Annotated in this window: 56 protein-coding genes and 1 tRNA gene; 27 read left to right on the plus strand and 30 right to left on the minus strand. The window is 67.2% G+C overall.

Annotated features, from left to right (window positions below):
* Positions 1–252 (plus strand): hypothetical protein (locus tag AB0O71_RS11130; protein WP_363745250.1); only part of this gene is annotated, 252 nt, incomplete at its 5' end.
* Positions 253–816: 564 nt separating this feature from the next.
* On the opposite strand, the gene AB0O71_RS11135 is transcribed toward AB0O71_RS11130, so the two are convergent.
* Positions 817–1,779 (minus strand): Fic family protein, encoded by a 963-nt coding sequence (locus tag AB0O71_RS11135; RefSeq protein ID WP_363745252.1) that lies wholly within the window; start codon positions 1,777–1,779, stop codon positions 817–819.
* Positions 1,780–2,241: 462 nt separating this feature from the next.
* Between AB0O71_RS11135 and AB0O71_RS11140 the strand changes: the two genes are divergently transcribed.
* The gene (locus tag AB0O71_RS11140; RefSeq protein ID WP_363745254.1) at positions 2,242–2,751 is read left to right on the plus strand and encodes a DUF6328 family protein; all 510 of its coding nucleotides are present in this window, start codon (positions 2,242–2,244) and stop codon (positions 2,749–2,751) included.
* Here AB0O71_RS11140 and AB0O71_RS11145 read toward each other — a convergent pair whose 3' ends face one another.
* Together AB0O71_RS11145 and AB0O71_RS11150 are read right to left on the minus strand one after the other, a co-directional pair.
* Positions 2,752–3,087: a hypothetical protein gene (locus AB0O71_RS11145; RefSeq protein ID WP_363745256.1), complete on the minus strand. Its 336-nt coding sequence runs from the start codon at positions 3,085–3,087 to the stop codon at positions 2,752–2,754.
* A 100-nt stretch (positions 3,088–3,187) separates the two neighbouring features.
* Positions 3,188–4,426: an MFS transporter gene (locus tag AB0O71_RS11150; protein ID WP_363745258.1), complete on the minus strand. Its 1,239-nt coding sequence runs from the start codon at positions 4,424–4,426 to the stop codon at positions 3,188–3,190.
* Between the two features lie 61 nt (positions 4,427–4,487).
* On the opposite strand from AB0O71_RS11150, the gene AB0O71_RS11155 reads away from it, so the two are divergent.
* A complete protein-coding gene (locus AB0O71_RS11155; protein ID WP_363745260.1) occupies positions 4,488–5,159 on the plus strand; it encodes a GntR family transcriptional regulator in 672 nt (223 codons plus the stop codon).
* Here AB0O71_RS11155 and AB0O71_RS11160 read toward each other — a convergent pair.
* From AB0O71_RS11160 to AB0O71_RS11195, 8 genes are all read right to left on the minus strand, one after another.
* On the minus strand, positions 5,124–5,456 hold the full coding sequence (locus AB0O71_RS11160) for a hypothetical protein (RefSeq protein ID WP_363745262.1): 333 nt from the start codon (positions 5,454–5,456) through the stop codon (positions 5,124–5,126). The genes AB0O71_RS11155 and AB0O71_RS11160 overlap by 36 nt on opposite strands.
* Positions 5,457–5,504: 48 nt before the next feature.
* A complete protein-coding gene (locus AB0O71_RS11165; RefSeq protein WP_363745264.1) occupies positions 5,505–6,698 on the minus strand; it encodes a glutamate--cysteine ligase in 1,194 nt (397 codons plus the stop codon).
* A 142-nt stretch (positions 6,699–6,840) separates the two neighbouring features.
* Positions 6,841–7,737, minus strand: a complete 897-nt coding sequence (locus AB0O71_RS11170; protein WP_363745266.1) for a prenyltransferase — start codon at positions 7,735–7,737, stop codon at positions 6,841–6,843.
* Positions 7,724–8,068: a lycopene cyclase domain-containing protein gene (locus tag AB0O71_RS11175; RefSeq protein WP_363745268.1), complete on the minus strand. Its 345-nt coding sequence runs from the start codon at positions 8,066–8,068 to the stop codon at positions 7,724–7,726. The genes AB0O71_RS11170 and AB0O71_RS11175 overlap by 14 nt, the downstream gene beginning before the upstream one ends.
* Entirely contained in the window at positions 8,065–8,430 is a 366-nt protein-coding gene (locus AB0O71_RS11180; RefSeq protein WP_363745270.1) for a lycopene cyclase domain-containing protein, read from the minus strand. Before AB0O71_RS11180 ends, AB0O71_RS11175 begins: the two co-directional genes overlap by 4 nt.
* 1 nt (position 8,431) lies before the next feature.
* Positions 8,432–10,069, minus strand: coding sequence for a phytoene desaturase family protein (gene crtI, locus AB0O71_RS11185; RefSeq protein WP_363745272.1), 1,638 nt, complete (start codon positions 10,067–10,069; stop codon positions 8,432–8,434).
* An 11-nt stretch (positions 10,070–10,080) separates the two neighbouring features.
* Positions 10,081–10,938 carry a squalene/phytoene synthase family protein gene (locus AB0O71_RS11190; RefSeq protein WP_363745417.1) on the minus strand — a complete coding sequence of 286 codons (858 nt, stop codon included), beginning with the start codon at positions 10,936–10,938 and terminating at the stop codon, positions 10,081–10,083.
* Positions 10,939–10,976: 38 nt separating this feature from the next.
* Positions 10,977–12,116, minus strand: coding sequence for a polyprenyl synthetase family protein (locus AB0O71_RS11195; RefSeq protein WP_363745274.1), 1,140 nt, complete (start codon positions 12,114–12,116; stop codon positions 10,977–10,979).
* 35 nt (positions 12,117–12,151) lie between these two features.
* On the opposite strand from AB0O71_RS11195, the gene AB0O71_RS11200 reads away from it, so the two are divergent.
* Complete coding sequence (locus AB0O71_RS11200; RefSeq protein WP_363745276.1) at positions 12,152–12,790, plus strand: MarR family transcriptional regulator; 639 nt, start codon at positions 12,152–12,154, stop codon at positions 12,788–12,790.
* An 84-nt stretch (positions 12,791–12,874) separates the two neighbouring features.
* Here the strand turns inward: AB0O71_RS11200 and aztD are convergent, their stop codons facing one another.
* From aztD to aztB, 4 genes are read right to left on the minus strand one after another with little or no spacing between them, the layout of a single operon-like run.
* Positions 12,875–14,101 carry a zinc metallochaperone AztD gene (gene aztD, locus AB0O71_RS11205; protein WP_363745419.1) on the minus strand — a complete coding sequence of 409 codons (1,227 nt, stop codon included), beginning with the start codon at positions 14,099–14,101 and terminating at the stop codon, positions 12,875–12,877.
* A 29-nt stretch (positions 14,102–14,130) separates the two neighbouring features.
* Positions 14,131–15,057, minus strand: a complete 927-nt coding sequence (aztC, locus tag AB0O71_RS11210) for a zinc ABC transporter substrate-binding protein AztC (protein WP_363745278.1) — start codon at positions 15,055–15,057, stop codon at positions 14,131–14,133.
* Positions 15,054–16,340: an ABC transporter gene (locus tag AB0O71_RS11215; protein ID WP_363745280.1), complete on the minus strand. Its 1,287-nt coding sequence runs from the start codon at positions 16,338–16,340 to the stop codon at positions 15,054–15,056. The genes aztC and AB0O71_RS11215 overlap by 4 nt, the downstream gene beginning before the upstream one ends.
* Before the next feature lie 8 nt (positions 16,341–16,348).
* Positions 16,349–17,290: a zinc ABC transporter permease AztB gene (aztB, locus tag AB0O71_RS11220; protein WP_363745282.1), complete on the minus strand. Its 942-nt coding sequence runs from the start codon at positions 17,288–17,290 to the stop codon at positions 16,349–16,351.
* 55 nt (positions 17,291–17,345) lie between these two features.
* Between aztB and aztA the strand changes: the two genes are divergently transcribed.
* The 3 genes from aztA to AB0O71_RS11235 all read left to right on the plus strand — a co-directional run bounded on the left by aztA (position 17,346) and on the right by AB0O71_RS11235 (position 20,389).
* Positions 17,346–18,032: a zinc ABC transporter ATP-binding protein AztA gene (gene aztA, locus AB0O71_RS11225; protein WP_363745284.1), complete on the plus strand. Its 687-nt coding sequence runs from the start codon at positions 17,346–17,348 to the stop codon at positions 18,030–18,032.
* Positions 18,033–18,154: 122 nt separating this feature from the next.
* Positions 18,155–19,273: an alanine racemase gene (gene alr / locus AB0O71_RS11230; RefSeq protein ID WP_363745286.1), complete on the plus strand. Its 1,119-nt coding sequence runs from the start codon at positions 18,155–18,157 to the stop codon at positions 19,271–19,273.
* A 276-nt stretch (positions 19,274–19,549) separates the two neighbouring features.
* Positions 19,550–20,389: an aldo/keto reductase gene (locus tag AB0O71_RS11235; RefSeq protein ID WP_363745288.1), complete on the plus strand. Its 840-nt coding sequence runs from the start codon at positions 19,550–19,552 to the stop codon at positions 20,387–20,389.
* Positions 20,390–20,444: 55 nt separating this feature from the next.
* Here the strand turns inward: AB0O71_RS11235 and AB0O71_RS11240 are convergent, their stop codons facing one another.
* On the minus strand, positions 20,445–20,798 hold the full coding sequence (locus AB0O71_RS11240) for a helix-turn-helix domain-containing protein (RefSeq protein WP_363745290.1): 354 nt from the start codon (positions 20,796–20,798) through the stop codon (positions 20,445–20,447).
* A 97-nt stretch (positions 20,799–20,895) separates the two neighbouring features.
* On the opposite strand from AB0O71_RS11240, the gene AB0O71_RS11245 reads away from it, so the two are divergent.
* On the plus strand, positions 20,896–21,765 hold the full coding sequence (locus tag AB0O71_RS11245; RefSeq protein WP_363745292.1) for an SDR family oxidoreductase: 870 nt from the start codon (positions 20,896–20,898) through the stop codon (positions 21,763–21,765).
* A 158-nt stretch (positions 21,766–21,923) separates the two neighbouring features.
* On the opposite strand, the gene AB0O71_RS11250 is transcribed toward AB0O71_RS11245, so the two are convergent.
* From AB0O71_RS11250 to AB0O71_RS11275, 6 genes are all read right to left on the minus strand, one after another.
* Positions 21,924–22,427 carry a CarD family transcriptional regulator gene (locus AB0O71_RS11250; RefSeq protein ID WP_363745294.1) on the minus strand — a complete coding sequence of 168 codons (504 nt, stop codon included), beginning with the start codon at positions 22,425–22,427 and terminating at the stop codon, positions 21,924–21,926.
* Positions 22,428–22,632: 205 nt separating this feature from the next.
* Positions 22,633–23,184: a TspO/MBR family protein gene (locus AB0O71_RS11255; RefSeq protein WP_363745296.1), complete on the minus strand. Its 552-nt coding sequence runs from the start codon at positions 23,182–23,184 to the stop codon at positions 22,633–22,635.
* 219 nt (positions 23,185–23,403) lie between these two features.
* Positions 23,404–23,964 carry a DUF3618 domain-containing protein gene (locus tag AB0O71_RS11260; protein ID WP_363745298.1) on the minus strand — a complete coding sequence of 187 codons (561 nt, stop codon included), beginning with the start codon at positions 23,962–23,964 and terminating at the stop codon, positions 23,404–23,406.
* The gene (locus tag AB0O71_RS11265) at positions 23,961–24,374 is read right to left on the minus strand and encodes a phage holin family protein (protein ID WP_363745300.1); all 414 of its coding nucleotides are present in this window, start codon (positions 24,372–24,374) and stop codon (positions 23,961–23,963) included. Before AB0O71_RS11265 ends, AB0O71_RS11260 begins: the two co-directional genes overlap by 4 nt.
* Complete coding sequence (locus tag AB0O71_RS11270) at positions 24,352–25,209, minus strand: hypothetical protein (RefSeq protein WP_363745302.1); 858 nt, start codon at positions 25,207–25,209, stop codon at positions 24,352–24,354. Before AB0O71_RS11270 ends, AB0O71_RS11265 begins: the two co-directional genes overlap by 23 nt.
* Positions 25,210–25,358: 149 nt before the next feature.
* Positions 25,359–25,865, minus strand: a complete 507-nt coding sequence (locus AB0O71_RS11275; RefSeq protein ID WP_363745304.1) for a metallophosphoesterase — start codon at positions 25,863–25,865, stop codon at positions 25,359–25,361.
* A gap of 69 nt (positions 25,866–25,934) precedes the next feature.
* On the opposite strand from AB0O71_RS11275, the gene AB0O71_RS11280 reads away from it, so the two are divergent.
* The 3 genes from AB0O71_RS11280 (at position 25,935) to AB0O71_RS11290 (ending at position 29,632) form a co-directional block, all read left to right on the plus strand.
* The gene (locus tag AB0O71_RS11280; RefSeq protein ID WP_363745306.1) at positions 25,935–27,779 is read left to right on the plus strand and encodes a glycoside hydrolase family 15 protein; all 1,845 of its coding nucleotides are present in this window, start codon (positions 25,935–25,937) and stop codon (positions 27,777–27,779) included.
* A 66-nt stretch (positions 27,780–27,845) separates the two neighbouring features.
* Positions 27,846–28,742 carry an SDR family oxidoreductase gene (locus AB0O71_RS11285; protein ID WP_363745308.1) on the plus strand — a complete coding sequence of 299 codons (897 nt, stop codon included), beginning with the start codon at positions 27,846–27,848 and terminating at the stop codon, positions 28,740–28,742.
* Positions 28,739–29,632, plus strand: coding sequence for an SMP-30/gluconolactonase/LRE family protein (locus tag AB0O71_RS11290; protein ID WP_363745310.1), 894 nt, complete (start codon positions 28,739–28,741; stop codon positions 29,630–29,632). The genes AB0O71_RS11285 and AB0O71_RS11290 overlap by 4 nt, the downstream gene beginning before the upstream one ends.
* A 65-nt stretch (positions 29,633–29,697) precedes the next feature.
* Here AB0O71_RS11290 and AB0O71_RS11295 read toward each other — a convergent pair whose 3' ends face one another.
* Entirely contained in the window at positions 29,698–30,057 is a 360-nt protein-coding gene (locus AB0O71_RS11295; protein ID WP_363745312.1) for a hypothetical protein, read from the minus strand.
* Positions 30,058–30,212: 155 nt separating this feature from the next.
* Here AB0O71_RS11295 and AB0O71_RS11300 point away from each other — a divergent pair, with 155 nt between their 5' ends.
* The 4 genes from AB0O71_RS11300 (at position 30,213) to AB0O71_RS11315 (ending at position 32,610) form a co-directional block, all read left to right on the plus strand.
* Positions 30,213–30,542, plus strand: a complete 330-nt coding sequence (locus tag AB0O71_RS11300) for a hypothetical protein (protein ID WP_363745314.1) — start codon at positions 30,213–30,215, stop codon at positions 30,540–30,542.
* A 115-nt stretch (positions 30,543–30,657) separates the two neighbouring features.
* Positions 30,658–30,993, plus strand: a complete 336-nt coding sequence (locus AB0O71_RS11305; RefSeq protein WP_363745316.1) for a hypothetical protein — start codon at positions 30,658–30,660, stop codon at positions 30,991–30,993.
* 46 nt (positions 30,994–31,039) lie between these two features.
* Positions 31,040–31,840 (plus strand): nitroreductase family protein, encoded by an 801-nt coding sequence (locus AB0O71_RS11310; RefSeq protein WP_363745318.1) that lies wholly within the window; start codon positions 31,040–31,042, stop codon positions 31,838–31,840.
* Positions 31,837–32,610 carry an alpha/beta hydrolase gene (locus AB0O71_RS11315; protein WP_363745320.1) on the plus strand — a complete coding sequence of 258 codons (774 nt, stop codon included), beginning with the start codon at positions 31,837–31,839 and terminating at the stop codon, positions 32,608–32,610. The genes AB0O71_RS11310 and AB0O71_RS11315 overlap by 4 nt, the downstream gene beginning before the upstream one ends.
* Here the strand turns inward: AB0O71_RS11315 and nhaA are convergent.
* Complete coding sequence (nhaA, locus tag AB0O71_RS11320; protein WP_363745322.1) at positions 32,607–34,016, minus strand: Na+/H+ antiporter NhaA; 1,410 nt, start codon at positions 34,014–34,016, stop codon at positions 32,607–32,609. The genes AB0O71_RS11315 and nhaA overlap by 4 nt on opposite strands.
* Before the next feature lie 194 nt (positions 34,017–34,210).
* Between nhaA and AB0O71_RS11325 the strand changes: the two genes are divergently transcribed.
* The 4 genes from AB0O71_RS11325 (at position 34,211) to AB0O71_RS11340 (ending at position 37,098) form a co-directional block, all read left to right on the plus strand.
* On the plus strand, positions 34,211–35,641 hold the full coding sequence (locus AB0O71_RS11325; RefSeq protein ID WP_363745324.1) for a potassium transporter TrkG: 1,431 nt from the start codon (positions 34,211–34,213) through the stop codon (positions 35,639–35,641).
* Between the two features lie 52 nt (positions 35,642–35,693).
* A complete protein-coding gene (locus AB0O71_RS11330) occupies positions 35,694–36,479 on the plus strand; it encodes an SDR family NAD(P)-dependent oxidoreductase (protein WP_363745326.1) in 786 nt (261 codons plus the stop codon).
* Between the two features lie 58 nt (positions 36,480–36,537).
* Positions 36,538–36,822, plus strand: a complete 285-nt coding sequence (locus tag AB0O71_RS11335; RefSeq protein WP_363745328.1) for a metalloregulator ArsR/SmtB family transcription factor — start codon at positions 36,538–36,540, stop codon at positions 36,820–36,822.
* A gap of 120 nt (positions 36,823–36,942) precedes the next feature.
* On the plus strand, positions 36,943–37,098 hold the full coding sequence (locus tag AB0O71_RS11340; RefSeq protein WP_363745330.1) for a zinc transporter permease: 156 nt from the start codon (positions 36,943–36,945) through the stop codon (positions 37,096–37,098).
* A 145-nt stretch (positions 37,099–37,243) separates the two neighbouring features.
* On the opposite strand, the gene AB0O71_RS11345 is transcribed toward AB0O71_RS11340, so the two are convergent.
* The 3 genes from AB0O71_RS11345 to AB0O71_RS11355 all read right to left on the minus strand — a co-directional run bounded on the left by AB0O71_RS11345 (position 37,244) and on the right by AB0O71_RS11355 (position 39,449).
* Complete coding sequence (locus tag AB0O71_RS11345; protein ID WP_363745332.1) at positions 37,244–37,438, minus strand: hypothetical protein; 195 nt, start codon at positions 37,436–37,438, stop codon at positions 37,244–37,246.
* A 176-nt stretch (positions 37,439–37,614) separates the two neighbouring features.
* Positions 37,615–38,229 (minus strand): response regulator transcription factor, encoded by a 615-nt coding sequence (locus AB0O71_RS11350; RefSeq protein WP_363745334.1) that lies wholly within the window; start codon positions 38,227–38,229, stop codon positions 37,615–37,617.
* Positions 38,226–39,449 (minus strand): histidine kinase, encoded by a 1,224-nt coding sequence (locus AB0O71_RS11355; protein WP_363745336.1) that lies wholly within the window; start codon positions 39,447–39,449, stop codon positions 38,226–38,228. Before AB0O71_RS11355 ends, AB0O71_RS11350 begins: the two co-directional genes overlap by 4 nt.
* Positions 39,450–39,662: 213 nt before the next feature.
* On the opposite strand from AB0O71_RS11355, the gene AB0O71_RS11360 reads away from it, so the two are divergent.
* Entirely contained in the window at positions 39,663–40,136 is a 474-nt protein-coding gene (locus tag AB0O71_RS11360; protein ID WP_363745338.1) for a hypothetical protein, read from the plus strand.
* Positions 40,137–40,139: 3 nt separating this feature from the next.
* On the opposite strand, the gene AB0O71_RS11365 is transcribed toward AB0O71_RS11360, so the two are convergent.
* On the minus strand, positions 40,140–40,697 hold the full coding sequence (locus AB0O71_RS11365) for a helix-turn-helix domain-containing protein (protein ID WP_363745340.1): 558 nt from the start codon (positions 40,695–40,697) through the stop codon (positions 40,140–40,142).
* A gap of 67 nt (positions 40,698–40,764) precedes the next feature.
* On the opposite strand from AB0O71_RS11365, the gene AB0O71_RS11370 reads away from it, so the two are divergent.
* On the plus strand, positions 40,765–41,967 hold the full coding sequence (locus AB0O71_RS11370; protein WP_363745342.1) for an MFS transporter: 1,203 nt from the start codon (positions 40,765–40,767) through the stop codon (positions 41,965–41,967).
* A 131-nt stretch (positions 41,968–42,098) separates the two neighbouring features.
* Positions 42,099–44,981: an LPXTG cell wall anchor domain-containing protein gene (locus AB0O71_RS11375; protein WP_363745421.1), complete on the plus strand. Its 2,883-nt coding sequence runs from the start codon at positions 42,099–42,101 to the stop codon at positions 44,979–44,981.
* Positions 44,982–45,506: 525 nt separating this feature from the next.
* Here AB0O71_RS11375 and AB0O71_RS11380 read toward each other — a convergent pair.
* A tRNA-Arg gene (locus AB0O71_RS11380) sits at positions 45,507–45,580 on the minus strand.
* 113 nt (positions 45,581–45,693) lie between these two features.
* Between AB0O71_RS11380 and AB0O71_RS11385 the strand changes: the two genes are divergently transcribed.
* The 4 genes from AB0O71_RS11385 (at position 45,694) to AB0O71_RS11400 (ending at position 52,408) form a co-directional block, all read left to right on the plus strand.
* Entirely contained in the window at positions 45,694–46,221 is a 528-nt protein-coding gene (locus tag AB0O71_RS11385; protein ID WP_363745344.1) for an adenine phosphoribosyltransferase, read from the plus strand.
* Between the two features lie 35 nt (positions 46,222–46,256).
* Positions 46,257–49,367 carry a hypothetical protein gene (locus tag AB0O71_RS11390; protein ID WP_363745346.1) on the plus strand — a complete coding sequence of 1,037 codons (3,111 nt, stop codon included), beginning with the start codon at positions 46,257–46,259 and terminating at the stop codon, positions 49,365–49,367.
* Entirely contained in the window at positions 49,364–51,097 is a 1,734-nt protein-coding gene (locus AB0O71_RS11395) for an AMP-binding protein (protein WP_363745348.1), read from the plus strand. The genes AB0O71_RS11390 and AB0O71_RS11395 overlap by 4 nt, the downstream gene beginning before the upstream one ends.
* A gap of 111 nt (positions 51,098–51,208) precedes the next feature.
* Complete coding sequence (locus tag AB0O71_RS11400; RefSeq protein WP_363745350.1) at positions 51,209–52,408, plus strand: cobalamin-independent methionine synthase II family protein; 1,200 nt, start codon at positions 51,209–51,211, stop codon at positions 52,406–52,408.
* 73 nt (positions 52,409–52,481) lie between these two features.
* On the opposite strand, the gene AB0O71_RS11405 is transcribed toward AB0O71_RS11400, so the two are convergent.
* On the minus strand, positions 52,482–53,501 hold the full coding sequence (locus AB0O71_RS11405; protein ID WP_363745352.1) for an o-succinylbenzoate synthase: 1,020 nt from the start codon (positions 53,499–53,501) through the stop codon (positions 52,482–52,484).
* A gap of 82 nt (positions 53,502–53,583) precedes the next feature.
* On the opposite strand from AB0O71_RS11405, the gene AB0O71_RS11410 reads away from it, so the two are divergent.
* Positions 53,584–54,498, plus strand: coding sequence for a 1,4-dihydroxy-2-naphthoyl-CoA synthase (locus AB0O71_RS11410; protein ID WP_363745354.1), 915 nt, complete (start codon positions 53,584–53,586; stop codon positions 54,496–54,498).
* Positions 54,499–54,878: the final 380 nt, after the last annotated feature.

Here is a 54,878-nt window from a genome sequence, read left to right on the forward strand (position 1 = left end):
AACTCACTCGGGTATGGCTTTGGCACAACAACATCCTTCCAGACCCACCCCTCGGGCAAGCCAGATCAGATGTCACCTATCCGTGCATCAGACCCTATTGGCATGGAGATCAGCGTTCCACAGCAGAGCAGCGCGACGGCGCCAACCCCAGAAGCAAGCCAAGTAAGGCGAGCTGTGGGCACCCGGATTGCGCTACGTATACGTACCAAGAACGAGATCGCGAGCGCGAAAAATGCCAAACTTGAAGGATGAATAATCTGTTCCATATGGAATTCCCCTTGTCTTAAAAAGATTCCACAGACATCTTAGAGGCCGGCAACCGTGAGTGTCGCTCGGCTCCATCCGAATTGCCGATACGTTGCCAGATAAAAACCGAACCGTCAGTGAACAAAGGTCAAGTGTCATAGTGCGCGGGATCGCACTATTGATGCATATGGGCGCCCATGACGGGAAGTGCGCGATTACCTGTCGACGGTGCGCTACTGGAAGTTTCAAGTGTTGCCGACTTCGGTCGAGGCGCCGGTGTGCTCTTCTCGTCCCCTCTCTCGGCGCAGGATCTGGCAACAGAATGGCAACAACCGTGCGACATTAGCCTGTCCCGAACATCGCTCGAGAAACTATAAAGTGCCCTAAAAACGAGGGTTAAGTGCTTGAACAAGGCTGGACGAGGACTGCTACTAGGTTTCAAATCCCCCCGTCTCCGCCAGTCGAACAACACTGAGAACCCCCGAGCATCGTTGAGAAGTCAACGGAGTTCGGGGGTTCTTGTTGTTGCCGCATGCACAAGTCGCGAGATGTTGCCGCAAACTCCGGTACTCAACCGCCGTCGCGTCGCCCCGCGCGACGAGCGAAGGCGTCGATCGCATCCAGCACGTCATTCTGCCGCCACAATGTTGGTCCGCGATGTTCGATCGCCATGGAAAGAAAGCCCTGATCCTGCATGGCCCGCAAATCGCGATACACGTTCGTGGCTCCTACCCCGATGGCTTCAGCCGCCATTTCCGCGGTGAATACAGGTCGATGCAGTGCGTAGTCGAGGAGACGGAGTTTCGCACTGCGCGCGCGCGGCCTTATTGCCGCATTCCACTGATCGGAGATCTCGTCGATCTCCGCAATGAGTCGTCGTCCATTCGGCACGGCTCGCAGCGCTGCGGTGGCGAAACTCTCGACGATCGGAGTTGGGTCTCCGGCCCGATACTCGGTAAGCGATTGGTGGTAGGCCTCGATGTCAATGAGCAGGCCCGCGGAGACCGGAACCGCAACATTGCGAGTAAGCCTCCTCCGGCGGAGCATCGCTTGTGCGAGCGCACGCCCCGTTCGTCCGTTGCCATCTGAGAACGGGTGGATGGTCTCGAACTGCGCATGGGCGATTGCTATCTGCACTAGCGGAGGCGTGTCGTAGCGTCGAGCAAAGGCAACGAGATCCGCGACGAGGCTCGGCACCCGCCGGTGATCGGGTGCTACGTAGATCGCACCTATCGGGCTCACCGCGCTCTTTCCAATCCACACGGGTTGGTCTCGAAACTCCCCTGGCGTGTGACGAGGCTGTCCGTTCATGAGTACGCGGTGCATATCTGTGATCGCCGCGGGCGAGAGGTCACCCGAAAGGCCGATCGCCGTTTCCATGCTTCGCGTGTTCGCGACAATGTCTCCGGCGTTGCGCTTCCCGGCTCCACCGAGCTCGGCGGTGAAGATCTGACGAGCGGACGCAGTGAGGTTCTCGATCTGCGATGAAGCTGCCGCTTCCGAACGGAGCAGAATCGGGGCAAACGCTCTCATTCTCGCCCCGTGCTCACCGTCGAAGTCTTGAAGTTCTTCTTCTGCTTCCCGTGCGAGATCTTCGACTTCAGCTGATGCATGAGGCGCAAGGCCAGCGATCATCGGCGGTACGGCTGAGCGATACCGTTCTCCGCGATGAGACGCGCGGGTGGCGGCGGGGCCGAACGATGCGATACCCCCACCGGCCCACGTCTGATTCTCGTGGCTGAGTGCCGGCCATGCCCCATCTTGGGGGCGTGTGCTTGCATCGCTCGACACCCGCACTCCTCTCGGTGATATTCGATATACGAGCAATTATCACTTATCGCGTAACTGATAACAATCCGTGCTGACTGTATCACTTTGCGGCTTCCGCCGCGGGAGTGGTGTGGAACGGGGAAACTTCCCTGCAGCGTGCGCAGGGGCGGATGCCGCCCCGTCAAGACCTAGCGTGTGAGCGGCGCGAACCCCTACAGTCGGCGTATGACCGACCTGAACGGCGATGGCCGCTCCGAATCGACGAACGAGCGAGCCGATCGCAACTGGAATGAGATCCTGCAGGAGCTGCGGGTCGCGCAGACCGGCACGCAGATCCTCGGCGGGTTCTTGCTCGCCGTGGCCTTCCAGCCGCGGTTCCAAGACCTCGATCGGTTCCAGCTGACGCTGTACCTCGTGCTCGTGGCGCTGGCGGGCGTCGCAGCGGTTCTCGGGCTCGCGCCGGTGACCCTGCATCGAACCTACTTCGGGAAGCGGCGCAAGCCCGAGATCGTGCGTCTGGGGAGCAGGTTGCTCTCTGCAGACCTCGTGGTGCTCGCCCTGCTCGCCGCGGGAGTGACGGGGCTCGTGTTCGACTTCGCGGTGGGCCGCGTCGCCGGCATCATCACCCTCTTCGTCGGCGTCATCGTGGTGGTCAGCCTCTGGAGCGTGCTGCCGCGCCTGGTGTTCCGGCGCGGCAGCGGCCCCGACCCTCGGGGCCCCGCCGACGACGCGTGATCAATCCGGAGTATCGACCGTGATGTGATCGAGATCGTCGCGCTCGCCGCCCTCATCGCGGCTGTTGCGATCGGCTTCCTGCTGCGTCTCGAAGGCGTCAGCGCCCTCATCGTCATCAAGTTCTTCGTCGGACCCCGCGCTCGAGGCATTTCCGTCGAGCTGCGCGTCGCTGTTCGGCTTGCCGTTCGTGCTGTCGAGCGGCCCGGGTTCGCCGGCGCGCGGTGGGTCGGCTGCGTCTGGCCCGGTTTGGCCGACGCGATCGGCGGCTGCGGGCACCGATTCCTCTACGGAGTCGGGCGATTCGGCTGTCGGGTGTGCTGCGTCTTTCGATGTCATGATGTACGACCTCCTTGGCCCTCGACGTTACGCGAGTCGCCCGCGTCGCGAAGCGGGGTTGTTGTCACTGGTGGTGACTGGTAGCGGGCGCAGGATCGCGTCAGCCGTGACGGTCTTCCCGTGGAATCAGCGGGATCGCGATCAGCGGGGCCAGGGCGACGAGACCGAACACCAGGGGATAGCCGAGCAAGGTGATCGCCGCGCCGATCCCAGGCCCCACCGCCGAGGCTGCGATGAACTGCCCGGTGTTCTGCACGCCCAGCGCCCGCCCTGCCCACCCACTGCCTGCGGCCTCGGCGACGGAGGTGAACGCGAGTCCGTTGTCTGCGACGCTCACCACAGTCGCGATGACGAGCACGATGCCGCCGATCGCGAAGCCGGCGGGTATTGCGTCATGGGTGAAACCGATGAGCGCGAGCAGCACCATGACCACCACGCCGGCGATCGCGACCCAACGCAGCACCCGCACCCGCTCACCGACGCGGTCGCTCACGCCGCCGATGACGATGCGGCCGAGTGCGCCGACGAACTGCGCTGCGCCCATGAGGAGTCCAGCGGCAGTCGCCTGCCAGCCGAGCCCTGCGATCAGCCACACCATGCCGAACGTGGCCAGCGCGAACTGCGGCACGACGAGCAGCACGGATACGGCATGGATTCTGACGAGGAATGCGCTCGCACGATAGGGGTTCGTCTGGGCGGCGGCTACTTGTCGATGAGCAGGTGCGCTGGCGGGGCGCGGAGGATTGCGGATCCCCACGGCGCAGGCGACGGTGATGACCGCGAGGAGCGCTCCGATGACTGCGAAGACGCCGGTGGTCTGAAGGGTTGCCGCGAGGGGTGGCACCGAGACTGCGGCAATCGCCACGCCGAGCGGCTGCGACATCTGCCGCACTCCCATTGCGAATCCGCGACGGTGGCGCGGGAACCAGCCCACGACGACTCGGCCGCTTGCGGCGTTTGTGCTCGCGGCCGCGGCGCCTCCGCAGAAGAGGGCGATGCCGAGCGGCAGCAGGCCATCGGTCAGTGCAGCGGTCAGTGCCGCCGCGGCCGCTGCTGCAGCGGTCAGGCCGAGCCCGCCCGCGATCACCCAGCGCTCGCCGAACCGGTCAGCAGCGGCGCCCCAGAGTACGAGGGTGAGCACCATGCCGAGCGTGGGGGCTGCGGTGAGTGTGCCGACGGCGGCGAGCGGCAGGCCCTGGTCGAGGTGCAGCAGTGGTATGAGATACACGGGTGCGCTGACGAGCACCGTGCCAGCCGCTTGGGCCAGGAGCCCGAGTGCGAGCACGACCCAGGCGCGCGCGGGCACGGGGGCGGCGCCGGTGTTGACTGACGTTCGCATTCGTTCTCCTCGCCTCGGTGCACCCAAATGGTATACCACTTCGGTATGGCATACTGGCGCAATGGAGTCGAACGCAGAGGGAGCGGTGTATGGAGCGCTCCGCAGGTCCATTCTCGAGTTCGACGCAATGCCGGGCGAACGTCTCTCAGAGCGCGGTCTCGAGCGGATGCTCGGCGCCTCGCGCACGCCCATTCGGGCCGCACTCATCAAGCTGGAAGCCGAGGGGTTGACCGGTCGTGAGGGCCGCGGATGGCGAGTCGCGCCGATCGACCTCACCGAGGTGCGGGCGGTCATGGAGTATCGCGAAACCCTTGAGATCGGGGTCACGCGTCTGGCAGTGGAGCGGGCCACCGAGGCGGAACTGCGCTCCTTAGCGGAGCCGCTCGACACTCAGTACGACGTCGACGACCAGGCGATCAGCCTGCGCGACGGGAGCGACTTCCACCGCTCCCTCGCCCAGCTGAGCGGCAACCCGTTTCTGCGCGATGCCGTTGCGTCGACGCTCACGCGACTCGCGCGCCCCCGGTGGCTCGCTGTGGGGTCGGCAGCGTCACGGGCGCGGGTGCGCCACGACCACCGGGAGATTCTCGATGCGCTTCTCGAGCGCGATGCTGACCGAGCGTGCGCGCTCGTCTCCGCCCATACTCGAGCGACGCAAGAACGCCTGGTGGGCTACCTTACCGAGGAACGCGCTCGGTTACGCGGCCGCGGTCTCGCCATCGTCGAGAGCTGAAGTGGCTGCCGTCGATGCTGCAGAGGGTGCGCTGCGATCGGCGGCCCATCGCAGGTAGGCGAGATAGGGGTCGTCGTTCGGCAATGTCACGGCGCCACCCGTCGACCGGCGCCGACCGAGGCCGAAGAGCGCGACAAGACTCGCGAGTCGAAGCGGATGCTGTTGGGGTGCGCCCGCCTCGACGAGTGCGGGAAGAACGGGTTGAGAGCGCGCGGCCGGCGACAGTGCGACCGCGTGTACGGCGGCGACGGGGCCTGCTGAGGGCGACACCGGGCGTGGACGGTGCTTGTGGGGCACGAAGGGCTCCTTGAGAGAGGATGGCGCAGAGAGAAGTTGCAGAACGGTCTAGATCGGGAGCGGATCGAGCACCGACGAGGTCGGACCGATCGAACGGTGCGTCTGCTCGATGGCCTCCTCCACGAGCGCTCGCGCACTGCGACGGGTATTCATCGCTCGGCGCTGCCGCTCCGCGCCGGTTCCGTTCGCGAAGACGTCGGCGATCATCTGCGATACGCGTTCCAAGTCGCCCGACGCCGAGAGGGCGGGGGCGATGTGCGCGAGCAGGGCGTCGATCGCGACCTCGGGCTCACTCGGCTGACCGAGAATCGGATTCAACAGCGGCCCGGTGATGCCGTGTCGGCTCGCCGACCACATCGCGAGGCGCAATACGGGCGTCGGCAGCGGATCTGGTGAGAACCCTGCTCGCCACTCGTGCGCCGCGGTCGTGACGAGAGCGCGGATGATGCCGGCGATCGCGACGGAATGGGCGGCCTCGAGGCAGACGTCTGCAACGCGCACCTCGACGGTCGGAAAGCGCACGCTCAGCCGTGCATCGAAGTAGATCATGCCATCGTCGACGAGCACGTCGGTGGCGAGCAGCTCTTCGACCGCCCGGTGGTAGTTCGCCGGGGATCCGAAGGTGTCGTAGGGCCCTGCGGTCGGCCACCGGCTCCACACCTGATAGCGCTGACTGGCGTACCCGCTGTCTCGCCCGTCCCACATCGGAGAGTTCGCGCTCAGTGCGAGCACGAGCGGCAACCAGGGGCGGATCCGGTCGAGCACGGCGACGCCCTCGGCATCGTCGCACACGCCGACGTGCACGTGGAGCCCGCACGTCAGCTGCTCGCGCATCATGCCCTGAAACCGCGCCTCGATTTCGGAGTACCGACTTGAAAGGGTGAGCTGCGTGGGCCCCGACGTCGCACTGGTGGCCATCGCAGCGGCGCGCAGGCCGATCTGCTGGGCGGCGGTATCGGCGAGCGTGCGCCCGGCCGTCACACTTCGCTCGAGATCCGCCAGCGACGTGTGCGGAACCGAGATGACCTCGATCTGCTCTCGCTTGCCTTCGCGCTCGAGGTGAGTGACGCACGCCGCTTCGGGCACGAGAGTGGCGACATCCGCAGATGCGGCGGCTGCGAGCACGAGCTCGATCGCAGGTGCGGGGCGTCCGGTGCGGGGATCGACGAGCAGCAACTCCTCCTCGACGCCGACGGTGCGGAGGCCTTCGCTTTCGCGGCTGTGATCCGATGGGATGCGCATGCCAATTCTCCTTCTGAAACGCCGCGGCAGGTATGGCCCGCAACGCGGCTCCTGCATGATTCAGCGTACGAGTGCGCAGCGAAGCCCGATAAGCCCTTGACGAATCAGCGATCGTAGGGCACGCGAGAGGTGAGCACCCGCGTCACGCGGTGCGCAGCCACCAGGTGATCAGAATCATGGTGACGAGTGCTCCCGAGGCGTAGTTCAGCCAGATGAAGCGGCGCCACGCGCGGTTCGTGCGGCCCGAGTCTGCGTCGCTGACGCGAGCGTACGGTGCGCAGTTCGCGAGGTAGGGAATGGCGACGATCGCTGCGAGCGAGCCGGGGAACGTCGTGAAGAGCATGAGCACGCCAGCGATGGCCCAGAGCACGAGTGCGAGGCGCACGGTCGACGCGGCGCCGAGCACTGTGGCGATCGACCCGATTTCGGCGTCTCGATCCGGCACGACGTCTTGCACCGCACCGAATGCGTGCGCTGCCATGCCCCAGCAGAAGAAGGCGAGCAGGATCAGCCAGAGCTCCGGGGTGAACTGCGCTCCTGCCGCCGTGAGACCGACGACGGCCGGGCTGACGAAGTGGGTGCTCGACGTCGCCGAATCGAGGAAGGGGCGCTCCTTGAACCGCAGCACCGGTGCAGAATACGCGACGACTGCGAAGGTGCTCACCGCGAGCGCGAGCCACGATCCCGGCCCGCCTGCCACGGCGAGCACGACGAGAAACGGCACGCTGGTCAGCACCGCGAGCCAGAGCATCGGGCGGTGGTACTTGGGGGCGAGCAGGGCGCCCTCGATCCCGCCCTTTCGGGGGTTATTGATATCGGAGGCGTAGTCGAAGACGTCGTTGATGCCGTACATGGCGAGGTTGTACGGAATCAGGTAGTAGATCGCTCCCACGATGAGCACCCAGTCGACCTCGCGGGTGGTGAGCAGCATGGCGGCCGCGAAGGGGTACGCCGTGTTGATCCAGCTGACCGGCCGCGATGCGACGAAGGCCTGTCGCAGCAGCTGTGCGTTCCAGCCGGAGTGCTCACGCGCGTGCATCGGTCGGGTCCTTTCGTGCGGTGCGTCTCCGCAAGGTCAGTCGGGTCCAGAGCGCCGGCGCCAGGAGTGCCGCAGCGATCGGATAACTGAAGTCTTCCACGGGAACGAGGCCGACCGTGGGGCCGAGCGTATGCCCGTGGCCGTACGAGAAGAGATCGGCGGCGATCATGAGTGAGTCGAAGACGGTGGTGAGGATCGCGAGCACGACGATCGCGATACCGGTCGCCGCCCATTGACGCCCGGCGACGCGACGTTCGCGCCACGGCGTGAGCGCCAGCGCGCCGATCAGTGCGCCCGCCAAGAAGGGGATGCTGATGAGCAGATAGGTCACCGGTCTGCTCCGTCGATCTCGTGCTGGCCCGCCTGGTCCGCCCGGTCCGAACGTCGCTCGATGATGCGCACCGCTCCGGTGAAGATGACCATGGTGCACAGCACGAGGAACGCGAGGAAGACGGGCTCCTCGATTGGCAGCTCGTGCGCGATGAGAATGCCGGTCATGCCGGGGCTCGCGCCCATCTCGAACACGCCGGTGACGATACCGACGACATCCCAGGCGAGCAGGAAGAGCACGCCGACGATCACGACGATGGCCGCGGCTCGCCAGTCGCGCCAGAAGAAGAGCCGGAAGCGGGCGTCGAGCAGCAGCATGCACGCGCTCACCCCGAGCAGGGAGGCGAGGTAGATGATCCCCATGTCAGGAGCGCTCCGGGGCCGGGAGCGGGCCGGCGGAGTGATCGCCGCGGATGCGCTTGAGCACGAGTTCGGCGCTGATCAGGCACATCGGGATGCCGACGCCCGGCGCGGTGGTCGCCCCCGCGTAGTAGAGATTGTCGACACGCTTCGACCGGTTCTGCGCGCGGAACATCGCGCTCTGGCGCAGCACGTGGGCGGGGCCCAGCATGCCGCCGCTCCACGAGTGGTAGTCGTCGGCGAAGTCGCGCGGCCCGATGGTCTCGCGCACCACGATGCGCTCGCGCAGATCCGGAATGCCCGCCCACTCACTGATCTGATCGATCGCGGCGTCGGCGACCCGCTCCACGACCGCGTCGCCCTCGCCGTCGGAGCCGCCGCTGCCGATCTCCGGGTCAGCAGGCACGGGAACGAGGACGAACAGGTTTTCGTGCCCATCGGGCGCGACATCGGGGTCGGTCTCGCTGGGCTTGCACACGTATGACGAAGCGGGGTTGGGAATGCGCCGCGGCTCGTCGAAGATGTCGCCGAAGTTCCGATCCCAGTCGCGCGCGAAGAAGAGCGAGTGATGCGGGAGCTCCGGCAGGGCCCCGCGCACCCCGAGCAGCACGAGCACGGCGCCGGGGCCGCTGATCTGCTTCGACCACCAGGCCTCGGGGTACGTGCGAGCGGCCTCCGGCAGCAGCTGCGTCTCGGTGTGGTGCAGGTCGGCGGTGGAGACCACGACCTCGGCGGGGATGCGGTGCTCCTCGCCGTCGGCATCGCGCCAGCGCACGGCCCGCGCGGTCGTCGAGAAGCCTGCGCTGCGGTCGGCACTGTCTCGGTCGACGCGCTGTGATCCTGCGCCCACCTCGATCTCGCTCACATCGGCGTCGAGCACGATGCGCGCGCCGGCCTCTTCCGCGAGCGCGGCGAGACGCTCGACGATAGCGTGGAAGCCCCCCATCGGGTATCGCACGCCCTCATCGAGGTCGAGCGCGCTCATCAGGTGGTACATTGCCGGCGCGTCTTTGGGGTTCGTGCCGAGGAAGACCGCTGGGTACCCGAGCACCTGGCGCAGCACCGGGTGCGCGAAGCGCTGCGCCACGAAGGATCGCAGCGAGGTGCCGAGCAGCCGCGCCAGGCGGGGCAGCGCGCGCAGCACGGGCGCGACGCCGAGCGTGCGCAAGCGCGTGAAGGGGTTGTAGAGGAAGTACCGCTCCGCCATGACCGTCGTCTCGGCCGCTGAGTCGAGGTAGGCGTCGAACGCCGGCCCGCTCTGCGGCTCGAGGCGCTCGAACACCGCGCGCGCGGCGCCTCGGCCCGCGGGAATGGTGATCGGTCCGGGCAGCGCCCCATCGGCCTCAGGCTCGCCGAACACGCGATAGCCCGGGTCGAGCAGGCGGAGGTCGAGCTGTTCCTCCGTCGACGTGCCGAGCATCTCGAAGAAGTGATCGAAGACGCCTGGCATGAGGTACCACGAGGGGCCGGTGTCGAAGCGGAAGCCGTCGCGCGAGCGGGTTCCGGCGCGACCGCCGACGCGGCTTCCGCGCTCGAGCACGGTCACCTCGTGCCCTTCGCGAGCGAGCAGTGCCGCGGTGGCGAGGCCCGCGATGCCGCCTCCGATGATGACCGTAGTGGTGCTGGTGCTGGTGCGGCTCATAGGTGTCTCGCTCATCGTGTTTCGGCCACGGTGCGGGCGATGGATCGCGAGATGACCACGGTCTTCTGCCAGTCGGGCACGCGCACTCTGCGAGCGTACAGCTCGTCGATCGAGGTGCGCGAGATCCGGTGGGTCAGCGCCGCGAAGAGGTTGAGTGCGCAGCGCACGGCCGCGCGGGCATCCTTCGGCAGCAGGGGGAGTACCGCGCGCGCGTCGGCGAGTTCGGCTTCGATGCGACGCACCCAGTCGATGCGATCGGCGTCGGTGAGCCGCTCCTGCGTACCGAGATAGTTGCGGCCGAGGCGATCCGTGTCGTCGGCGAGATCCCGCAAGAAGTTGACGTTCTGAAACGCTGCTCCCAGGCTGCGGGCGCCCCGCTCGAGGCGGTGCTGCTCGAGGGCGTCGAGCGAGCGATCTCGGGTGAAGATGCGCAGGCACATGAGACCGACGACTTCGGCCGAACCGTAGACGTAGGCGCCGTGCTGCTCGGCGTCGAAACCGCGCAGCTGATCGGCCTCGTCGGTGTTCGGAGCCGGCAGGTCTGCGCGCATCGACGCGAAGAAGGGCGCGGTCAGCGATGCGTCGATGCCTGCGGCTCGCGCGGTCTGCGCAAAGGCGTGCACGATGAGGTCGCTCGAGTAGCCGCAGTCGATGGCGCGGCAGACCTCGGCTTCGAGACGCTGCAGAGCGTCCGCTTGTTCTTCATGGGTGAGGCCCGCTCCCTCGGTGACGCCGTCGACGAGCTCGTCGGCGACGCGGACCAGCGCGTAGACGTTGCGCACGTGCGGCCGGTGCCGCTGCCCGAGCAGCCGGGTCGCGGCGCCGAATGACGTCGAGTAGCTGCGGATTACGACGGCGGAGGCGCGCATCGCCGACCGTGAATAGCGGTCGAGCGGAGTGCGGGCCTTCACGAGCGTCGCCCATCGAGGCGCTCGGCGAGCGCCACGAGCTCGTGCCGTGCCGCATCGGGGAGGCCGGAGGCCGGATCCGCGAGCGTCTCGTGCAGCGCGCGCATCTGGTCGTCGATGAGCCCGTGCACGAAGGCTTCGGCTCCGCAGTCGCGCAGCACGTTCCGCAGTCGCTCGCCCTCTGCGTTCGTGAGCGATCCCGCGCCGAACGATGGTTCGATCTCGGGCCACGCGCTCGTCATGCGGGCCGCTGCGATCACGGCAGTCTCCTTGCCCTCGCGCAGATCGGAGAAGGCGTCTTTTCCGTGGGCGGCTGGATCGCCGAAGGTCGAGAGCACGTCGTCTTGCAGCTGGAACGCGAGCCCCAGGTGCGCCCCCGCTGCGGCGAGCGCAGCATCGGTCGCGGGCGAGTCGGCCCCGGCCAGAATAGCGGCGGCCCGCAGCGGCAATTCGAACGTGTAGGTGGCCGTCTTGAGGCGGCACATCTCGAGCACCGTCGCGGTGTCGGCGACGACGGTGCCGTCTTCGAGGCCGATGTCGAGCTGCTCGCCGATCACCGATTCAGTGATGGCGTGGGCGAGCAGGTCGAGCAACCGGCCGCGCACTGATGCGTCGACGTCGACCCTGGCGAAGATCTGATGCACCTCGGCCAGCAGCAGGTCGCCCATCAAGATGCCGCAGCTGCGCGCCCAGTGCAGGCGTTGCGGAGAGGGAGGTGCCGGCTCCGACTGCTCGTCGTGCGCGAGCAGACCGACGAGGTTCGGCGCGCCGCGACGAGTCAGATCGCCGTCGAACACGTCATCGTGCAGCAGGAAGGAGCTGTGCAGCAGCTCAATGGCTGCGGCGATCTCGATGGCCGCGCGGGGGAGTGCGTGGTCGCTCAGCGCCGCGAACATGTCGAGCATGAGTCGCGGGCGGATGCGCTTGCCGCCGGCGACGCGCTCGCCGCAGATCTTCCAGAGCTGTGCGAAGACGGGGTGGTACGCCTCCGCGGCGCGCGTGCGAGTGGTGAACACTTCGGCGATGGCGAGCGACACGAGGTCCACGTCCTTCGTCGCGGTCGCGGCGGAGGACGCCGCGTGCATCTCTCGCAGCTCGTCCACAGTGCCCCCGCTCGTGTAGAAATCTTGATTACTCACCTGGAAAGTGATCAACTTCAGGATAATATTCTGATGTGACGAAAAACAAGCGGAGCGCCGAAACCGACGTGTCGCCGCCCGCGACGGGGGATTCGACGCTGTACCGGGTGGATCATTCGGATCCGAGATCCGAGCTCGTCGACCGAACGGGGCTCGACCAAGCGGACCTGCAGCAGATCGCCCAGCTCATGGAGGCGCTGCGAACCCTTCGCGAGGCCGAGGAGCGCTTGTCGGCGGCCTCGCTCAAGTACATGCGATTGAGCAGCGTCGACATGCGCGCGCTGCACTTCTTGATCGTCGCAGGCAACACCGACGTGCTGCCGACACCGGGCGCGATCGCCGCGCACCTCGGAATCTCGAGCGCTTCGACGACCAAACTGCTCGACCGTCTCGAACGCGGCGGTCACATCTCGCGCGAACGGCACCCTGAGGATCGGCGCGCGCTCGTCATCCGCATCACTCCCCACACCCACGAGGCCGCGAAGCGCACGGTTGGTCAACAGCAGGCCAACCGCTTCAATGCCGCTGCCCGACTCTCGCCGGAAGAACGCGAGATCGTCGAGCGCTTCCTGCGTGACATGACCGCCGAGATCGATGTCAGCGGCATCGCCTGGGCCGAGGCTGCCGAGGCCGCTGCGCATGACAACACCGCGGAGGAAACCGCATCCGAATGATGCGACTCCCTCCGCGGTGATCACGAGTGGTCGGCGCCTGCTCGCAGGTCCGACCACTCACTGGGGATTCGTGTTCGCTCCGGCTCAGTGCTCGCCGAGCGCGACGGCGAACTCGTTCGGCGTGTGGTCGAGCTCGACCGATGCGGTGATATCGCCCGTGCGGAGGTCGACCGCGTGCACGGAGTTGGTCGCGGGCTCCGTCACGTAGGCGGTGTCGCCGCCGGAGCCGATGATCGCGGGGTGGGCGTCCTGCCACTCGGCCGGGCCCTCCCAGGCGTCGATCACGGGGAACTCGTCGACCAGGTCGCCGGTCTCCGGATCCAGCACGTGGATGGAACCGTCGGTCGAGAGGATGTACGCGAGATCGTCGGCCCCGCGAGTGACATCGCGGTAGGTGAACCGCACGTTCTCGGGCAGATCGACCACGTTCAGCTGCTGCGCGGCGGTGTCGATGAGTGCGACCGAACCGAGCAGGTAGCCCTCGGCGTCGGGGTCGGACTTGTAGTCGCCCACCACGATGGGGCTGGTCTCTGATACGTACGCGTTGCCCATGCGGCCGTAGGTATCGGGAGCATCGAGCTTGGTGAACTCGCCATCCTGGTAGAGCAGCGCGCCGTTCTCGCAGCCGAAGACGACGGCCTCATCGGCCGCGGTGCCCTCGCCGTGAATGCCGGGGCACTGGTCGCTCGACGCGACCTCGTCCCAGTGGTCGTCGTGCGCGTGGAGTGCAATGGCACCCGAGCGGGAGGTCTCATCGCCCAGGGTCGTCACGAGCGTGCCGTCCTCGAGTTCGATCGAGACGCCGTGGTGCGCGTGCTCGGCGGTGTGAGTGACCGCTTCGGGCAACTCGCCTTCGGCGTGCGCGAGATCGTGCGTGTCGAAGACCGTGGTCTCGCCGTTCCCGTCGTCGAAGAGCACGGTCTTGCCTGCGTGGCGCACAACGTGCCCGGCAGCCGAGGCGGGAACGACGAGGTCGGTGAGGGTCGGCTCGGCGGTGTCGAGCAGCTGGAAGCCCTCGGAGGTGGTCACGAAGACGTGGCGTCCGTCGCCCGCGGCGTTCAGGCGAGTGAATTCCTCGCTGTCGAACTCATCGACCAGTTCGAGTGTCTCGGCGTCGAGCACGGCGACGCCGCCCTCGTATGAAACGGCGACGCGCTGCTCGTCAGAGTGGGCGTGCTCCTCGCTCGAATCGTTTGCGGGCGAGGTGTCGGCCGCCGAGTCGTTCGCGGCGCTCGATGAGCAGCCGGTCGCGAGCAGCGCGATCCCGAGCAGCGCCGCCGGCGCGGCATATCGGAGGTGTCGTCGGGTCATGGTCATGTCCTGCTTTCTTTCCGTGGGTGTTACTTCGTCAGTCCCTCGGAGATGCGCGCGGTGTTCGCGCGCATCATCTCGAGGTAGGTTTCTGCGCCCTCGCCCGGTGCTGTCAGCGACTCGGTGAAGAGCTCTTCGACGTTCACGTCGATGTCGGCCTCGCTCGCGAGCACCTGCACCAGGCGGTCGGGTTGCGAGGATTCGGCGAAGATCGTGGGGACTCCGGCCTCGGTGATGGCGTCGCTGAGCTCCTGTAAGTCGGCCGCGCTCGGGGCGGCGAGCGTGGTACCGCCCGGGATCGCTGCGCCGACGACGCGGAAGTCGTACCGGTCAGCGAGGTATCCGAAGACGTGGTGATTCGTCACCAGGGCGCGGTGCCCCTGCGGAATGGCCGCGAAGGCCTCCGTCATCTCCGCATCGAGCGTCTCGAGTTCGCTGCGGTAGCCAGCCGCGTGCTCGGCGAGTCGAGCAGCGTCGACCCCGTCGATATCCGACGCGGCCTGTTCGACCGCATCGACGACGTCGAGCATGGTGCCCGGGTCGGTCCAGAAGTGAGGATCGGGGGTTCCGGCCGCATCGCCGCTCGCGTACGGGAGCGCTTCGACGGCGTCGCCCGCGACGAGCTGGGGAGCCCCGGCATCGGCGGCTCGGTCGAGGTGCTGCTGCAGCCCCTCTTCGAGCCCCAGTCCGTTCGACACGATCAGGTCGGCGTCGCCCAGCAGCGCGGCCTCCTGCGCCGAGATCTCGAACGAGTGAGGATCGGCGTTCGCACGCATCAGCGTGATGACCTCGGCCTCGTCACCGACAATCTCCCCGACGACGTCGCCGAGGATGTTCGTGGTGACGACGATCTGCGGTCGATCCGCGTCGCTGGTCTGATCGGGCGCCGAGCAGCCGGCCAGCGCGAACGACGCGACCGCGAGTGCGACGATGAGCATCGGGCGGCGAGCGCTCATCGGCCGGTCTCCGCAATGAAGTCGGCCGCGACGCCGGATTCGAGCGTGCGGGCCACGCGCGCCCCGTCTGCGTAGTCGATCTCGGAGACGACGCCCGAAGCCGGGTCGTTCAGATAGGCGCGCTGGGCGTCGACGGTGAGTGACACCTGCCCGTCGTGGTCGGCATCGGTGATCAACGGCTCCGTCGCTGCGGTCTCGGCGCCGCTTGCGTCGAAGACGCGTACCGAGCCGTCGGGCGCCAGTGCGACGAGGTGTTCGGTCTCATCGTCGACTGCGGACGCAGCCAGGGGGCGCTCTGGCATCGCGATCCAGCGCCACGACTGCTCGCGCGTATCGAGGAGCCACACGCCGCTGCCGTCACCGAGCCCCGCCACGGTGGGGCGGCCCTTGCGCGCCGAGAACTCGGTTGCGGGCGGCGCGGCATCGGCGGGGTACGCGACCTTCGTCAGTTCGGTCGCGCCATCTGACGGGGTAGCGAGCACCGCGCCGTCGGCGCAGCCGACTACGACTGCGAGCCGCGTCGTGATCGTGCCAGACGCATCGACGCACGCGATGGAGTCGGTCTCGGTGCCCTCCGCGTCGACGGCGCGCAGACGCTCGATGTCTCCGTCGCGGTTCGCGTCGGTCACGAGGGCGCCCTCGCCGATCGGGGCGATGAGCCCATCGTGGGGCGTGACCTCGAGCCGCAGCGTCTCGCTGATCTCTCCCTTCGACAGGGCGCCGTTGTCGAGCAGCACAGCCTCGCCCGATTCCGGGAAGAAGACGCCGGTGCTGCCGGCGGTCGACAGCATGCCGGTGGCGATCGTCGCGACGCCCTCGCCCGCGATGCTTCCGGGTGCTGCCGGAGCAGCACGGTAGTAATGGAAGTGGTCGACGTGATCCCACGTCCACGCACCGCTGTCGATCACATCGACGCCGTGTTCATCGGCGACGAACGCATAGCGGCCATCGGTGGATACCTCTTGCGGCGCGCGCACGTCATCGAGCTCGGTCTCGGTGCCGTCGAGCAGGTCGAGCAGCGATACCGATCCGCCCGCATCGATGGAGACGAGGTGCAGCGGCGGCTCGGGAGCCTCGGCGGCTCCCTCGATCTTGCCGTGGCCGGCGCCGGTGTCTTCGGTCGCGTCATCTGCCGAGGCGTCGGAAGACGACGCCTGACCCGGTGCGGGCGCGTCGGAGGGCGAGGCACTGCATCCGGCGAGCAGGAGTGCGAGTGCGGCGGCGCCGGCCGCAGCGCCGGCCAGACCGGCGGAGCGGGTGGGGCGGGGGGAGTACGGAGACATCGTGCCTTTCACGAGGGTGAGGTGGTCTGGGGAAACTTGGTGCGGGGTGCTGGCATCGAAGCGGCGAGCACCGGAGTTCTATCGGCGTTGTCCGTACCTGTGACGCCCCCGGCGCGTGCTTGCGGAGCGCGGCGGACGCCGTTCACGGCGCGGGAGATCAGTGCGGAGAGCACTGCCAGGGCGATGGCGCTCGCCGCGATCGAGGCGCCCGCTGCCGTGCCGAAGTGCCAGGAGGCGAGCAAGCCGATGGAGACTGCAAGTGCACCGGCAGCTGTGGCGAGCACCATGCGTGTCGCGATGCTCCGCGTCCACGGCGCTGCCGCGACGGCTGGGGCGAGCAGGAGGCCGACGACCAGCAGCGAGCCAACCGCTTGGTGCGAGCTGACGACCGCGAGGGTGACGAGACCGACGAGCGCGACCTGCGCGAATTGCGGCCTGAGGCCGAGGGTCGTGGCGATGCGCTGGTCGAACGCGGCGGCCACGAATCGGCGATGGAATGCGGCGGCGACCCCGATGGTGACCACTGCCGAACCGGCGAGCAACCACAGGTCTGCCGAGGTGATGGCGAGGATGTCACCGAAGAGCATCACCGTCGCATCCGTGGCGAAACTGCGGGAGTGCGACACGATGATGACGCCGAGCGAGAGCATCGCGACGAAGAGCAGGCCGATGCTGGTGTCGTAGGAGAGGCGCCCGCGGCGCTGCACCCAGCCGATCAGCATGCTCATCGCGATCGCGCTTGCTGCTGCTCCAATCGTCGTCGGCAGGCCGATCACTGTCGCGAGAGCGACTCCGGGCAGCATGCCGTGGCCCAGAGCCTCGCCGAGGAATGCCATGCCGCGGATCACGACCCAGGTGCCGACGACGCCGCACACGACCGCGACGAGCGCTCCGCCGATGAGCGCGCGCAGCACGAAGTCGGCGGTGAAGGGTTCGAAGAATGGCAGCACCCGCTCATCTCATTCACAAACGAGAATCATTATCAAAATCAGTTAGACTGGTGGCATGTCACTTCTGACCGAGACCCGCGATTCCCGCGCGGCACTGCTGCGCCCCGCACTCCGAGCCGTGGGCATCCATTTCGCTTTCGACGGAGCCCCGGTGCTCAACGGCATCGACATCGAGCTCGAATCGGGCAGCGTCACCGCGATTGCCGGCGCGAACGGCGCCGGCAAGTCCACGCTGCTCGAGGTGATGGCAGGCGTTCGCGCGCCGTCTCGGGGCAGCGTCGAGCGATCCGGATCGGTCGCACTGGTCGTGCAGCGCATCGCAGCCCCCGACGCGCTTCCGGTGACGGTGCGCGAAGTGGTGGCGATGGGCACCTGGGGTCGCCGACGCGCCAGCCGCGCCGCGGGCCTCCAGCGGGCCAGTCGCATCGAGATCCGCCGGCGCGTTGCAGAAGCGCTCGAACGCGTCGCGCTCGTCGAGCTGGCCGAGCGTCCGTTCACAGGGCTCTCGGGTGGGCAGCGCCAACGCGTGCTACTCGCGCAGGGCATCGCGCGTCGAGCCCAGATCTTCTTGCTCGACGAGCCGGCCTCGGGGCTCGACTCCGAGAGCCGCGAACGAACGCAGACGATTCTCGCCGACGAAGCGGGGCGCGGCGCGGCGGTGGCGTGCGTGACGCACGACGATGCCGCGATCGCCATCGCCGATCGGATGGTGCGGTTGGAGTGCGGCGTGCGCGTGGCGTAGGCGTAGGCTCCGGTGCCGCGATCCTGCGCCTGTGCGGGGGGGATCGGTGAGCGCGGCCTAGACTGGTGGGCACGCTGCGTTGCGCACGCAGTGGCGAACCAAGGAAGGGTGGTTGCACTCCGATGATCACCGAACCCGTAGCCGAAGTCGACCTCGACGCGATCGCGGCGAACATCCGCGTACTCTCGGCGCTTGCGCCGCACTCCGAGCTCATGGCGGTCGTGAAGGCCGACGGATACGGCCACGGTGCACTGAAGGTGGCGCACGCGGCCGTCGCCGCGGGGGCCGGATCGCTGGGCGTTGCAACCATCGCAGAAGCGCTCGCGCTCCGAGCCGGTGGAGTCACGGCCCCGATCCTCAGCTGGTTGTCGACGAGCGGCTACGCCGCAGCGATCGCGCACGACGTGCGCCTGGGCGTGAACTCGCGGCGACAGCTCATCGAGATCGCCGACGCTGCCCGGGAGGTCGGGCGACCGGTCGAGGTGCACGTCAAGGTCGATACCGGGCTGAGCCGCAACGGTGTTACCGAGGCCGAGCTCTCAGACGTGCTGCGTCAGCTCGGGCAGCTGCGCGCAGAGGGAGCGGTGCGCGTGCACGGCCTCTTCAGTCATCTCTCGCACGCCGACGTGCCCGAGCACCCGCAGAACAGCGTCCAGCTGGAACGCTTGCTCACTGCACGCGCAGCGTTCGACCGACACGGCATCCCGGTCGAGCAGATGCACCTCGGCAACTCGGGCACCGCGCTCGCCCGGCCCGACCTGCACCTCGACGCACTGCGACCTGGGCTCGCGATGTACGGGTACACGCCGTTCGAGACGCCCGACGCATCACTCACCCCGGCCATGACGCTGAAGGCGCCGCTCACGCTGACGAAACGCGTGCACGCCGGTGACGGCGTCTCGTACGGCCATACGTGGATCGCCCCACACGACACCACGCTCGGCCTCGTGCCGCTCGGCTACGCCGACGGGGTGCCGCGCATCATGTCGGGCAAGTTCGACGTCGCGATCGGAGAGCGCCGGTTCCCCAGCGTCGGTCGCGTCTGCATGGACCAGTTCGTCGTCGATCTGGGCCCCGACGCTGCTGGTGTTGCCGAGGGCGACGAGGTCGTGCTGTTCGGGCCGGCCCAGGGGTGGCGTCCGAATGCCCGCGAGTGGGCGCGCGCGGCCGAGACGATCCCGTGGGAGATCCTCACCAGCATCGGCTCGCGCGTGCCGCGCAGCTACGTTCACTCCGCCTGAAGCGGCTGTACCTCCGCGCGCCGCCGGCCGCGCCCCCGCCGCGCCCCCGCTGCACCGCCACCCCTTCCACCCCTTCCACCCCCAACTCCCCCAGCGGGGTCACTCTTCGTGCGTGTCGCGCGCCCAACACGCACGAAGAGTGACCCCGCTCGCAGATTGCGGCGGGGCGGACGGGGGGAAGGGATAGAAGGGGGTGGAGTGGAGGGGTGGGACAAGCGGCAGCGACCCGGCATGCTAGACAAGGGGTACCGCGACAGCGACCAATGGAGGAGCACCATGGCACAGTACGAACGTTTTACCGCGCACAACGGATTCGTCCTTCCGCCCATCGGCCTCGGAACATATCGTCTGAACGGTGACGACGGAGCCGAGGCCATCGCCGACGCGGTACGGGCCGGCTACCGACTGCTCGACACGGCGGTGAACTACGAGAACGAGGGGTCGGTCGGCCGGGGCTTGAGACTCGCGGGCGAAGCGGCGGCCGGCGTCATCGTCACGTCGAAGCTGCCGGGCAGGCACCACGAAGCACCGGCGAACCGTGCGAGTATCGAAGAGAGCCGTTCCCGCATCGGCGTCGAGTCACTCGGCCTGCATCTCATCCACTGGCCCAATCCCTCGCAGGCGCAGTACGTCGACGCCTGGCAGGGGCTGATCGATTCGCGGGAGCGGGGCGTGGTCGATCAGATCGGCGTCTCCAATTTCTTGCCAGAGCACATCGAGCGCATCGAGCGTGAGACCGGGGTGCGCCCGGTGGTGAACCAGCTGGAGGTGCACCCGTACTTCCCGCAGGTGGAGGCTGTCGAGGCGCACCGCGAACTCGGGGTCATCACCGAGGCGTGGAGCCCGATCGGTCGCGCCGGCGCGATTCTCGATGAGCCGATCATCCGCGAGATCGCGCAGTCGCACGCGTGCACTCCCGTTCAGGTCGTGCTCGCCTGGCACACAGCGCGCGGCGTTGTCTCGATTCCGCGGTCGCAGCATCCTGAACGCCAGCGAGCGAATCTGGCCGCCGTCGACGTATTGCTCGAAGACGCCGAGGTCGCCGCGATCACGGCACTGGGGCGGCCCGATGGCCGGCTGTTCGACGCGGATCCGCGAACGCACGAAGAAATGTGACCCGTTCGGCGGCGCTTCGCCCGATGCCTGCGCAGGGTGCGAAGCGCCGCCGGCGTCAGGAACTGACGATCTCGTCAGCGCGCACGGCGACCCACTCGATGAGCGGCAGCATTCGCTCCATGAGCTCGCGGCCGCGGTCGGTGAGGCAGTATTCGACGTGCGGAGGTACGGTCGGTAACGATTCCCGGTGCACGATGCCGTCGGAGACGAGCTGACGCAGAGTCGATGCGAGCATTTTCTCGCTGATTCCCTCGACTTCACGCCGCAATTCGCCCCAGCGGTGCGTGCCGTCTGAGAGGGTGCAGAGCACCAGTACGCCCCATCGGCTCATGATGTGATCGAGAACGACGCGCGTGGAGCAGGCCGGGGCGAACGCGCCCGTCTCCCGTAATTCCGCGTAACTTACCATTTCGGTAGTACCTTACCGGAAAGTGGGTACCTGCGTTCGGGAATGTGTGAGTCGCGTCATCCGCTGCACTCCTCGTACCCCTCCCGAAAGGAACCACATGACCATCCTCATTACTGCCGCAAGCGGCGCGCTCGGTCACCTCGTCGTCGAATCGCTGATCGCGCGCGGCGTCGAGCCATCGAACATCGTCGCAGGTGCGCGCACGCCCACGAAGGCCGCCTCGCTCGCCGAGCGCGGTGTCGCCATTGTCGAGCTCGACTACGATGCGCCCGCGACCATCGAGGCGGCGTTCGCGGGCGTCGACCGCGTGCTGCTCATCTCGGGCAGCGAGGTCGGCAAGCGCGCCGCACAGCACCAGGCCGTGATCGACGCGGCGGTACGCGCGGGCGTGCAGCAACTCGCGTACACGAGCCTGGCCCGGGTCGAGCAGAGTTCGCTGACCCTCGCGCCCGAACATCTTGCAACGGAGCGAGCGATTCAGGCCTCGGGCCTTCCCGCCACGATCCTGCGCAATGACTGGTACGCCGAGAATTACGCGGCGAACATCGACCAGGCCGCCGCAACGGGTGTGCTGCTGTCAGCGACACAGGGCGGTCGCGTCGCGGCGGCCGCGCGCGCCGACTACGCGGAGGCCGCGGCCGTCGCGCTCATCGGCGACGCGCATATCGGCAAGACGTACGAACTCGGAGGCGACCCGGTCACCTACGATGAGATCGCGGCCGCGATAGGTCGGGTGGTGGGGCGCGACGTAGTGCACCAGGACGTGTCTGCCGCAGACTTCACAGCGGCGCTCGAGAGCGCGGGCCTCGACGCCGGCACGATCGCGTTCCTGGTGGGGCTCGACGCTGGCATTGCGGCGGGAGACCTCGATATCGAGGACCCGACGCTCACTCAGTTGATCGGCCGCCCGGCGACGCCGCTCCATGAGGCTCTCCGCGCGGCGCGTGCCGCGGCAATCGCGCACTAACCCGTCGTCTCGGCATCGGTTCGCAGCCGCGGCGGAACGCGAGACACGCGAAAGGGCCGCGCTCGGATTCTCCGTGCGCGGCCCTGATGCTCACTCAGGCGGCGATCTTCTCGCCGGCTGCTGAACTCAGTCGGCGATGGTATCGCCGGTTATGGAACTCAGACGGCGATCTTCTCGCCTGCGAGAATCTTCTCGACCTCTTCGTAGGCGTCGGCCTCGGGGATGCCGCGGGCGAGGGCGAACTCCGTGACGAGAATACCGCTCGCACGCTGGTACATGGCCTTCTCGCCGGTGGAGAGCTTCGCGCCCTGGCTGCGACGCCACAGGTCGCGCACGACCTCGCCGACACGGTGCACGCTGCCGGAGGCGAGCTTCTCACCGTTCGCCTTGAACCGGCGCGACCAGTTGCCGGGCTCTTCGGTGAACTCCTCCTGGAGAATCTGAATCAGCGACTCGATGCCGTCACGATCGATGAGCTCGCGCACGCCGATCTCAGTAAGCTGATCAGCTGGAATCTGAATGGAGAGTTCGTTGAGCAACGGTTGCAACGTGAGCCAAGTGCGCTCGACGCCGCCGATCTTCTTCACCTCGATCGCAGTGATCGTAACCGCACCGTGATGCGGGTACACGAGGGTGTGTCCCACGACGTGAGACTGCTGCATAGTGATCTCCTCAGGCAATGTCGTGTGCGGACGCGCGGGCTGGATGCCTCGCGGTCTCGACGAGTGCGAAGGGAGTGGACGCCGCAATATGCCGTCCGCGTGCCCCGAACTTGCACTTCCTACTAATTTTAGCCGATTACGGCCGATTTGCCCAATCCCAGGCAGTATCATGCCCCGTCGTCTCTCGGTGATCGGGTGCGATGCGTCAATTCAGCACGATGATGCCGATGTTGAGGGTGCTGGCAAAGCAGAGCCACAGCAGGTACGGCACCATGATCCAGCTGGCGATACGCGACCATTTCGCCGCGGACACCGCAAGCGCCATCACGGCCACGATCAGCGCGATGATGATGACGGCGGCGATCCACCAGGCCGCGGCGCCGAATACGGGGTAGCCAGCGAAGAACACCGGAGTCCAGAGAGAATTGAGCACCATCTGCACGACGAAGAGCGTCAACGCGGAACGGGCGGCGTTCGGGCCTCCCATGCGGAACCCGGTGCGCCAGATCAGAAAGCCGGCGAGCGCGATCAGCGCGTACAGGGTCGTCCACACGGGACCGAAGACCGCGTTCGGGGGATCCCACGGGACCTTCTCGGCATTTGCGTACCAGCCGTCGACGCTACCGGATGAGGCGAGCGAGCCGCCGAAGGCGACTGCCGCGACGATGAGCAGGAAAAGAACGGCGACGATCACTTGGCGCAGCGTGGTCGGGCCCTTCGCCCGCGCGATGACCTTCTCGTCTACCTGCAAGTCCATGTGAACGGCACCCCTTTCGCTGTCGGTTGACCGCGCTGGTCACATGCGTACCACTGTGGCAATTCCCACACCAGGGCGATAGGGGGTTGCGGGGTGCGGCGCATCCGAGGCACCCCCGTACGCAGAGAGCCGGCGTCGGTGAGTCGCCCACGGGGCATATGAACTCACCGACGCCGGATCTCTCACCGACGTGTCACACGCGAACACTCGGTAGCGCGCTCAACCGGAGAGGTTGTTTCGCGCTTCCCCGGCACGCGACTGGACGTCGTCGCTGGCCGTGGTGGCCTCGTCCTTCACGTGCTCAGCGGCTTCGGCTGCGCGACCCTTCACGGCCTCAGCGGCTTCGGCCGCGGGATCCTGGAGATTCGACGCGACCGATTTCGCGGCAGCGGTGGCTTCATCGACGAGCGGCTGCGCCTCTTCGCGAAGCGTCTGCGAGAGCTCCTTCTCCTTCTCCGAACTCGGGATCAACGATGCCGCGACCAGCCCGACGCCGAAAGCGATGAGTCCGACGGCAAGCGGGTTGCCCTCGGCCTTGGCCTTGACGTCGTGCGCGGCGTCTCCGGCGCGCTCAGCGACGCCTGATGCGGTATCGCCCGCGTCATCGGCTGCGCCCATGACGCGATCCTTCAGCGAGCCGAACTTGGAGCGCACTTTGTCCTTCTGCCGATCGACGATCTTGCCCGGGGTGACCTTGTCGACCAGCGCGTCGGTGTCGGCGCCCAGGGAACGGCGCGTGCGCTCGATATCGGCGCGAATGGCATCCGGTGACTCGTTCATAAGTTCTCCTCATTTCTCTTGAGTGTCGGAATGAATTCTTGAAGGGTCTCCATCGTTTGCGGCGCGCCCTTCACCTTCTTGAGCTGGGCTTTACCGATGACGAACAGCACGATGGCGATGATCGCCCAGACGCCGGCCACGATGAGGCCCGACCAGCCGCCGCCCACCAGCGTGGCGAGCGCCGCCCAGAGCGCGATGGAGAGAAACAGCACCACCATGCCTCCGGCGTAGGCCGCCCCGCCGAGCATGCCGGCGCCGCGGCCCGTGTTCTTCGCCGATTCGCGAAGCTCGGCTTTGGCGAGGGCGAGCTCCTGGCGCATGAGCGTCGAGAGATCTCCGGTCACCTCGCTCAGCAGGTCGCCGAGCGACTCATTCGCTGCGCGTTCTTCAGAGGGGGTCGGGTCGGCCATCTGCGCCTCCTCCCGTGACGTCGCCGTGGCGGGATGCGTCGGTGAGTCCTGGAGTCCCGGGGGCTCCCGGGCCCACGCCTGGAATGGGTGATCCCGGAGCAACCGGGGGCGGCGGGGTGGGCAGTCCGGAGGCCGGAGCCGCTCCTGGAGTCGATCCCGGGGCCACCGGACGCGACACGGGAGCGGCCGGGCTCGAACCTGCCGCGGCCGGAGCGGCTGCCGTTCGTGCGGGGGCGGCGGGAGCCGAGGAGGCGTGCGATGCACTCGACGCGCGCGATGCACTTGATGCGCCGGATCCGCTCGCCGACTGCTCGTGGGCGCTCGACGCGAGTGCGCGCGTGAGCCGCCCTGCGACCACACCGGCGACGGCGGCGATGCCGATGAAGGCTCCGGGCCGACGGCGTGCGAACGCCTTCACCTCGTCGACGACCTCGCGGGGCTCGTGGCTGTCGAGCCAGTCGCCGATGCGCGCCACCTTCTGAGAGGTCTGACGCACCAGGTCGGGCGCGACTCCGCCGCCCGAGGCGCTCGAAGCCATCGCGTCGAGATCGTCGCCGGCGCGCTGCAAACCGGTCGCGAGCCGCGACTGCTGCTTCGACGCCTCGTCGCTCAACTCGCGAGTCGACTGGGCGATGAGCTCGTGCAGCTGCATTGAAGCTTCTTCGACCACATTGCCAGCCTCATCCTTGGCGGTGTGCGCGACGTTGCTCGCACCTTCCTGCACCGTGTGGGCGAGTTCGCCGGCCTCCTCCTTGGCGGTGTCGACCGTGCCAGATGATGATGCGCGATTCGGATCCGGGTTTCCGCTCCCGAGGAGCTCATTCTCATGGGACATGTTCTCTCCTTCCACGCCGGTCGGTTGCCGGTGTACGACCGTTTGTAGTCGAAGGAAGGCAGGAGGAAACGGGCCTTGCCAGGTCGGCGATCATGTGCGATCCGCGCGAGTCGAGCACTGCAGGCGGCTATGCGAGCGTCTGTACCGCATCAGGCGTTTCGGTCGACGGAGATAACGTCTACGGAAACCTTGGTCCCCGAGATATCAGCGACCATCATTGTGCAGTTTGGCTGTCGCCGTCGATCGGTGGGGGAGCCCGGGTTGAGCAGCCGCATGCCGCCGGGTGAGACCGAATCCCAAGGGATATGGGAGTGCCCGAAGATCAGTACATCGGTGTCGGGAAAGGCGACGTCGGCCCGCCGCTCGCGTCCCGAGGCGGCACCGGTCTCGTGCACGACCGCGATGTCGAGCCCCTCGACGCGCACCCGAGCGATCTCGGGAAGTCGCGCGCGCAGCTCTGCACCATCATTGTTTCCCCACACCCCCACGAGGGCGCACGATCGGGCCTCGAGCAGATCGAGTGTCGCTGCATCGACCCAGTCGCCCGCGTGCACCACCAGGTCGGCCTCAGCGCATGCGGCGAGGACGGCGCTCGGCATGCGCTTCGCCCGCTTCGGCAGGTGCGTGTCGGCGATGATGAGTAAGCGGGTGGACATGCCCCCACTCATATCGCGGCAGGCGGGCAAGATGCAAGGCTCTGCCGCGATCCTGCGCCCCGATCGAACATGGTTGCATGGCATTCCGGATCGCGCAGGCATCGAGGGGCACCGGTGGCCCGCTCGATTGAGTCGTACGCTCCGATCGGCGATGGCCGCACGGTCGCGCTCGTCGGAGCGAATGGTCGCATCGACTGGCTTCCCCTGCCCAACCTCACGAACGTTCCCGTGTTCGCGCATCTGCTCGACGAGGGTACGGGAGGGTACTTCGAGCTCGCGCCCGACCTCCCCGATGCCGACTACCGCACCGAGCGCCGCTATGTGCCGAACACGAACGTGCTCGAGACGACGTTCGTCACCGCATCGGGCTCGGTGCGCGTCACTGATGCGCTACTCACGGGAGTCGCGGGACGACTCCCGTGGGCAGAGCTCGCGCGCCGCATCGAGGGAGTCAACGGCGAGGTGCTCATGCGCTGGGCGGTGCACCCCGGCACGTCTCTGCAAACAGCGGCGCCCTGGATCGAGTCGACGTCGCACGGGCACGTGGTGCGCAGTGGCGCCACCGCCTTCACCGTTGTCGGCCTCGACCACGGCCCGGCCGATCCCGACGTCGATGGTACGCGGGGGCCGGAGATCGAAGGCTCGTTCGTGACCGGCGAAGGATCGCGGCACCTCATTGCCATCGCCGCCACGCACGACGAGCCGCTGCACTTCCCGAAACCCGAGAACGTCGACATCGGCATCGACCGCACCATCGAGAACTGGAAGCACTGGTCGGACGTGTTCTCGTACGAGGGGCCGTACTCCGAGCTGATGCAGCGCAACGCGCTCGCGCTCAAGCTCCTCATTTACAGCCCGACCGGAGCGATCGCAGCGGCAGCGACGACGTCACTGCCCGAGAACCCCGAGGGTGGCAAGAACTGGGACTACCGTCTCGCCTGGGTTCGCGACCTCGCGTATACGGCGCAATCGCTCGTGCGCTTCGGCCTCCGAGAGGAGACGCAGGCGGCGCTCTCGTGGATGCTGCAGACGATTCGCAAGCGCGGCCCCGAGCTGCACGTGATGTACACGCTCGACGGCGAACTCGTGCCCGAACCGCGCGAGTACCACGTGCCGGGCTGGCGGGGCATTGGCCCCGTCGTGTCCGGCAATCCGGCGAACGACCAGTTGCAGCTCGGCGTCTACGGCGACCTCATCGCGATCTGCCGTACGTACGTGGACGCGGGCAACGTGCTCGACATCGGCACGGCGCGTTTGCTCGCGAGCGTCGCCGATCGCACGTGCGACCTGTGGCGCAACCCCGACGCCGGCATGTGGGAGCTCGGCACCGACCGGCACTACATCTCCTCGAAGATGGGCTGCTGGAAGGCGCTCGACGATGCGGCGGCGCTCGCAGACGCCGAATCGATTCCCGGCTCCGCGCATCGCTGGCGCGCGGAGCGAGACCGCATTCGCGAGTGGATTGACGAGCACGGCTGGTCTGAGAAGCGCGGTTCCTACCTCTTCTACGCGGGGGGCGATGAACTCGACGCCTCGGTGCTGCTGCACGCGCCGACCGGCTTCGACCGCGGCGAGCGCATGTCGGCGACGATCGACGCACTCACCGAAGAACTCGGAGCCGGCCCGCTGCTCTACCGGTACAGCGGTGCGCAGCGCGAAGAGCATACGTTCGTCGCGTGCGCCTTCTGGCGCGTCGAGGCGCTCGCCTGCGTCGGCCGCCATGCCGAGGCGCTCGAGCTGATGGACGCACTGATCGAGTGCGCGAACGATGTGGGCATCTACGCCGAGATGATCGACGCCGAGACCGGATCCGCCTGGGGCAATACGCCGCAGGCGCTCAGTCACCTTGCGTTCCTCGGCGCCGCGATGACGATTCACGACCTCGTTCCCCCAGACATGCTCGCCGGCCGATGACGGCCGCAGCCGGCCCAACAGACCCGAACCAGACCCGAACCAGGAACACGAGTGAAAGGAAACACCATGTCACGTGACCAGTACACCTTCGTCAACCCTGCCGAACTCTACGCGAATATCAAGCCGCAGAAGCAGCACATGCCCGAGCCGGGGCTCGACGCGGACCTCACACCGAAGGCCGATCTCGGCGAGGAGAGTTACCGCGGCAGCGGACGCCTGCAGGGCCGAAAGGCCCTGATCACCGGGGGCGACTCAGGCATCGGAGCCGCGACCGCGATCGCGTTCGCCCGAGAGGGCGCCGACGTCGCGATCTCGTACCTGCCCGAGGAGGAAACCGACGCGCAGCGCATTGCAGGCATTCTGCGGGAGGCGGGAGTTACGGTCGCGACGCTGCCGGGAGATCTGCGCGACGCGGAGTACTGCCGCACGCTCGTCTCCGACGCCGTGTCGCAGCTCGGCGGGCTCGACATCCTCGTCAACAACGGGGGTAAGCAGGTCTATCAGGAGTCGCTCGCCGACCTGAGCGACGAGCAGTTCGACGACACGTTCAAGACGAACGTGTACGCGATGTTCTGGATCACGAAGGCGGCCCTACCGCATCTTGCGCCGGGATCCGCCATCATCAACACCACGTCGATCCAGGCCTACTCGCCGGCCGCGATCCTCGTCGACTATGCGTCGACCAAGGCGACGATCAACGCCTTCTCGAAGGGCCTCGCCGCGCAGCTCGCCCCGAAGGGCATTCGCGTGAACGCGGTCGCCCCCGGCCCGATCTGGACACCGCTGCAGCCGAGCGATGGTCAGCCGCAGGAGAAGATCGAACAGTTCGGCGAAGAGACTCCGCTGGGTCGCATGGGGCAGCCGGCCGAGCTCGCGCCCGCATACGTGTTCCTCGCGTCAGCCGAGGCGAGCTATGTCGCAGGCGAGACCCTCAACGTCAACGGCGGTATGCCCACGCCATGACCATGGATCGCGAGATGCGGCTGTTTCGATCGACGCCCGGAATCCTCATCGAGAGCATCTGGTGGGATGCGCGCACGGAGGAGCTCGTGTGGGTCGATATCGTCGCCGGCCTGCTGCATCGCGGACGTCTCGATGGAGCGGCGGACGGCAGCGAGGATCGCGTGATCCAGCTGCCTCCGCCGGTCTCCGCCGTGCAGCCGGGGCCCGCGGGCGGCTACGTCGTCGCGCTGGAGGACACCGTCGTGCTGCTCGATGCCGACGGCGGCATCGTTCGCGAAGTGGCGCGCCTGCGGCATCGCCGGGAGGGCATGCGCCTGAACGAGGGCAAGGTCGACCCCTTCGGGCGGTTCGTCGTCGGCGGCCTCACCGTCATCGGTGATACGCCTGACGCGGACGTCTGGTCGGTGTCGGCAGACGGTGACGTGAGGGTGCTGCGGGGAGGATTCGGCATCACGAACGGCATCGAGTGGTCTGGCGACGGGAGCACCATGTACGTGACGGATACGTCGACCTCGACGATCTACCGAGGCGCGTACGGCCGGGACGGCCGTCTGGGTGAGCTGAAGCCGTTCGTCTCCGGCCGCCCGAGCGACGGTCTGGCGCTCGCCGCCGACGGAACGTTCTGGAACGGGCTCTACGGCGAGAGCACCGTGGCCCGTTGGTCGGTCGAAGGTGAACTCCTGGAAGAGATCAGTGTGCCCGTGCCGAATGTGACTTCGGTGGCATTCGGGGGGCTCGAACTCGACCAGGTCTTCGTCGGGACCGCGAGAGAGAATCTCACGGAGGAACAACTGCAGTCAGCGCCGGATTCGGGGGCGATCTTCGTGTTCGACGCGGGAGTGCGCGGTCGCCCGGTGCACGAGTTCGGCTCGGGCGCCTCGGGGCGATAGCTTCGACCCGACGCGCTGTGAGCCGCGTCGGGTCGCTTCGGCGGCGGTGCGCCGGGCGCGACGATTCAGTCGCGGTCGAGTCCATCGAGCTCGAAATCCCAACCAGTGGCGTGCAGATCTTCGTCGAGGAGCGGGCCACCGGTGATCGCCTGCGGATAGCTGGGGTGGGTGCGCAAGGCATCGGCCTGCTCCGAGAAATCGGGCTGCTCCTCGCCGTTCCACTTCGCGGGCAGGGAGAGCACGTCGTTTCCCACCCCGATGACGAGGTCAGCGGTACCGACACGGTCGTGATCCTCCGTGATGATGGGGATCCTCACCGCCTCGGCGCGACCGTTCTTGGCGACGGCCGCCGTGAGTTTGACCAGCGCCTCGGCGACGTCGTCAGTGGTCGTGACGGTTTCTCCGGCGTAGGTGATGGTTCTCATGCTGAGACTCTCCCACGCATTTTCCGCGAACATTAGGCGGTTGTGTATTTGGGGGAGCGCCGGGTATACGTGGGAAGAGTGCATGTGCGGGGAGAAAACGGCGAAATGCGAAATGCGCTCTGCCTGAATCCGCGCGAGTGTGCAATGCTGCTTGCATGGGTTTTCTCATTCACGGCGGCAATGACTACGAGTTCGAGGATCGGCTGCTCACGCACCTGAAAACGGTGATCGGTCAAAAGCTGATCAAGCAGGAGAGCTTCTTCCTCAGCTGGACTCGCACCCCCGAGCAGGGGAGCGGCCGCATGTCGGTGTGGCTCTCGCCCTACGTCACGGTCGCGTTCCGCTTCTCGGGAAGCAAGCGCCCTGAACTCAACATGGTCTGGTTGAAGGCGCTGAACTCGCTTTCGAACACCCCGCGCGGCTTGATCGTCATCAGCGAAGAAGAGGCGGAAGCGTACGCGAGGAAGAACCCCGACCTGGTCTGATGACGTTGATCGGCTAAATTCGACCGAGGGCTGTCGCTCTCCCTCCCGCTCCCGCCAATATAGGAGCAGCAGCGATCCCGAGCGTCGGGGGTAGCGCGCGCTGGGCGGGGGCGATATGGCGGACATACCGTGGACGATCCTCGCGTGCCTCGCGTATACCGCGAACATCTGCATCGGCACGGTGAGTTTGCGCGGCCGTCGCGTTCCGCGCTCGTGGCACGGTCGCGTCTTTCTCGTTGCGCTCGCGCTCACGGCAATCGCGGCGGCGACGTCGTTTCCTGAGCACCCCGTTCGCGGCGCAGCGCTGATGGTCGCGTTGGCACCGCTCCTCGCCTTACCGTTCGTCGGCCGTCCGGTACGGCGCAGGCCGAGCACGCACATCGGCATCGGTCTGGTGGCGGCCCCGTGCTTCGCGATCGCGTTGCTGCTCTGGGCGGCGTCGGTACTATGACGCTGCATCGTGGGTGACGTTCAGCAGAAATGGAAGGAAGGCGTGCATGGAGTTTCGCGACGTGCTGTTCAATCGGAGAACGACGAACGGGCCGTTTCTGCCGGATCCGGTGTCCGAGGAGCATCAGCGTCTGCTGATCGCCGCAGCGGCCTCCGCTCCATCGCAGTTCAACAGCCAGCCGTGGCGCTTCGTGGTGATCGAGGATCGCGACACGATCGACACCATCGCTCGAGTGAGTGGAGAATCGATGACCGCGGTCATCGGTGAAGGCTCGTTCTTCACGCGCTACAAACGTCACTTCAGATTCAGTGCGGAGGAGATGGCGGAGCACCGTTCCGGCATGTACTTCGACAAGCTGCCCGCCCCGCTGCGCCCGTTCACGAAAGCAGTGTTCACGGCCTCGGGGCTGGCGATGATGCGCATGCTGAGAGTGCCGCAGACACTGGGCGAGGAGAACCGCAAACTGGTCGCCGGATCGCCGCTGATCTTCGGCGTCATGCTCGACCGATCGGAGCGCAACGCCCACCCGCTCGCCGACTTCTACTGCCAGTTCAGCATGGGTGCTGCGGTCGAGAACATCTGGTTGACGACGGTGGAGCTCGGAATGGGCATTCAGTTCATCTCGTTCCCCATGGAGGCGCCTGAGCAGTGGGAGCGGTTGACGAAACTGCTCGACGTTCCCGACCACCTGGAATTGATGGCGCTCTACCGGCTCGGGTACGTGCCGCAGGATCAGCGTCGGCCGAAGATCGACTGGTCGAGCCGGGAGCGCCGCCCGCCATCGCAGTTCGTGTACCGCGAGACCTGCCGCACGCCGCAGCAGGGGTGGGACGAGGCGGCCCTGTGAGCGCACGAAGACGTCGAACGCGCCGCGTGCTCGGCATCATCGCAGGTTCCGTCGCGGCGGTGCTGGTACTCGCCGTCGCCGGATTCGTGATCTGGGCCAATAACACGTATCCCGCCGAGCCCGAGGCGCTCGCCGAGGTGGCTCACGACGAGCGCGTGATGGTTGCCGAGCGCGACGGGGTCATCGTGATGTCGCCGTCGGAGCAGGCCATGTCGGAGCAAGCGGAGCCGAGCGGGTTGGTCTTCTTCGCGGGGGCGAAGGTCGAACCGGAAGCGTACGCAGCCACATTCCGCGAGACGGTCGCGGCGGGGCAGACGGTGGTCATCGTGCAGTCGTTGCTGAACCTGCCGCTCTTCGAGACGCGACCGCTGAGCGATTTCACGAGCCTCGCCCCCGAAGTCGATTCCTGGGCGGTCGGAGGCCACAGCATGGGCGGCGTCAAGGCGTGCATGTTCGCCGACTCGGAGCCCGAAGTCGTCGAGGCGCTCGTGCTCTTCGCGTCCTACTGCGCAGACGACTCCCTCGCGAGCCGTGACGATCTTGTCGTGCTGTCGCTCTCGGCGACGAATGACGGGTTGGCGACGCCGGAGAAGATCGAGGCATCGATTGCCGACCTCCCCGAGCGCACCCGATTCGAAGCGATCGAGGGCGCCGTGCACGCGCAATTCGGAGCGTACGGCGAACAGCCCGGAGATGGAACGCCGACGATCTCCGATGAGCAGGCGAGGGTCGAGATCACCAAGGCTCTCGAAGCCCTCGTCGGCGCTTAGTTTGGCGCTGAGTCGTCGGCGGTGCCTTTCGCCCGTCGACCGGGCTTGAACCACCCCGAGGCCTCGTCTGCATCACCGCGCTGGTAGACATCGGGAATGCCATCGCCGTCAGCGTCGAGCGCGTCCCGCAGTGCCATGCGCCGATAGCGACGGTTTCGGGAACCGAGGAGCAGCGAGGCGAGAATCGCCGCGACGATGGAAGCGCTGAGAATCGCGACCTTCGCGATGTCGTGCTCCTGCGTTCCCGGGGCGAACGTGAGTTCGGCGATGAGCAGTGACACGGTGAACCCGATGCCGGCGAGCAACCCGACGCCGACCATGTCGACCCAGCGAAGCTCGGGATCCAGCTTGGCGCGCAGCACTTTCGTCGTCACCCACGTCGACGCGAGAATGCCGATCGGCTTGCCGATCACGAGCGCCGCCATGATCGCGAACGTGAGCGGATGCGTGAAGGCATCGCGCAGTCCGTCGGCACCGCCGAGGGAGACGCCGGCCGCGAAGAACGCGAACACGGGCACCGCGAACCCGGCGGAGATCGGCCGGAACCGATGCTCGAACTGCTCGGCGAGGCCCGGCGCTGCGGGAGCCTCGTCGCGCGAGACCTTCCGGTGCAGCACGGGGATCGCGAAGCCCAGAAGCACGCCCGCAATCGTTGCGTGGATGCCCGACGCGTGCATCAGTGCCCAGGCCACCGCACCGACGGGGAGCAGAATGCACCAGGCCGCGGAGGCGTGACGGCTGAAGAACGCTCGGAACCGCTGCGCCACCACGCCGTAGATCACGATCACGGCGACCGCGAGGATCAGCGGGACGACCTCGATGTGGTCGGTGTAGAAGAGCGCGATGATGCTGATCGCGAGAAGATCGTCGACCACCGCGAGTGTGAGCAGGAAGATGCGAAGGGCGGGTGGCAGGTGCGAACCGATGATCGCGAGCACCGCGACCGCGAAGGCGATGTCGGTTGCCGTGGGGATGGCCCAGCCGTGGTGCAACTCGGGTCGCTGCGAGGCGATCGCCGTGTAGATCAGTGCGGGAACGAGCACGCCGCCCGCGGCCGCCATGATCGGAACGATGGCGGTGCGGAAATTGCGCAGATCACCGTCGACGAACTCGCGTTTGAGCTCGAGGCCGACGAGGAAGAAGAAGATGGCGAGCAGGCCATCCGCGGCCCAGGTGCCGAGACTCAACTTGAGGTGCCACGGCTCGTAGCCGATCTCGAAATCGCGGAGGGCGACGTAGGCGTCTGACCACGGCGAATTCGCCCAGATGATCGCTATGGCGGCAGCGATGACGAGCAGAATGCCGCCGACGGTCTCCTTGCGCAGCAGTGTCGTGATGCGCCCGGCTTCGCGATAGCTCCCGTACTCGGGAAACGTCGATTCGGGCTGCGGTTGTGGATGCGCCATAGTGCCTTCCGTGTGGTGGTCGTCGGGATCTTCCCGGCACACCGTTCTCTCGCCGCAACGAGGCAAACAGGCTTCAATCATACCCGTGCTAGGTGCGCCGCTTGTGGCGCAGCCCGGTGTGCTCCTGACATCGGCGGGGGCACGCGAGTAGAGTCGGGTGCGTCGTGCGGGAAGCGGGATCGACTTGTGCCCGAATGCAGGAACGAAATGAGCGGGAGGGCCGTGTCGTGAGCGAGGCGTCGCGGGGTGAGATGTCCGCGGTCAGGGGATTCGTGCACCAGGCCGGTGCGCGCACTCGGTATCTTGCCGGGCACGCCCCCGCTCGCATCGCGATCCTCATCTTTTCCGCCGCGGTTGTGGTCTTCAGCGCCGTGCTGATGCTGCCGATCTCGAGTGCACGAAGCATCGTGACTCCGCTCGCCGACGCCGTATTCACCGCAGTATCGGCCCTCACGGTGACCGGGCTCACGACGGTGGACACCGCTGAGCACTGGTCTGGGTTCGGGCAGGCGGTGATCCTCGTCGCCATACAAGCCGGGGGTCTCGGCGTTGTGACCATCGCGCTGCTGCTCATGATGATGGTGACGCGCAGCCTCGGTGTGAGCAGCCGCGTATTCGCGAAGGAGACGATCGGCACCTCCGGTCTCGGCGATGTGCGTCATCTGCTGCGCACCGTCGTCGCCACGACCTTCATCGTCGAGGGCATCTTGATGCTCGTGCTCGTGCCGGCCTTCAGCGTCGAGGAGCAATCCATTGCGAAAGGGCTGTGGTTCGGGGCGTTCTACGCGATCTCCGCGTTCGGCAATGCCGGGTTCTCGCCGCATGCGGGCGGGTTGACCGGCTTCGCCGACAATCCCTGGATCCTGGTGCCGCTCGCCGTGGGCGTGTTCGTCGGGAGTTTCGGTTTCCCGGTCTTTCTCAACCTGATCCGCGCCAGGTGGGCGCGGAAGCGCTGGACCCTGCATACGAAGCTCACCCTCATCACCACGACCGTTCTGCTGATCTTCGGCGCCGTCAGCTGGGCGAGCTTCGAGTGGTCGAACGAGGCGACGGTGGGTGACGAGTCGCCGATGAGCAAGATCGGGCACGCGCTCTTCGCGTCGACGATGCTGCGATCTGGCGGGTTCTCGCTGGTCGACATGGAATCTGCGACGTCGACCACGATGCTGCTCAGCGATGCCCTCATGTTCGTCGGAGGGGGTTCGGGATCGACGGCGGGCGGCATCAAGGTGACGACGCTCGCCGTGCTGTTCCTCGCAATCGTCGCTGAGGCGCGCGGCACCGAGAACACGAATGCGCTCGGGCGCAGGATCCCGAATGGCGCCCTGAGGCTCGCCATCAGCGTCATCTTCCTCGGCGCGACGCTCGTGCTGATCGCGACCGGCCTGCTGACCACCGTGACCGATGCGCGTCTCGACCGCATTCTGTTCGAAGTGATATCGGCGTTCGCCACGTGCGGGCTGTCGGTCGGCATCTCGGCAGAGGTCGGGCCCTTCGGCAAGTACGTGCTGTCGGCATTGATGCTGATCGGCCGAGTCGGGCCGATCGCGCTCGCCTCAGCCCTCGCACTGCGGCAGCGCCGCGAGATGTTCTCGTACCCCGAGGAGCGCCCGGTCATCGGGTGATGCCCAGACGGAACGAGCAATGCCCCGTTCCCCCAGCAGAAAGAGGTTGCGCATGTCGGTCGACAACGTGTCAGAAGCTCGTGTCGCGCTCATCACCGGCGCCGGCAGCGCCGCAGGTATCGGGTTCGCCGCCGCACAGGCGCTCGCGACATCGGGGTATCGGCTGGGCATCGCTGCCACGTCGTCGCGCATCGAAGAGCGCGCGGCCGAGCTGCGAGCGCTGGGTGCCGAAGTGGTGACCGTGGTCGCCGATCTCACTCACCCCACCGAAGCGGATCGCGCGGTGGGTGAGGTGCTCGCTGCGTTCGGGCGGCTCGACGTGCTCGTGAACAACGCGGGCATGACGTCGGTCAGTGAGCCCGAGCAGCCCGCGGGCATTCGTGAGATTTCTGATGCGCAGTGGAATGCCGCACTCCGCAGAAACCTCGACACGATGCTTTTCGTGACGCGCGCGGCGACGCCGGCGCTGATGCGCAGCGAGGCGGGCCGCGTGGTGAATGTCGCCTCGCTCTCCGGGCCGGTGACGGCGTATGCGGGCGATATCGCCTATCACGCGGCGAAGGCCGGGGCGGTCGGGCTCACCCGGGCTGCGGCCATCGACCTCGCGGCTCACGGCGTCACCGTCAACGCGGTGGCGCCGGGGTGGATCGCCACGGGCTCGTCCACTCCCCACGAGCTACGCATGGGCGACGCGACGCCGGTCGGACGGTCGGGGCGGCCCGACGAGGTGGCGAGTGCGATCGTCTGGCTCGCCGGCGTGGATGCCTCGTACGTCACCGGCCAGGTCATCGTCGTCGACGGCGGAAACTCGATTATGGAGGATCGCGGCGGCGCGTGAGCCGGGTGAGTCGCCGACGCGACGATCGAAACGGATGCGCATGTGTTTATATGTGCGTATGAGTGAAGATCTCGAAGCTGCCGCCGAGCTGTTCAAGGCCCTGTCATCGGCCTCGCGCCTGCGCCTTTTGACGATTCTCGCCGAGGCGCCCGCGACGGTGAGCAAGCTGGCTGAAGCGAGTGGGCTTTCTCAGCCGCTGGTGTCGCAGCATCTGCGCACCCTGCGGGCAGGGGGCCTCGTCTCGGTGCATCGCGAGGGGCGGGAGGCGCGGTACGAGCTGGCCGACCTGCACGTCGCCCACATCGTGGCGGACGCGGTGAAGCACGCGCTCGAGTTGCGATAAGAACGGTTCTCATTAACTGCACATATTGCAATTTGTTTATATGTGTGGTCGACTAGAGGTGTTCGCGCCACAGGCGAACGTACAGACGAACGTTGAGAGACGCACTTGAGAGGTTGACCCATGAGCACCACTGAGACCCACGCAGAGCACACCGTCGCCGACCACGAGCACGGCCCCGCATGCGGCCACGAGACCGTGACGCATGATGACCACGTCGACTACGTCCACGACGGGCACAAGCACGCCGCGCACGGCGACCACTACGACGAGCACTAAACGCAACGTGCGGCAGTACGCCGCGCAGGGGCCTGATGTGAGCGCCCGACACAACAGAGAGCCAGCGGAATCCGCTGGCTCTCTGTCTTGTATGCGAGCATGCGGCCGGCGCGCTCACGAACTCGCCGGTCGCTGCCGCGACGGCTCAGTAGTGCGCCGGGGGATCGCTCCCGGGGAAGGAATCCTCGCCCCACTCATCGGCTACGGCGTCCGCGTGCTCGTGCGAAACCTCGTCCGAGCCCGGGTTCTCCGCGATGTCGTCGCGCTTCTCGGCGTTCTCGGTGATGTCTTGCGACTCTTCGGATCCGGGTACCTGCTCATCGTCAGTGCGCTCTGTCATGAGTGCTCCTTCCTCTTCCTACCTCGCGCGGCGAAGATCTCGCCCCGCTGTACTCCCATCGTCGAAGCGTGCGTGCTCCTGCGCAAGCCCCTGGCACTTCGAGTCTTCGGTGTGCGTAGCGGCCGATCGTCGCAGCGCCCGGCCCGCGCTGCTCCCGGCGCACAGCGCGGGCGGGGTCAGATCCAGCCCTGCTGCCAGGCATGCTCGGCCGCATCTTGCCGGCTGCTCATGCCGAGCTTGGTCATCGCCGCGGAGAGGTAGTTGCGTACGGTGCCGGGTGACAGGAACAGCGCTCCCGCGATGTCGCGCACGTTCGAGTGCGCCCGGGTGGCGCGCAGCACATCGAGTTCCCGTTCGGTGAGCGGGCAGTGCTCCGCGGCCAACGCGGCGGCCGCGATCTCGGGATCGATGTAGCGCTTTCCCGAGGCGACATCGCGGATAACTTTCGCAAGCTCGCCGGCGGGTGTCGACTTCGGCACGAATCCGGCGATTTTCGCGGCGAGGGCGCGCCGCAGCACGCCGGGCCTCGCGTGTCGCGTGACGATGATGATTCGCGTTTCCGGTGCCTCCGCCGCGATGAGCGCCGCGGCCTCGATGCCATCGGTGCCGGGCATCTCGAGGTCGAGCAGGCAGACGTCGGGTCGAAGTTCGATCGCGAGCGCGGCTGCTGTCGCGCCGTTGTCTGCCCCGGTGATGACGTCGATATCTGGTTCGAGCTCGAGCAGCGCCTCCAGGGCGCTTCTGATCAGCTGCTCGTCGTCGGCGATGAGCAGTCGAATCGAATCGTTCATTGGGCTCCTCCACGTCGATCGTCGCCGGGTATCCAAACGCTGAGCTCGAAACACTCGGCGCCCTCCGCAACGCTGCGATCGACGGCGAGGGTGCCGCCGATTGCGGCGACGCGGTCGCGAAGCCCTGCGAGGCCCGAGCCGCCATGGCTATCTGCGGGGTCCACCGCATCACCGACCCCGTTGTTCGTGATGGTGAGCGCGTAGCCGTCGCGATCAGATGCGAGTTCAATCGTCGCCCGGGTGGCGGTGCTGTGGCGGAGAATGTTCGTAGTCGCCTCTCGCACCGCGAACCCGAGCACGCGTTGGGCTGCGGGGTCTCTGGGGATGTCGGTGATCTCGAGTGCGCACGCGGCTCCCGAGAGCGACAGCACTTCACGCGCGTTCTCGAGCTCGTCGGCGAAGTCGATGTCTCGGAGCCCGGCGACGAGCGATCTGGTCTCTTCCATCGCGTGCTTGGCGGTGAGGCGTATCTCGGTGAGCTGCGCCGCCGTGCGCGCGGTGTCGGCGCCCAGTGTGCGTTCGGCGAGCTCGGCCTGCAGGGCGATGACTTGCAGGTGGTGGCCCTGGATGTCGTGGAGGTCGGCGGCGAAGCGCAGCCGTTCCTGGGTCACGGCGAGCTTTGCCGCGAGCACGCGGGCTTCGTCGAGTCGCCTGATGATTCGCCACATCCACAGGCTGGTGAACAACATGAAGGGGAGCATCGCGCCGTAGAGGAGGACGAGTCCGTGAGACAGGCCGACGGGCTGCGCGATGATGGGGCGGTCCCAGAGGACGTGCCACAGTGCGGGGATCGCGGTCGCTCCCAGCATGATTCCGGTCACGATCCATCGGCGACTCCCGGGGAGGGCGGCCGCGAAGAGTACGCCCGAGAACCAGATCTGCGCCGCTGCGTACACCGACAGCTCGGGCACTGCGAAGGCGAGGGCCCAGGAGAGCACGGCGGGCGCGAAGAGCGCGATGGTCCACGCGCGCGGCGGGACCGGGCCGAAGTCGTCGTCGCGCAGGAACCAGCAGTAGCGAATCCTCGCTGCCGCGGCGAGCAAGCCGGAGATCAGCAGGGCAAGCACGAGCGGATCACGCGTCGCAGTGAAGTCGGCCAGGTAGTCGAACGCGATGATCGCGTCGATGATGATGAACAGGAACACGATCGAACCGAGCGTGTAGTTCCACGTCGCGGTGACGCCGGCTCCTGGCGCGCGATGGGTGTCGGCGGATTTCATAGCCTCCTCAGCCTACGAGTATGTCGGGGCGCCCGGTCGGCAATGCGCCGCTGCATGACACATGTCACGGTCGGAACGTGGACATGCGCACGCCGAGATATGACGCGGGGGCACTACGGCGTGCTGGGGGAATGGGAAACGATGGTAAAACCGCAGCAGCCGGGTGCCCGTCGATCGGCGCCGCTGCTGATCCGCACTACATGAAAGGTCACCATGATCACCACCCTTCAGGAATTCGCAGCATCGCTGCCCGAACCGCTGCAGTGGCTCGGAATCTTGATCATCGCCGCGATTCCGTTCGTCGAGTCGTACTTCGGCTCGGCGATCGGCGTGATCGTCGGCATCCACCCGGTTATCGCGGTCGCGGCGGCCGTCATCGGCAACGTGATCTCGATGCTCGTCTTCGTGCTCACCGCGCACGGAGTTCGCGTGGGCGCGACGAAGGGAAAGGCGCCGAAGCCGCTCTCGCCACGCCGCGAGAAGCTCAAGCAGCGCTTCGAACGTTATGGCGTGCCGGGAGTGAGCCTGCTCGGCCAGGTCTTTCTGCCGAGTCAGATCACCTCAGCGGCGATGGTCTCTTTCGGGGCGCCGAAGAACCAGGTGATCTTCTGGCAGATCATCTCCATCGTCATCTGGGGTATCGCGTTCGGCGTGCTCGCGGCACTCGGGGTGGCCGTGCTCGCGTGAGCGTCATCGCGAGATGAGGGCGGCGGCGATGTCGCGAGCGGTGTCAGTAGCGTGGTCGGGCACGCGCAACCGCATCGCGAGGTCGCCGCTGACGACGAGCAAGAGCCGTTCAGCCAGCTGGGCGGCGGCGGCGCCCGCAATCGGTGCGGCGAGTTCCTCGAGCCGCGTCCGCATCCCTTCGGTGTCGGAGCGGATCGCTGCAGCGACCTCGGGCGGGGCGACGGCGTATTCGGCGGAGGTCGCGAGGAACGCGCACCAGCGGGAGTCGCGCGGCTGCACTCGAAACGCTTGCAACGCGTCGAAGATCGCGAGGAGACGTTGCTCATCAGTTGCGGATCGCGCGACGGCATCGTCCCAGGTTGCGATCCAGGCCTCTTGCCGCCGTTGGAGTACGGCCGCGACGAGCGCGTCCTTGCTGACGTAGCCGCGATACAGGGTGGCCGGCGAGACGCCGGCGCGCGCGGTGATCGTGTCGATCGGAGTGGCCACGATGCCCTGCGTGAAGAACAGGTCTTCAGCTGCATCGAGTATGCGCGTTTCCGTTCTCGGCCTGAGCCCCATGCCCATACTCTAGGGTAGAAGAAAGCGAAACGCTCGTTATCGTTATCGTTTTCGCGGAGGGGTGGAGATGACAGCGCAGCAGGAGACGGGTCAGCGAAGTCGCGCGCCGCACGTCGTCGGCCTCGTCGCGGCCGGCACGACGTTGATCGCTGCGACCTACGGTCTCGTCAGGCTCGCCTTCGGACTGCACCTGCCGGAGATGGGCGAGGAGTTCGGTCTCGACCTCACGACGCTCGGGCTGATCTCGGCTGGAGCCTCCCTGGTCTACGGACTCGCCGCCGGCATCGGATTCCTCGTCGGAGACCGCTTTCCGCGCGCGCTCGTGCTCGCGGCCGGCCTCGCCGCAGGGGGCGGATCGCTCGGCATCGCGCTGACGCACGACGCCGGGGTGTTCAGCGCGTGCGCGATCGCGAGCTCGGCGGGTGCAGGCTTCGCGTCTCCCGGGCTCGTTCGCATCATTCACCGAGCCGCGTCCCCCGCTGAACGATCGACGATGCAGTCGATCGTCAACGCGGGCACCGGCCCCGGCCTCGTCGCAGCGGGAGGCCTTGCCTGGGCACTCGCTCCTGAGTGGCGGCCCGCCTGGGTGGTCGCCGGCGGAGCTACGGCCCTCGCCACCATCGCGGTGCTCTGGTTGGGCCGGGCGGAAGGCGGGTCGGGCGCGGTAGGCACGGAGGGGCGCTCTGCGCTTCACCTGCCGCCGATCACCTGGTGGAGCTCGCATCGAGTGGCATTGGTCGCTGCCGCGGCCTTCGGGTTCGGAGCTGCAGCGATCTGGAACTTCGGACGAACCGCGCTCGTCGACGCCGGCGCCTCGGAGAGTGCGTCGTTGCTCGCGTGGGTGCTGCTCGGATTCGGCGGCGCGGCCGTGATCGCAACAGCGCCGCTCCTCAGGCGCCGGGGGCCGCGCAGCCTCTGGCTGGTCTCGACGATTCCCGCGGCCGCCTGCACCGCCGTCCTCGGCATGTTTCCCGGCTCTCCCGTGCTCGCGGGGACGGCGTGCGCCGTGTTCGGGTGGGGATACGTCACTGCCACGGGGGCGCTCATCGAATGGACGACGCAGATCGACGGTTCGCGCGCTGCAACGGGCACCGCCGTGCTGTTCGTGGTGTTCATGATCGGGCAGGCGACGGGTGCGGCCGTCGTGGGTGCGTTCGTCGCGGAAGCGGGGTACCCAGCGTCGTTCGGCGTCGCAGCCGCGGTGGCGTGCGCCGCAGGGCTGCTCGGATACGAGCGGCGCCGGAGTGCGACGAGGTCGGTGGAGAACTGACGGCCGCCCCTCTACTCGCGTCGGGTTTGTATCTCGACTGAGATTCGATCGAAACATCAATAAGGGGGATCTTCTTGGCTGCTCGCACTCGTCGGAGAGCTCGTGGTGCCTTGGGAATGGCCTTGAGCGCCATGCTCCTGCTGTTCGGGTTCGCCGAGGCCCTCACCCCGACCGCGGCGCACGCCGACCCGGTCGTTGCGCAGCCGGGAGAATTGGTCGTCAACGGCGGTGCCGAGCAGGGGCAGACGTTCGGGTGGACTGGAGTGCTCGGTCGCTACTCGCACGGAGTCGGCGGATACCCGCAGTCCGTCATCGTCGACGAGAACGGTCTGACGGGTGAGACCTATGACGGGGGCCAATATCTCTTCACGGGGCTGGGGGCAGCATCCACGGCTGCGCAGTCGATCGACCTGTCACCATCGGCGGCGGCGATCGACAACGGAAATGTGGACGCACTGATCTCGGCGAAGGTCGGCGGCTATACGAACCAGGCGGACAATGCGCGTGTCACGTACTCGTTCAGGGACGCGAACGACGTCGAGATTCTCAGTACCGTCTTCGGGCCCGTCCTCCCCGCGAACCGGGGCAACGTCTCGGGTTTCGTCCCGTTCGACGAGCGCGTGCGACTTCCGGGCGGAACACGCTCCGTCCTCATCACGATCGACACGCAGCGCTTCATCGCCCCGGCCAACGACGGATACGTGGACAACGTGTCGCTCGTGCTCGACGCGCCCAGTCCGGTCGCAGCGCCCGACAGCGCGACCACCGACCAGGGTGTGCCGGTCGTTCTCAACCCGGCGGGCAACGATACGCCCGGCGCCGGGGCGACCATCGTTCCCTCATCGGTGCGGTTGCTCGACGGCGACGCCGAGGTCACCAGCCTCACCACAGCGGATGGGGAGTACACCGTCGATACGGTGACCGGTCTTGTAACGTTCACCCCGAACGAGGACTTCACCGGCACCACCGTCGCCGTCCCGTATCGCATCAGCGATAGCAGCGGGCAGCAGTCGGATTCCACGCTCACCGTCGAGGTTCCCTTCATCGCGGCCCCTGCCCTGGAGATGGTGAAATCGGCCGACCCGTCGAGCGCTGAGGACTACGTGCTCGGCGCGAACATCACATACTCGTTCCTCGTAACGAACACGGGCAATATCCGGATCGACGACCTCTCGATCTCGGAGAACGTCTTCACCGGTGCAGGGGAAGCGCCCGTCGCGACGTGTCCCCGAACATCGCTGGAGCCCGGGGAGAGCGTCACGTGCACTGCGTCCTACACGCTCGTGCAAGCGGACATCGACGACGAGGGAGTGAGCAACAGCGCCACGGCGGTCGGCATTCCGGAGGGCTCGGAAACCCCCGTCCTATCGGATCCATCGACGTTCCAGATTCCCGTCGATGCGGCCCCGGCGATCTCGCTCGTGAAGAGCGCGACACCGGCGGCGGCGAACGGGGCTGGAGACGCGATCTCGTACACCTATCTCGTCACGAACACCGGCAACGTGACGGTGGATGAGATCGAGATCGAAGAGACCGAGTTCACCGGCACCGGTGAACTGCCCGCGGCGACGTGCCCGGTCGACTCGCTGCTTCCCGGCGCCAGCACGACGTGCACCACTGCGTACGAACTCACGCAAGCAGATGTCGATTCGGGCGAGGTCACGAATACCGCGCTCGCGCTCGGTTCGCACGGTGATGCGCCCGTGTCGACGGAGAGCTCGACTGCCACGGTCTCCATCGCTGCCGCGCCCGGCCTCACACTCTCGAAGACCTCGACCAGCACGGAGATCATCTCCGCGGGCGAAACGCTCGAGTATTCGTTCCTCGTCACGAATACCGGCAACGTCACGCTCGACGGCATCACCGTCGACGACTCCAACTTCTCCGGTACCGGGGAACTCAGCGCAATCGCGTGCCCGGCGACGAGCCTTGCGCCGGGCGGGACGATCACCTGCACCGCGAGCTACACCGTCATGCAGGCAGACGTGGACGCGGGCGGGTCGCTCTCCAACACCGCGACGGTCAGCGGCACATCGCCGGGTGGCGATCCGGTCGACTCGGATCCGTCCAACTCGACGATCGACGTCGTGCGCACTCCCGGGCTGAGTATCGTGAAGACCGCCAACGTCGAGGCGGCCGCGGTGGGACAGACCATTACGTACTCATTCCTCATCTCGAACACGGGCAACGTGACCGTCACAAATCCCCGGGTGATCGAGAGCGAGTTCTCGGGAACGGGCGAACTCTCGGAGATCGAGTACCCGGCCGATGACGTCCTTCTGCAACCGGGGGCAGACGTCACCTACACGGCGACGTACACGCTCACCCAGTCCGACATCGACGCCGGTGAATTGTCGAACTCCGCAACGGCGACCGGAGCCGTGCCGCCCGGTACTGAGCTGCCGGAGACACCCGCTTCGACCGTGACCGTGGAGACGGATCCGACACCGGCTCTCGCGCTCGAGAAGACGGCGGACGTGACGACGATCACGGCGGCGGGCCAGGAAGTGACGTACTCGTTCCACGTGCGCAACATCGGGAATGTGACGCTCACCGACATCGCGGTGGCCGAGGGCGAATTCTCGGGCCGCGGCGCGCTCTCCGAGGTGGTGTGCCCTGCGGATCTGATGTCGCTCGTACCGGGTGAAGGCACCACCTGCACTGCCACGTACACCGTGATCGCCGCCGATCTCACCGCAGGGCTCCTGAGCAACACGGCTATCGCAGTGGGAACCGCTCCCGACGGTGAGACCGCGATGTCCGACGAATCGGTCGCCGAGACCGCGATCGACGTGCCAGCTGCCCCGCAGGATCCAGGTGCGCCGCAGGATCCGCCCGCACCGCAGGAGCCCGGCACCCCTGGCGCACCGAGCGGCCCGCAGCAGCCCGGCGACCTTCCGACGACGGGAGCTGATCTCGTGGCTCCCGGCCTCGTCGGTGGTGCCGCAGTGCTGTTGGCAGCCGGAGCAATCTCGTTGGCGCTTCGACGTCGAAAAAACGCAGACCTGGTCTGAAACACGACAAACCACCGCTCCGTCACGTGGCGATTACCGCAAAGTGAGCCTGCGCGGACGCGGCGAAATAGCGGTGTCGCCACTGTGTAGCGGCTGCGTAAACGGCTAGCGCGGGTCCTCCGACGCCTGCGGTGACGTTCATAAAGCCAGATGCAAGACCGAATCCCGCACCAACGTACCAGGAGTCGCGCAGTTGTCTCGTTGAGGCGATCATGGTCGCTCCCACCGCCACGATCACGTCAATTGCTATTTGCAACGGCGCCCGTGGCAGCGACGCGAATGCACCCACGATCGCACCTTATATTGCAATCTGGCTCGCATTAGGTTGCATGCTTATCCGCGTCCGCGTCCGCGTCCGTATCCTTCAGGGCAGAGGTCGACACGTGCGCATGCGCGATTGTCGCTGGGGTGCCGACGCGCCGCATGCCACGTCTACTCGACTAGAGAGTTTGCCTGCACTTCACGCCCGGCCGAGCCGTAGAAAAGACGAAGTCCCCGCCGCTCACGCGACGGGGACTTCAGAAGTGCGCCCCAAGGGATTCGAACCCCTGACCTTCTGATCCGTAGTCAGATGCTCTATCCAGCTGAGCTAGGGGCGCCCGTTGGTTTCCCAACTCGAAAGAGACTACACGAGACGATGGAAAAACGAAAATCACGCCCCCGTTGCAGAACGGCGCCGCGCGTGTCGCGCCCGCGCGGTAACCTGGGACCCGTGTCCCTGAGCCCAGAACTCGCCCGCGCGGAAGCACTGATCCGCGAGATCGCCAATTACCCCTCATCGGGCGTCCTCTTTCGAGACATCACCCCGCTGTTGGCGGATGCCTCGGCGTTGCGCGCAACGGTCGACGCCCTGATCGAGCCGTTCCACGGATCCTTCGACGTCATCGCAGGCCTCGAGGCCCGCGGCTTCCTGTTGGCGAGTGCCGCGGCCTATGCCAGCAGCACGGCGCTCATGCCGGTTCGTAAAGCGGGCAAGCTGCCGCGCCCCGCAGCGAGTGTCGGGTACCAACTCGAGTACGGCACCGACGCCGTCGAGGCGCATGACGACTTCGCGCCGGGCACTCGGGTGCTGCTCATCGACGATGTGCTCGCGACGGGAGGCACGCTGGCGGCCGCGCACCGGCTCATCGAGCAGCTCGGCTACGTCGCCGCAGGCACGTCGGTGCTCTTCGAGATCGATGGTCTCGGCGGTCGCGAGGCTGTCGGTGACGCAGCGCTCCATACGGTCTTCCGCAGCTGACGGCCGATGTCCGTGGTTCGCCGTAGATTCGCAGCATGAACCGGGCACCGAAGCGCAGCAAGCAGCAGCTTCCCGCGCCCGATTTCTTCGATCTCGCCGGGAGTGATCCCGAGCTGCTGAAATCGGGGAGGATCCCCGATCCGCTGCCCGAGCACACGCCGTTGTTCCGCGGGCTCGCGCGCGTGCTGCAGTTCGTCGAGTCGCGGCTCCGGGCACGCGGCGACACCGTGTTGCGCAACGCGATCCGTTTCTTCTGGGGTTTCGTCGCCCTGGTCGGAATCTTCCTGCTGGTCGGCCCGATCGTCAACGAACCGCTCGATTTCGAAGATGTCATCGCATCGGCGGAGATCGACGATGTCGACTGGATCGCACGTGATGCGGAGATCGACTACGTCATCGACCGCGACTCCGATGGCGGGTTCGTGGCGCAAGTGAGCGAGCGTTTCGCTGCTGATTTTCGCAATGGGTCCGAGCCGAGCGTCGCACGCACGATCTTGACCGAGTACCACGGGCACGATGTGCGCTTTGAGCTGATGAGCGCGACGATTGAGGGCGCCGAGGCCGAGATCGACGTGCGACCCGCCCCCACCACGACGGAGGTTCGGCTCGCACCGGTCGACGGCGAGCCGCTGTCGGGCACGCAGGAGATCGCGCTCACGTACGAACTGCATGACCTCGTGACCTCCGATGTCGATGACGCGACCGGGCGAACCGTTGACAGTTTCGACTGGCCGCTGTTCGCTCCGACATGGCCGCAGGCGACGAAGGGCATCGAAGTCTCGCTCACGCTTGCACCCGAGATCGACGATGAGCTCGTGCGGTCGCCCCGGGCCTACATCGGTTGGTTGCTCATCAGCGGAACCGAGTGGTTGAGCGCCGAAGGCGAAAGCGCCGCAGGGGTGCGATACGCATTTTCGAACGACGACGCGCTGCCGCCGAACGCCGACCTCTTCGTGAGCGCCACGTTCGAGCCCGGCACGTTCACGCAGCCGCAGACGACGTCGCTCTTCTGGGTGCAGACCTACGGGCCCCTGATTCCCATGGCGCTGCTGCTCGTGCTGACGCTCTTCGCCTTCGCTGCGAGGCGCGTGGTGTGGGCCGACAGCGCCGGCAATCCCTGGTACCTCCCCAGACACGAACCACCCGAGAACCTGTCCCCCATGCTCGCCGCGGAACTCATGGGCAAGCGGCGTCACGTCGAGCTCGTCGACGAACTCGAGCGCGTGCCCAAGCGGTCGTCCTCCCGACGCGAGGCGTGGCTGCGGCGACTCGCCCGCGCGGGGCGACGGGCAGGCACCGTCGGAAACACTCCGACCGTGCTGCGCCGCACACGATCGTGGGGCGCGAGCAACGCGGCGGTGCGGGCGGGTCTTCGGTGGGTGCCCGACAGCTACGTTCGCGATTTCTTCACGATCGCGCCGATCGCCATCATGCTGCTGCAGTGGGGGCTGCTGCGTCAGCTGTCGCACCAGGTGATTCTCGCGGTGGTCTGGTGGCCCGCCGCATTCGTGCTCGTCTCGACGGCGCTCGCGATCATCTCGAACATCGCCGTATCCCGACCGCGCCCGTTGACCCGCGCCGGCGCGCTCGCGATGCAAGAGCTCAAGGGCATCGACGTCTGGGCGCGCGGCACGCGGCTGCTCGATCGCGGGCCGCTCGAAGATCCACTGCTGCCCTACGCATTGCTCTTCGAACGCCCCCGCCGGGCCGGGCGCAAGATCGCGGAGCACGCCGCGGAGCAGACTGGTGACCGCGCGGCGGCTCACGGGTGGCGCACGGAGCACTTCGTCAGCGCCCCGGCAGTGCTCGCGCTGTTCGGAGCGGTCGCGGTGCTCGCCGGATCGATCGTCACCGTATCCACGCAACCGGCGCCCTACGCCACCGACACGGAGTTCGTCACCTGGTCGAACGATCTTCCGGGCACGCTGTACACCGAGGTCTCGGGCTTCGACATCGAAGCCGAGTTGCGACGGGGCGACGATGGCGGGGCGCGCCTCGACGTCATCGAGCGGCTCGATGTCGTCTTCGATGATTCGGCTTCGAAAGTGCCGCAGTTCGCCAAGGAGTGGCCGACCGAGCGTCTCGGGCAATCGCTCGGGTTCGAACTGCGATCGGTCACGGTCGATGGGGAAGCCGCCCCCTACACCGAGTTGCCGCAGCCCCGCACGAACAGCCTCGCGATGCTCACCCAGTTCTCCGACGTGCTGGCGGGCGAGCACGAAGTCGAGATCGCGTACACGCTGCACAGCGCAGCGGTCGATGCGCCGGGCGTGCTCGAAGCGGATCAGCAGGTGCGCTGGGCTGCCTGGCTGTCGCACTGGGAAGACGAATACTATGCGGAGCCCGGCGATTATTTCGGCGCCAAGCTTCCGGTGCGCCCGCTACGGGTGGAGCTCACGGTCGCCCCGGATCTCGTCGACGAGCTGACGGATGCCGGATGGATCGACTCCGACTCCGATCGGCCGCGGATGCCGCTGGAACGCGGCAATGTGACGAAGCCATGGGTCACCGAGCAGAGCTTCTACACGGATGAGGCTGAGCTCGAAGATCGTACGCACTACGAGCTGCGCATCGGCTCGGAGCGGGAGCGCGCCGATGGGGCGCTGGTCGTCGAAATCGATGCCGATCGCGTCGAGTCGCGGAAAGCCGAGGACTATTCGACGGGCGCGCCGGCAGAGGACTGGACGATCGATGCCGACATTAACGGCTCGCTCGACCAGCACTCGCTCGATCTGAACGGCGATCTGGGAGCGCTCGTGAACTTCTCGCCGGGCACGTTCGACGATGTCGAAGCGGGAGCTTTCGACCGCTACGAGCGGGAGACCAGCCTCCCATTCACCGCGCTCTTCGCACTCCTGGGGGTGGTGGTCGCCGTGTCGATCGGGGTGATCGTCTGTGCGGCGCGGGTGCGCCGGGCCGCAAGCACAAGTCTGCGCGTCACCGCCTGGCTCACCGTGCCCCTCATCGCCCTGGCGCAGTGCGTGCTGTTCTGCTGGGTCGTGCTGCCGATGCCGGGCAGCGACGTGAGGGGCGGCGGAGCCATCGCACTCGGTGCGGTGATGTTCACCGCGGTCATCGCCCAAGGCGTGATGGTGGCGCGGCGAACGGGATCCAGCACGCGGAAGAAGGGACAATGGAGGGCATGACCGAGATCGACGCCACGGCCGCGTTCTTCGCCGCCCGGGATCAACTGCTCGCGCTCGCAGGAGAGCCGCAGCGCCAGCGCACCGAATTCGAATGGCCCGATGTGGGGCCCGAGTTCAACTGGGCGCACGACGTCTTCGACGTGATTGCCGAGGGCAACGACACGACCGCGCTGTGGATTGCCGAAGAGGATGGCACCGAGCTCAAGCGCTCGTTCGCGCAGCTCAAGCAGCGCTCCGACCAGGTCGCGAATTGGCTCCGCAGCATCGGCGCGAAACGCGGCGATGTGGCCATGCTCATGCTGGGCAACCGGGTCGAGCTGTGGGAGGTCATGCTCGCCGCCATGAAGCTCGGTGTCGTGCTGCTGCCCACGTCGGTGGTGCTCGGGTCGCACGAGCTGGTCGATCGCGTCGAGCGCGGCACGGTGCGATGGGTGTTCGCCGCAGCCGAGGACGCGATGAAGTTCGGCGACGTGCCTGGCGACTACCGCGGCATCGGGGTCGGATTCGATGCAGCTCCCGCTGACCAGCGCGCACGGCTCTACGACTGGGCGCGGTACGAAGAGTCGTCCGCGGCGTCACTCGCGCCCATTGCGAAGACGACGACGAGCGACGACGCAGCGCTCCTGTACTTCACGTCGGGCACCACCAGCCTGCCGAAGATCGTGGTGCACTCGCATACGAGCTACCCGCTCGGGCACCTCACGACCCTCTCGTGGCTCGGCATACGACCTGGCGATACGCATCTCGTCATCAGCGCTCCGGGCTGGGCGAAGCACGCCTGGTCGAGCTTCTTCGGCCCCTGGCATGTGGGCGCGACCATCTTCGTCGCGAACTACGCCCGCTTCGACGCCGAGTTCCTGGTCTCCGAGCTCGACCGCGCGGGCGTCAGCACCTTCTGCGCGCCGCCCACCGTGTGGCGCATGCTCATCCAGAGCAGACTGTCGCAGAAGCCGCGCGCGCTGCGCGAGATCGTGTCGGCCGGCGAACCGCTCAACCCCGAGGTCATCGCGCGCATCCGTGAGTGGTGGGGCCTCGATATCCGCGACGGATACGGTCAGACCGAGACGACCGCGCTCATCGGCAATCTTCCCGGCGATCCGATCGTGCCCGGCGCGATGGGGCGACCGCTGCCCGGCGTCGCGGCAGTGCTCATCGACCCGGCGACCGGCGAGGAGGCCGAGGAAGGCGAGATCTGCCTGCGCCTGGACCCCGAGCGCCCCGTCAACCTGATGCCGGGATACTACGGCGATCTTCAGGCGACGGAGCGTGCGACCCGCGGCGGCCTCTTCCACACCGGCGACGTGGCCCAGCGCGACGAGCACGGCGTGCTCACCTTCGTCGGCCGCACCGACGACATCTTCAAGTCGAGCGATTTCAAGGTGTCGCCCTTCGAGGTGGAGAGCGCCCTCATAGAGCACGCCTTCGTCGCCGAGGCCGCCGTCGTCGGAGCCCCCGACCGCACCCGGCTCAACGTGACCAAAGCGTACGTATCGCTCGCAGCGGGTGTCGCGGCCGACGAGGAATCTGCGCGAGCGATTCTCGCTCACGCACGCGGCGCACTGCCGCCCTACATGCGGGTACGGCGCGTCGAGTTCTTCGAGCTGCCGAAGACCACCTCTGGCAAGATCCGTCGCATCGAGCTGCGCCAGCGCGAGGAGGCGGCCCATGCGGCGGGCGAACGCATCGCGACCGAATGGCGTGAGGAGGAGTTCCCGGGGCTCAAAGGCTGAGCGGCGCGAGGATCAGCGATCCTCGACGGGACGCCACGCGGCCGGCTGATCCGCCGTCATGCGGCGTCACGCAATTGCAGCCCGAGCGATCCTGCCGGATAGTTTCGAGGTATGACGCAGATCGAAACCACCACCGCAGGCAGCCTGCCCCGCACGCAGGCGCTCATCGAGGCGAACGCCGCACGAACCTTCGCAGATGACGGCTTGACGCTGCAGTCGACGCCCGAGTTCGACGCGCTCGTCGCCGAAGCCGTGCGCGATGTCGTCGCACGCCAGCGCGACCTCGGCATCACGCAGCCGGGCGACGGGGAGTTCGGCAAGGCGATGTCGAACGCCGTCGACTACGGCGCGTGGTGGACCTACTCGTTCCAGCGCACCTCGGGCCTCACGGTCACCGAGCGCAACATCTTCACCCAGGAGCCGGTGCGGTCGACGCCCGGCAACATTCAGCTGACGTCGTTCCCGGATCGCCGTGACTGGGTGCGCTTCTCCGAGGCGTACCAGGCCGAGATCAGCACGGGCACCAACGCAACGCCGTTCCCCACGACGACCGACGCAATCACCTACACCGGACAAGAGCTCGTCGCGACCGATACCCGCAACCTGCGAGCGGCGCTGCAGCCGGGCGAGCAGGGGTTCATCACGGCGATCGCGCCCGGGTCGGCCGCGCGCATTCAGAACGACTTCTACGCCTCGGAGCAGGAGCACATCGACGCGTGGATCGCCGCGCTGAGCGAGGAGTACCGAGCCATCACCGATGCCGGGCTGATCGTGCAGCTCGACGACCCGTCGCTCGCTGAGAACTGGGATCAGATCAACCCCGAGCCCTCGGTCGAGGATTACCTCGCGTTCACGCAGATTCGCATCGACGCGATCAACGAGGCCATCAAGGGGCTGCCGAAGGAGCAGGTGCGCCTGCACCTGTGCTGGGGTTCATGGCACGGCCCGCACACCACCGACATCGAGCTCAAGCACATCCTCAAGACCGTGCTCGGCGCGAACGTCGGTCAGATCTCATTCGAAGCGGCGAACGCGCGCCACGAGCACGAGTGGGCGGTGTGGGAGGAGAACAAGAGCATCATTCCCGACGACCTGATCCTCGTTCCGGGCGTGGTCGGCCACTCGACGAACCTCGTCGAGCACCCCGACCTCGTCGCGCAGCGCATCCAGCGCTTCGCCAACGTCGTGGGAGCGGATCGCGTTATCGCTGCGACCGACTGCGGCCTCGGCGGGCGCGTGCACCCGCAGATCGCCTGGGCCAAGCTCGAGGCGCTGGGCGAGGGCGCGCGTCGCGCGGCAAAGCTCGTCTGAGGCGGGAGCAACGCCCGCCCCGTTCCGCTTTGCGTGAGGTGAGCCGGGGCGTGGCGGGGCGATGGTCGTCGAATCAGGATCGCAGCAGCGTGTACGTGCGTGACACGCGCTGCCGCCACCACTCTTCGCGATCCGGAGCTGCTCGATAGCGCTCGAGCAAGGCGGAGTCGAGGTCTGGCCGGCGGACCTCGATCGACCCGTCGAGCGGCACCAGGGGCGACGCGGTCACATCGCCGTCGAGCAGCGCGACGGTACCCAAACCGCACGCGCCCGCGAGCATGCCCTCGGGCAGGGCGGCAGCGAGGTGCAGTCCCATCGCGATGCCGGCCGAGGTGTCGAGCGCGCTCGACACCACCACGGGCAACCCGGCCTCGATCACGAGCGACCGCGCGCGGCGCACCCCGCCGAGGGGCTGAGCCTTGACGATCAACAGGTCTGCCGCTCCGGAGCGAGCGACTGCGAGCGGATCCTCGGCCTTCCGCACGCTCTCGTCGGCCGCGATGCGAACCGAAACGCCCGACGTGCGCAGCCTCGAACGCACCTCGACGAGTTCCACGACGCTCGCGCTCGGCTGCTCTGCGTAATCGAGGTCGAAGTCTGCGAGTGCCGTGAGGGCGGAAACAGCGTCGTCCGCACTCCAGCCGCCGTTCGCATCCACGCGTACGAGCCCGGCGGGGCCGAGTGCTTCGCGCACCGCTCGCACCCGGGCGACATCATCGGCGAGCGACTGCCCGCGTTCCGCAACCTTCACCTTCGCGGTCGTGCAGCCGGGAAAGCGGGCGAGCACGGCGGGTACCTCGTGCGCATCCACTGCGGGCACTGTGGCGTTCACCTCGATCCGCTCGCGGAGCGCCTCCGGCTGCGTCGCCCACCCGAAGTCGAGCGCTGCCGCAAGCCAGGGAGCGGCCTCTGCGTCGTCGTACTCGAGAAACGGCGAGAACTCGCTCGCGCCCAGCGGAGCATCGAAGATCATCGCCTCGCGCACGGCGATGCCGCGGAACCGCGTACGCGTCGGAATCGAGACGACGTGCGCGGCAGCAAGCACCTCGGCCAGCGGCGGAACGGCGGGCGGGTTGCTGCGGGTGTCGGTCATGCCTCGATCCTGTCACGCCCTGGCGCGGTTCGTGGGTGTGCCGCCCGGGCTCGGGATCGGGGCGCGCCCCTAGGCTAGGGGCATGACGCAGCAGGTATCCGAACTCTTCGACGCCGCCGAGTGGGAGATCGCCCCCGGGGCCCAGCACTACTCCGACATTACGTCGCACCTCAGCCTCGACGGGCGCATCGCGCGCGTCGCGTTCGACCGCCCCGAGGTGCGCAACGCCTTCCGCCCGCGCACCGTCGACGAACTCGCCGACGCGCTGGAGCGCGCGCGAGTGAACCCGAAGGTCGGGGTCGTGCTGCTCACCGGAAACGGGCCGAGCCCCAAAGACGGCGGCTGGGCGTTTTGCTCGGGCGGCGACCAGCGCATCCGTGGCCGCGATGGGTACAAGTACTCAGACGACGAGACCGAGGTGGGGCCGGAGGCCGCGGCCCGCGCCGGGCGGCTCCACATTCTCGAGGTGCAGCGGCTGATCCGATTCATGCCGAAGGTCGTCATCGCGCTCGTCCCGGGCTGGGCGGCCGGCGGCGGGCACTCGCTCAACGTGGTCTGCGATCTCACCATCGCGAGCCGGGAGCACGCGAAGTTCAAGCAGACCGACGCCGACGTCGGGTCGTTCGACGCCGGTTATGGCAGCGCCTACTTCGCGAAGCAGGTCGGCCAGAAGTTCGCGCGCGAGATCTTCTTCCTCGCCGAGGAGTACTCCCCCGAGCGGGCGCGCGAGATCGGCGCCGTCAACGAGGTCGTGCCGCACGCGGAGCTCGAACGCACCGGCATCGCCTGGGCGCGCACGATCCTCGGCAAGTCGCCGACCGCGATCCGGATGCTCAAGTACGCGATGAACGCCGTCGACGACGGCATCGTCGGGCAGCAGCTCTTCGCGGGGGAGACTACCCGCCTCGCCTACGGCACCGATGAGGCGGTCGAGGGCCGCGACTCGTTCCTCGAGAAGCGCGAGCCCGACTGGAGCCCCTTCCCCTACCACTACTGAGCGCCGCTGCTGCGCTGCTGCTGCGCTGCCGCGCTGCTACTCCGCTGCTACGCTGCTGCTGCGCTGCCGCGCTGCTACTCCGCTGCTACGCTGCTGCTGCGCTGCCGCGCTGCTACTCCGCTGCGCCTACCGGAGCCGGGTCACTTTCGGAGGGTGTCGCAGCTTGGCGGAGACCCGACACCCTCCCAAAGTGACCCGGCTCGCGCGGCCAGCTCTGGAGCGGGTGCAGTTGTGCCGCCGACATGGGAGCGGGGTCACTGTTCGTGCGTGTCAGACCCACGACACGCACGAAGAGTGACCCCGCTCGCATATTGGCGCCGGCGCCCCGGCGCCCGGTCGTACTCAGCGCGCGCAGCGCACAGCACCGCAACGCGAGTACC

The sequence above is a fragment of the Leucobacter sp. NPDC077196 genome, assembly GCF_040687075.1.
In the GTDB taxonomy this organism is placed as follows: Bacteria; Actinomycetota; Actinomycetes; order Actinomycetales; family Microbacteriaceae; genus Leucobacter.

Excerpts from the sequence above, each read along its gene's own strand:
- AB0O71_RS11135 (WP_363745252.1), bottom strand. The coding sequence starts at position 1,779 with ATGAGAGCGTTTGCCCCGATTCTGCTCCGTTCGGAAGCGGCAGCTTCA.
- AB0O71_RS11140 (WP_363745254.1), top strand. The coding sequence starts at position 2,242 with ATGACCGACCTGAACGGCGATGGCCGCTCCGAATCGACGAACGAGCGA.
- AB0O71_RS11145 (WP_363745256.1), bottom strand. The coding sequence starts at position 3,087 with ATGACATCGAAAGACGCAGCACACCCGACAGCCGAATCGCCCGACTCC.
- AB0O71_RS11150 (WP_363745258.1), bottom strand. The coding sequence starts at position 4,426 with ATGCGAACGTCAGTCAACACCGGCGCCGCCCCCGTGCCCGCGCGCGCC.
- AB0O71_RS11155 (WP_363745260.1), top strand. The coding sequence starts at position 4,488 with ATGGAGTCGAACGCAGAGGGAGCGGTGTATGGAGCGCTCCGCAGGTCC.
- AB0O71_RS11165 (WP_363745264.1), bottom strand. The coding sequence starts at position 6,698 with ATGCGCATCCCATCGGATCACAGCCGCGAAAGCGAAGGCCTCCGCACC.
- AB0O71_RS11170 (WP_363745266.1), bottom strand. The coding sequence starts at position 7,737 with ATGCACGCGCGTGAGCACTCCGGCTGGAACGCACAGCTGCTGCGACAG.
- AB0O71_RS11180 (WP_363745270.1), bottom strand. The coding sequence starts at position 8,430 with ATGGGGATCATCTACCTCGCCTCCCTGCTCGGGGTGAGCGCGTGCATG.
- crtI (WP_363745272.1), bottom strand. The coding sequence starts at position 10,069 with ATGAGCCGCACCAGCACCAGCACCACTACGGTCATCATCGGAGGCGGC.
- AB0O71_RS11190 (WP_363745417.1), bottom strand. The coding sequence starts at position 10,938 with ATGCGCGCCTCCGCCGTCGTAATCCGCAGCTACTCGACGTCATTCGGC.
- aztD (WP_363745419.1), bottom strand. The coding sequence starts at position 14,101 with ATGACCCGACGACACCTCCGATATGCCGCGCCGGCGGCGCTGCTCGGG.
- aztC (WP_363745278.1), bottom strand. The coding sequence starts at position 15,057 with ATGAGCGCTCGCCGCCCGATGCTCATCGTCGCACTCGCGGTCGCGTCG.
- AB0O71_RS11215 (WP_363745280.1), bottom strand. The coding sequence starts at position 16,340 with ATGTCTCCGTACTCCCCCCGCCCCACCCGCTCCGCCGGTCTGGCCGGC.
- aztA (WP_363745284.1), top strand. The coding sequence starts at position 17,346 with ATGTCACTTCTGACCGAGACCCGCGATTCCCGCGCGGCACTGCTGCGC.
- alr (WP_363745286.1), top strand. The coding sequence starts at position 18,155 with ATGATCACCGAACCCGTAGCCGAAGTCGACCTCGACGCGATCGCGGCG.
- AB0O71_RS11235 (WP_363745288.1), top strand. The coding sequence starts at position 19,550 with ATGGCACAGTACGAACGTTTTACCGCGCACAACGGATTCGTCCTTCCG.
- AB0O71_RS11240 (WP_363745290.1), bottom strand. The coding sequence starts at position 20,798 with ATGGTAAGTTACGCGGAATTACGGGAGACGGGCGCGTTCGCCCCGGCC.
- AB0O71_RS11245 (WP_363745292.1), top strand. The coding sequence starts at position 20,896 with ATGACCATCCTCATTACTGCCGCAAGCGGCGCGCTCGGTCACCTCGTC.
- AB0O71_RS11250 (WP_363745294.1), bottom strand. The coding sequence starts at position 22,427 with ATGCAGCAGTCTCACGTCGTGGGACACACCCTCGTGTACCCGCATCAC.
- AB0O71_RS11255 (WP_363745296.1), bottom strand. The coding sequence starts at position 23,184 with ATGGACTTGCAGGTAGACGAGAAGGTCATCGCGCGGGCGAAGGGCCCG.
- AB0O71_RS11260 (WP_363745298.1), bottom strand. The coding sequence starts at position 23,964 with ATGAACGAGTCACCGGATGCCATTCGCGCCGATATCGAGCGCACGCGC.
- AB0O71_RS11265 (WP_363745300.1), bottom strand. The coding sequence starts at position 24,374 with ATGGCCGACCCGACCCCCTCTGAAGAACGCGCAGCGAATGAGTCGCTC.
- AB0O71_RS11270 (WP_363745302.1), bottom strand. The coding sequence starts at position 25,209 with ATGTCCCATGAGAATGAGCTCCTCGGGAGCGGAAACCCGGATCCGAAT.
- AB0O71_RS11275 (WP_363745304.1), bottom strand. The coding sequence starts at position 25,865 with ATGTCCACCCGCTTACTCATCATCGCCGACACGCACCTGCCGAAGCGG.
- AB0O71_RS11280 (WP_363745306.1), top strand. The coding sequence starts at position 25,935 with ATGGTTGCATGGCATTCCGGATCGCGCAGGCATCGAGGGGCACCGGTG.
- AB0O71_RS11285 (WP_363745308.1), top strand. The coding sequence starts at position 27,846 with ATGTCACGTGACCAGTACACCTTCGTCAACCCTGCCGAACTCTACGCG.
- AB0O71_RS11290 (WP_363745310.1), top strand. The coding sequence starts at position 28,739 with ATGACCATGGATCGCGAGATGCGGCTGTTTCGATCGACGCCCGGAATC.
- AB0O71_RS11295 (WP_363745312.1), bottom strand. The coding sequence starts at position 30,057 with ATGAGAACCATCACCTACGCCGGAGAAACCGTCACGACCACTGACGAC.
- AB0O71_RS11300 (WP_363745314.1), top strand. The coding sequence starts at position 30,213 with ATGGGTTTTCTCATTCACGGCGGCAATGACTACGAGTTCGAGGATCGG.
- AB0O71_RS11305 (WP_363745316.1), top strand. The coding sequence starts at position 30,658 with ATGGCGGACATACCGTGGACGATCCTCGCGTGCCTCGCGTATACCGCG.
- AB0O71_RS11310 (WP_363745318.1), top strand. The coding sequence starts at position 31,040 with ATGGAGTTTCGCGACGTGCTGTTCAATCGGAGAACGACGAACGGGCCG.
- nhaA (WP_363745322.1), bottom strand. The coding sequence starts at position 34,016 with ATGGCGCATCCACAACCGCAGCCCGAATCGACGTTTCCCGAGTACGGG.
- AB0O71_RS11325 (WP_363745324.1), top strand. The coding sequence starts at position 34,211 with ATGCAGGAACGAAATGAGCGGGAGGGCCGTGTCGTGAGCGAGGCGTCG.
- AB0O71_RS11330 (WP_363745326.1), top strand. The coding sequence starts at position 35,694 with ATGTCGGTCGACAACGTGTCAGAAGCTCGTGTCGCGCTCATCACCGGC.
- AB0O71_RS11335 (WP_363745328.1), top strand. The coding sequence starts at position 36,538 with ATGAGTGAAGATCTCGAAGCTGCCGCCGAGCTGTTCAAGGCCCTGTCA.
- AB0O71_RS11340 (WP_363745330.1), top strand. The coding sequence starts at position 36,943 with ATGAGCACCACTGAGACCCACGCAGAGCACACCGTCGCCGACCACGAG.
- AB0O71_RS11345 (WP_363745332.1), bottom strand. The coding sequence starts at position 37,438 with ATGACAGAGCGCACTGACGATGAGCAGGTACCCGGATCCGAAGAGTCG.
- AB0O71_RS11350 (WP_363745334.1), bottom strand. The coding sequence starts at position 38,229 with ATGAACGATTCGATTCGACTGCTCATCGCCGACGACGAGCAGCTGATC.
- AB0O71_RS11355 (WP_363745336.1), bottom strand. The coding sequence starts at position 39,449 with ATGAAATCCGCCGACACCCATCGCGCGCCAGGAGCCGGCGTCACCGCG.
- AB0O71_RS11360 (WP_363745338.1), top strand. The coding sequence starts at position 39,663 with ATGATCACCACCCTTCAGGAATTCGCAGCATCGCTGCCCGAACCGCTG.
- AB0O71_RS11365 (WP_363745340.1), bottom strand. The coding sequence starts at position 40,697 with ATGGGGCTCAGGCCGAGAACGGAAACGCGCATACTCGATGCAGCTGAA.
- AB0O71_RS11370 (WP_363745342.1), top strand. The coding sequence starts at position 40,765 with ATGACAGCGCAGCAGGAGACGGGTCAGCGAAGTCGCGCGCCGCACGTC.
- AB0O71_RS11375 (WP_363745421.1), top strand. The coding sequence starts at position 42,099 with ATGCTCCTGCTGTTCGGGTTCGCCGAGGCCCTCACCCCGACCGCGGCG.
- AB0O71_RS11390 (WP_363745346.1), top strand. The coding sequence starts at position 46,257 with ATGAACCGGGCACCGAAGCGCAGCAAGCAGCAGCTTCCCGCGCCCGAT.
- AB0O71_RS11395 (WP_363745348.1), top strand. The coding sequence starts at position 49,364 with ATGACCGAGATCGACGCCACGGCCGCGTTCTTCGCCGCCCGGGATCAA.
- AB0O71_RS11400 (WP_363745350.1), top strand. The coding sequence starts at position 51,209 with ATGACGCAGATCGAAACCACCACCGCAGGCAGCCTGCCCCGCACGCAG.
- AB0O71_RS11405 (WP_363745352.1), bottom strand. The coding sequence starts at position 53,501 with ATGACCGACACCCGCAGCAACCCGCCCGCCGTTCCGCCGCTGGCCGAG.
- AB0O71_RS11410 (WP_363745354.1), top strand. The coding sequence starts at position 53,584 with ATGACGCAGCAGGTATCCGAACTCTTCGACGCCGCCGAGTGGGAGATC.